Genomic DNA, 54238 nt, shown 5'->3' with positions numbered 1-54238 from the left:
GGCATCGAGCCGCACTCCCCGGGTCTGCGCGAGCGCATCTGGTGGGGTGCCGGGTCCCGGGCCACCGCCCAGTGGGCCGGCGAGATGGGGATGAACCTGATGAGCTCGACCCTGCTCACCGAGGACACCGGGGTGCCGTTCCACCAGCTCCAGGCCGAGCAGATCCAGATGTTCCGCGACTCCTGGAAGGCCGCCGGGCACGCCCACGAGCCGCGGGTCTCGGTGAGCCGCAGCATCTTCGCCCTGGTCAACGACCAGGACCGGGCCTACTTCGGGCAGGAGGGCACCGGCCAGGACCAGGTCGGCAACCTCGAGGGCGGCCGGGCCCGCTTCGGCAAGTCCTACGCCGCGGAGCCCGACGTGCTCGTCGAGCAGCTGGCCGAGGACGAGGCGATCGCCGCGGCGGACACGCTGCTGCTCACCGTGCCCAACCAGCTCGGGGTGGACTACAACGCGCACGTGCTGGAGAGCATCCTGAAGTACGTCGCTCCGGGGCTCGGCTGGCGCTGACGCGCAGCCAGGGGGACGGCGTACCCGACTGATCCTGCGGCCGTTGGCGCGCGACATCGCCCGATGTCCGGCGAAAGGGGCGCGCGCCGGGTGATCATGCCGGGTGATCATGTCGGCAGCGGTCGAGCCGCGGAGCAAGTCGTGAAGCTGAGAGGCGTCGTCGTCGGCGTCGTCGCCCTCGTGGCGCTGGGCCAGTGCCTGGCCGACCCGGAGACCGAGACGGGGCCCGGTCCCGGGCCCGAGTCCGGCGCCGCGGCGAGCCCGACGCCCAGTCCCACACCGACCGTCACAGCGACCGCCTCGCCGACCGTCACGCCGACCGTCACGCCGACCGTCACGCCGACCGCCTCGCCGACCGCCTCGCCCACCGACTCGCCCACGCAGTCGCCGACCGCGTCCTCGACCGGCGTACCCCAGGGCTCGGCGGCGGCCGCGCTGGCTCTGCTCCCGGTGAAGGGCCGGGCCCCGATGACCGGCTACCAGCGGGACCGGTTCGGGCCGTCCTGGCTGGACGCTGACCGCAACGGGTGCGACACCCGCAACGACGTGCTGGCCGAGCATCTGGTCGAGGTCGTGCTCGAGGCCAACGGCTGCACGGTGACGGCCGGCCGCTATGCCGAGCCCTACACCGGACGGCAGGTCGACTTCATGCGGGGACCGGGGACGTTGTTGGACATCGACCACGTGGTCGCGCTGGGCAACTCCTGGGCCACCGGCGCCTTCGCCTGGGACATCAAGAAGCGGGCGGCGTTCGCCAACGACCCGCTCAACCTGCTGCCGGCCGACGCCAGCGCCAACCGGAGCAAGGGCGACGGCGCCGCGGCGACCTGGCTCCCGGCGTACAAGCCGTTCCGGTGCGAGTACGTCGCCCGGCAGGTGGCGGTGAAGGACAAGTACGCCTTGTGGGTCACCGAGCCCGAACGCAAGGCCATCTCCCGGGTGCTCGGCGCCTGCCCGGGCCAGGGCGTGGTGCCCGACGTGTGGGCAGCGCCCACGGCCGTGGACCACGACATCTCCGAGCCTGCCGCACCTGCCAGCCCGAAGCCGGTCAGCCCGACGCCGGTCAGCCCAGCACCTGTCAGCACAGCGCCCGCGGGACCGAAGGCGCCTGCCCCGGTGTGGTTCCAGAACTGCGACGCCGCTCGTGCCGCCGGGGCGGCCCCGGTGCTGGTGGGCGACCCGGGCTACGGCCGGCACCTGGACCGGGACGGCAACGGCAGCGGGTGCGAGTGACCGGCTGGACGGGCAGCTGCCCAGGTGCTGTCTAGAGGTTGACCGCCTTGCGCAGCCAGCCCCGGGGACGGGCCGCCAGCATCGGGACGCCCGCCTCGGCAGGCTCCTCCTGGAGCCGGCAAGCCGTGCCGATGGCGACCTCGAGCAGCTCCCGCAACGGCTGGTCGCAGTCCTCCTCGCTGGCGCTGATGCCCTTGACCGCACACCGCATGACGGTGGGCGCGATCCGGGTGCGGAACGACTTCTCGCTGATGGTCCGGGAGTTGCCGAACTTGCGGGCCCACCGGGTCTCTCCCGGCACCAGGGCCAGCACCTCGTCGATCTCCTCGACACTGAGGCACGCGCCCCGCAGGTCCTCGGGAACGGGACCGAGGCTCTCCATCATCCGCTGCGTCGAGAGCAGCCCCGCCGCCAACGCGCGTTGGGAGGCCTGAGGGACCCGGGTGATGGCGTGAGCGGCGACCGCGGCGGTCACCGCAGCCTCCCAGCGCAGTCCGGTGCCTCGTAGTCCCACCACCGACGGCACCAAGATGGCGAGGTCGGAGCGATGACGGTCGCTGCTGTTGTCGTTGACCAGCCGGGCCAGCTCTGCGAGCAGCGGATGCGTGCACTGGGGATGGTCGCTCCAGCGCTCACCAGCAAGGTGCGACGCCATCTCCATGAAGCACGCCCCCTTGCTCGGCCTGCGGTGGCTTCCTCGGGAGAGGATCGGCATGCTGTCGGGTGTCTTCATGGCGCTCATGGGCATTCCTCCTGGAAATCCAGCGTGCGCCCGATCGGCCGGCGGATCAAGGGACAAAGTCCCGGTTTTCGCCTGCCGCACTTGCGATCTCCAGGGGCGGCCCGCAGTACGGCCCGCAGTACGGCGACCTGCACAGGATCTCCACGAGATCTCCGCCGCTCCCGACCACGCCGAGCCCTAGCGTCGAGGACATGGGACTCAAAGACATGGACCTCGCAGGCCTGAGCACGGCACGGGCCTGCTATAGGCTGGCGCTGATGCTCACGGTGCTGACCGTGCTCTTCCTGGTGCTCGCCATCGGGGCGGTGGGCCTGATCGGCGCGGGCGGGGAGGCGGACCGGCCGTACCTCGCGGTGCTCGCGGTGGGCGTGGTGGGCGCGGTGCTCTCTCGGCTGCGGGCGCCTGGCATGGCCCTGACCCTGGCGGCGATGGCCCTGGTCCAGGTCGGCGTACCGGTGGTGGCGTTCCTGCTCGGCGACACCGACGGGCTCTCCCGGGGCCAGCTGCTCGACGTCGTCGCGCTCACCGCGATGTACGTCGTCCTCTTCGGCGCCGCGGCGTGGCTGTTCCGGCGCGCCGCCGAGCTGGCCTGAGGCACCGTCAGGGGGTCGGCGCGCCTTCCAAGGGAGCTGGTGCCGGGGCCACGGGGGCCGACTCCGTCGGCGGTGCGGTCGGAGTGGGGGCCGGGGCCTCTTCGGCGGTCTCCGAAGGGGTCGCGCTCGGCGACGGGGTGGGGGTCGGCGTGGCCCCGTCCGTGGCCCCGTCCGTGGCCGGCGTACTGGGGCTGGCCTCGTCGCTCGGCGTCGAGGTCGAGGTGGGCGCCGGGGAGCGTTCGGGGGTCTCGCGCTCCTTCTTGTTGTCGCCGCCGCCGTCGTCGGTGACGCTGCCGATCGTGGTGCGTCCATCGCCGCCCCCGGTGCGCGAGGCGACGCTGCGTCCGGTCAGGACCTCGAAGGCGGTGATCGCGACCAGCGCCGCCACGAACAGCGCGAGCGCGGTGATCACGATCCGCTTCCAGGGCAACTTCGCCAGCCGGGCGCTGAGCGGCACGGGGTCGGGTTCGGCAGCCGCGTCCAGCCGGGTCTTGGCCTCCTGGAGGCGCCGGTCGGCGGCGTTGAGGTGGGCCTCGACGGCGGTGTCGTCACCGGCACGGCGCCCAGCCCGACGTACCTCTGCCTGGGCGACGCCGACCTTGCCCAGGGTGACCTGCTGGGCCTTCGCCACGGTCTCCTTACTGCGGGAGAGTCCCGCGGCGTAGAGCGCGGTGCCGATGGTCGCCGCGATGCTGCCGAGCGCCGCACCGATGATCGTCCCTGCCGCACCGAGGGTCGAGAGGAGGACGGCGCTGGTGACTGCGGCCAGGGCGCCGGCGATGGTCCTCAGCCAGTCGATGTCGAGCTTGTTCGCTGGCCCTTGGCTTGCGGGGGATTCGGTGTCAGGCATCCCGTCCACCATGACAGCCGGGATCAACCCGGTTGAGTCTGGCCACGATCCGCGCGTGAGGTATCTCTCGTGTGGTCCGAGCGGCGGTCCGCGCCGGGGTCAGCGCTCCCGGGCGACCTGGAACGACGTACGCACGTGGGCGGCGATGTCGTCGCGCGCCCGACGTCCCTCGGGCACCGGCAGCAGCGCGTAGACATGCAGCGCCCCCTCGAGCTCGGTGTAGCGGAACGACGGCTCGCCCGCCATCCGGTCACGCACCAGGCGGCAGTCGGGGAGCGTGATGTCGCGGGTGCCGACCCAGACGGCCAGCGGTGGCAGCGCCGAGAAGTCGCCGTGCAGGGGGCTGACGGCTGGGTCCTCCAGCGGCGTCCCGGCGGCCCAGGCCGAGGCAATCGGGACCAGCCCGGCGCGACTCAGCCACGGGTCGACCCGCTCCACGACCGGGATCTGGGGGTTGGCCATGGCCAGGTCGAGCCAGGGTGCCAGGGCGGTGACGCCGACGAGCGCGGACCGGGTCGCGGGGGCGGCGTGCTGGGCGGCCAGCAGCGCGAGCCCGCCGCCGGCGGAGTCACCGACGAGGTGGACCAGCGACCCGGTCTGGGCCAGCTCGGCCACCACGGCGCTCACCAGGGCCAGCGCCTGGGCAGCGTCGTGCTCGGGCGCGAGCCCGTAGATCGGGACGTGCACCGGGCACCCGGTCCGGTCCGCCAGGTGGGCGACGAACTGCCACTGCTGGGACACGATCTCGCCGACGTAGGCACCGCCGTGCAGGTAGACCACCGCGGTGCCGCTCGTCGTGGCGTCGCTCGTCGTGGCCTCGACGTGGTCGGCTTGGCTGCGAGCGCGGGGATGGACCACGTGGACGGTGAACCCGGAGATCTCGTACCGCTCCAGCAGCCGGCCGGAGCGCAGCGACTTCGGCGGCTCGGCCGAGCCCTTGGCGCGCGCCAGCCGAGCGCGCCCCGCCTTCTCGGTGGCGAGGCGCGGCTTGAACACCACGGAGAACAACATCGCGAGTCCGCGCATCTGCCAGCTGGCCATGCCCGGACTGTACGGGGGGTACGCCGCCACAACCGCGCATCTGCACCCCGCACGGCGGCGCGGGCTCAGATGTTCCCGAGCCCCTGGCGCTGCAGTCCGTCGGAGTCGAAGTTCGCCGGGTCCAGCCAGCGCTCGTGCCGCGCCCGGATCTCGGGCCACTCGGCGTCGAGGATGGAGAACCAGTCGGTGTCGCGGTTGCGGCCCTTGATCACCACGTGCTGGCGGAAGCGTCCCTCGTAGGTGAACCCGAAGCGCGCGGCCGCGCGGCGCGACGGCGCGTTGAGGGTGTCGCACTTCCACTCCACGCGGCGGTAGCCCAGGTCGTCGAAGGCGTGCCGGAGCAGGAGGTGGATGGCCTCGGTGGCGGCGGCGGTGCGCTGCATCCCCCGACCGAACAGGACCCCGGAGATCTCCACGACCCCGGAGGAGGGGACGCAGGGGAAGAACGTCGCCAGGCCGGACGCGATGCCGCCGACGGGGACGAAGACCTGGGTGACGCTGTCGGTCCTGGACGCCAGGGCGCGCACCAACTCCTCGTCGACCTCGGTCCGCGAGGTGGGGAACGGCGCCGGGCGGTAGGTCCACAGGGACTCGTCGCCGGGTCGGCACAGTGAGGCGTAGAGGGCGTCGGTGTGCCGCGGGTGGATCGGCTCCGCGGTGACGTAGCGGCCGGCGAGCTCGACCCGCTCGGGCATGGGTCGTGGCGACCAGCCGGGGATAGCAGCCCCGACGGTCTGGCCGTGCGCATTGATCTCCACCGCCGCGACGGTACCGGGCTGAGAGAGCGCCGTCCCGGCGCCAACCGGGGCACCAACCCCGGACGGAGTCTCCCCGGGGCGTGTTCCGGTCAGGGCGGACGCCACCCCGGCGTCGCCCCACCCGCCCCAGCGGCTGTCGAGCGCCTTGAGGACGCCGACGTACCTCCTCATCGCTTCATGGCGGCCCAACCCCGCCGGTCGTGCACCGCGATCCCCGCGTACGACGGGGCGTACGCCGCGTTGGCTGCCACCGCCGCGTCCACCTGGGCCAGCACGTTCACCAGGCGGGCGCGGCGCTCACCGTGGAAGGTCTGCTTCGCGTCGACGGGCGTGGCGCCCAGGTCATTGGTCTCCACGGCCAGCCGGGCCGGCTTCCCGGCACGCGTCGCCGCCGCGAGGGCGGTGCCGCCCAGTCCGGTGATGCTGTCGGGTCCGGTCGCGGTGTCTCGGTAGCTCATCACCGTGACCGCGTCCACCCGGGCCAGCACCGCCTCGTCCAGCCGCCCGCCGTCGGGTGCGGTGATCTCGTGGAGCCAGAAGGAGATGTCCAGCTCGACCGGCACCGGCGACTCGGCCATCCGGTCCAGCAGGTGGAGGTAGCGCTCCAGCAGCGCCGAGCGGTCGGCGTCCCAGTCGGCGTGCAGCCAGGGCTCGATGTCCAGGTGGACGCCGTCGAAGAGCCCCGTCGCCAGGACCTCGCGCTGCCAGGCCACCGCGGCCTCGGGGTCATCGATCCACCAGGTCTCGGAGCCGAGGGCGTGCACCTCGATCCCGGCTGCCCGGGTCCGGGTGCGCAGGTTGGTGTACCAGCCCAGGCTCGGCGCGCTGGGGACGTGCACGAAGAGCTCACCCACGCCGTTGCTGGTGGCGAAGTCCACCAGGCTCGCTACCCCGGGGCGGTCCCAGACCCACATCGCCCGCAGCGGCGCCGGCGCGAGGACCCCCGCGGACGCGGTCCGGTGAGCCCTCATCGCGGCGCTGGCGGGGATCGCGGACATCACCAGGACGGCCACGGCAAGGAGCGCAGCCAGGCGGAGCGGGCGCAGGAGCATGGTCGGACCCTAGAGCGCCCAGCGCCCGCTCTACCCAAATTTGATGAGATTGCCCCTACTTGGCGCCAGATTCAGGACAACGTGGAGGTGTCGATCACGACGCGGTAGTGCACGTCGCCCGCCACCACCCGGTCGTACGCCGCGTCGACCTCGTCGGCCGAGATGGTCTCGATGGTGGCCCCGATGCCGTGCTCCGCGCAGAAGTCGAGCATCTCCTGGGTAGCGGGGATGCCGCCGATGTTGGAGCCGGCCAGCGCACGGCTGCCACCGACCAGGGCACCGGGCGGCACCTCGAACGCCGACGGCGGGAGACCGACGTTGACCAGCGTGCCCATGGGCTTGAGCAGGCCCAGGTAGGTGCGGATCGGCAGGTCGGCGCTGACGGTGTTGACGATCACGTCGAAGCTGTTGCGCAGCCCCTTGAGGACCGCCGGGTCCCCGGTGGCGGCGTACGACGTGGCGCCCAGCTCGCGGGCGTCCTCGCGCTTGGCCTCGGTCCGGCTCAGCACGGTGACGTCGGCGCCCAGGGCAGCGGCGAGCTTGACCGCCATGTGGCCCAGCCCGCCGAGGCCGACCACGGCGACCTTGGAGCCCGGCCCCACACCGTAGCGGCGCAGCGGCGTCCAGGTGGTGATGCCGGCACACAGCAGGGGCGCGGCCTCGTCGAGGCCGATGCCCTCGGGGATCCGCACCGCGAACCGCTCGGAGACGACGACGCGCTTGGCGTAGCCGCCCTTGGTCTCCTCACCGTCGTAGCCGCGGCCGTTGTAGGTCATCACCGCACCCTTGGTGCAGAACTGCTCCTCGCCGTCCTTGCAGTACTCGCACTCGCCGCAGCTGTCGACCATGCAGCCGACACCCACGCGGTCTCCGACCTGGTGGCCGGTGACGCCCGCTCCGACCGCGGCGACCGTGCCGGCGATCTCGTGTCCGGGGACCATGGGGAAGATCGCCGGGCCCCACTCCTCGCGGACCTGGTGGATGTCGCTGTGGCAGATGCCGGCGAACGCGATGTCGATGAGGATGTCGTCGTCGCGCAGCTCGCGGTGCTCGACGGTGCGGGTCTCGAACGGCGCGCCGGCGGAGGGCGCGACCAGGGCACGGGTGGTGGTCATGTCCTTAGTGAACCGGGTGCCCGGTAGCCGGGCTCATCCAGGTGCGCCGTCGTTCCCGGCGTGGACTCAGCTGGCGCTGCCACGTGCCGACAGGACCTGCTCCCGCAGGATGTCGGCGTGCCCGCAGTGCTGGGCGAGCTCGCGCAGCATGTGGAGGTAGATCCAGCGCATCGGCAGCGGCCCCCGGCGGTTGCCGGGGGCGAGGTCGTCGAGCCCCAGCCCGGCCGCGGCTGCGCGCGACGCGGCGCAGGTGTCCAGGTACGCCGTACGCACCGACTCGATGGTGTCCTCGGGCGCCAGCTGGAACGACTCCTCCGGGTCCGCCGCGCACCCGATGGCGTCCCGGGAGCGCCCGGTGATCGCCTCGTTGAACCACACCAGCTCGACGAAGGTGGCGTGCTTGACCAGGCCGAGCAGCGTGGTGCTCGAGGGCACCAGCCGGCGGCGTGCCTCGTCCTCGGTCAGGCCGTCGAGGCAGTGCGCGAGCCCGTCGCGGTGCTGGTCGAGGAACGTCTCGACCTGGGTCCGCAGCGGGGCGTCGAACTGCTCGTGCTGGTGCTGGTGCTGGTGCTGGGGCTGGGCTGGCATGGCGCTGACGCTACCCATGCTCCTCAGCAGGCAGCACCATCACGTGCACGTTCGGGCCCTCCTCGCCCGCGGCCTCGCGCAGCCAGTCGGGGCGGAACCGGTGCACGACTCGCCACCCGCTCGCCAGGTAGAGCGACATCGCGCCCGGGTGGACCGGCAGCACCTCCAGGCACGGGTGCCGGCCAGCGGCCCGGATGTCGTCGACCACCGCCGCCAGCAGCAGCCGTCCGATCCCCAGTCCGCGGGCCTCGGTGGCGACGAACAGACCACTGATCCAGGCGAGCTCGGCCGGCTGACAGGCGTGGGCCCGGGCGCAGACCTGGTCGAGCAGGGCGGCGGAACGGGTACCGGGTCTCCGGCTGCTGCCCGAGCAGAGCACGGCCCAGCGCCGGCAGGTCCGCCGGTCGACGGGCACGGACGTACGGCTCCCCCGAGGTCATCCCGCACTCTTGCACGCCGGACATCGTGGCGTTGCGACTCGGGTCCGTTACGGTCTCGACGTGGAACTGCAGCAGCGCATCGTCGACGGCAAGGGTGAGTTCCTGCTCTTCGCCCTGACCCCGCCCCGGCGGGCCACCCCGCCTGAGCGGGCCCGGGAGATCGCGCAGGTGACCCTGGAGCGGCTCAGCCCCCTGGGCCTGGACGGACTGGTGCTCTACGACATCGACGACGAGTCCGACCGCAACCCCGACGAGCGGCCGTTCCCGTTCCTGCCGACGATGGACCCGGCTCGCTACCTGGCCGACTACCTCGCCGACCACCGGGCAGAGCTGGACGTCCCGGTGGTGGTGTACCGCGCGGTGGGCAAGTACGGCGAGCCCGACCTGCGTTCGTGGCTGGACTCCCAGGACCCCGACCGCACCCTGTCGGTCTTCGTCGGCGCCTCCTCGCGCGACAAGCCGGTCTCCACCACCCTGGCCCGGGCCCAGTCGCTGCGCGCCGAGACCAGCCCCGAGCTGCTGCTGGGTGGCGTCGCCATCCCGGAACGCCACACCCGCGGCGGCACCGAGCACCTGCGCCTGCTGGCCAAGCAGGAGGCGGGCTGCGCGTTCTTCGTCACCCAGGTCGTGTACGACGTGAACGCGGCCAAGAGCCTGGTCTCGGACTACCGCTACGAGTGCCGGGACCGGGGGGTCGCGCCGGTGCCGATCGTGTTCACCTTCTCCGTCTGCGGCTCCATGAAGACGCTGGAGTTCCTCAGCTGGCTCGGCGTCGACGTGCCGCGCTGGATCCAGAACGACCTGCGGCATGCCGACGACACCCTGGACGCGTCCTTCGACCTCGCGCTCAGCACGGCGCTGGAGCTGATCGGCTACTGCCGTCGCCTCGGTGTCCCGTTCGGGATCAACGTCGAGAGCGTCTCCATCCGCCGCGAGGAGATCGAGGCGTCGGTCCGGCTCGCCGCCCGGCTCCGCGAGGAGCTGGACCGCTAGAGCGGGCGGTTGCGGAACCGGCGTCCGGTGAGCAGCCGGCCGACCCCGATCAGCAGCCACGCCCCGAGCACCACGGGCAGGCCGTAGAGCAGCCCGATGAAGGTGCCGCCGAACCGGCCACCGTAGTAGTCCCAGTCCCGCGGCTCGATCGGGTCGTCGGGGAGCTGGCCCAGCCACTCGGGGATCCGCAGCGCGGCGGCGCCGAGGTACTCCGGCTCGCCGGCCGGTCTCTCCCAGCTCGTCGCGTCCTCGCGCATCGAGTAGCCCTCGGAGACCTGGGTGGTGCTGTCGTCCGGGCCCTGCCACAGCACCAGCACCGCCGGCTCGTCGAGCTGGTGCAGCACCTGCTCCGCCGCCTGGATGTAGTGGTCGTAGCCGGCGAACCAGCTGTTCTGCCAGACCAGGACGTGGACCGGGAGGTCCCGCTCCGCGATGGTGGCGGCGATGGCTGCCTCGCCCGCCTCGTCGAGCAGGGCGCGGCCGTCGTCGGTGACGTGCACGTGGTCCTCGCGCAGGGCTGCCACGGCGGCCATCACCCGGTCCCCGGCGGCGTACTCCTGGTCGGCGCTGGAGCCGAGGCGATGGTCGACCACCAGCGCGGCCCCGGCGCCCAGCACCAGGGCGGCGACGGCGTGCACGACGTGCGCCCGGCTCAGCTGGTCCCTGGTGAACCCGCCGAGCAGCACCCCACCCAGCGTCAGCGGACCCTCCGCACCTGCGGCCCTGGCGGCGTCCCGGTTGCGCTTGCTCCGGGTGACGCGGCCCTTGCTTCCCCGACCCTTCGACCCGCTCATCGGGCGCTCCGGAGCTCGGTGGCCACGTGGTCCCACAGGTCGTCGACGAAGGCGCCGTAGCCGGTGCGCGCCCACACGGTGTCGAGCTCGTACCAGGGACGCTCCCGCCCCAGCAGGCCGCCGGGGAGGAGCATCGGGCGGGGCGCCTGGGCATGAGCCTGGCCGTGAGCCTGGCTGCCGGTCTGCCCGCAGGTCCCGCACGCCGGCACCGTCAGCTCCCGGTCGCCGACGGGCACCGTGCGCTCGCGGACCCCCTCGCCGTGCCGGGGGTCGAAGAAGCACGGCCGGTAGGGGGTGGTCCGCCGGCGCCGAGCCGTCAGAGCGCGACCTGCGACGCGGGTGAGCACCAGCGCGCCGACCAGGTCGTCGAGGTCCTTGGCGTCGCTCCCGGTGCGCTCCAGCACGGCCCGCGCGGTGTCGTAGGACCCGTCGACCAGCACCCGTACGTCGTCCGGCTGGGCGGTGCCGGCGGTGGCGGCCAGCTGCTGGGCGAGGTCGTCGAGCTCGGCCTCCGCCCGCGCCCGCACCTGCGCGGGGCCCTCGACGGCTGTGGGGGCAGGGCCCGTCGCGAGGCCGGGTTGCAGGGTCTTCTCGGGGGCCGTCTCCCGCCACCGGGCCAGGTTGCGGAGCACCAGCCAGGCGCACCCCGCGACCGCCACGAAGGCCATCGTCATGAAGACCGCGTAGGCGCCCGCCGTCGGGACCTCGTAGTCCAGGTCCCACTCGGGCGGGTTCCGCCACACGGCCTGTTCGGCGTAGGCGTCGACCTCCTCGCGGGTGACGTCCTCACCGGCGTCGAGGGCCGCCACCAGCTCCAGCTCGCGGGCCAGCACCCCTGCGGCGCTGAGGTCGACGTCGGAGCCGCCGTCGGGATAGAGCTCGAGCCTGCTCACGAAGCGTTGCGAGGGGTCCGGAACGGCACCGAAGCCGGCCAGCGTCTCGCCGTAGCCGACCGGGTCGGTCATCACCGCATAGACGCCGTCGCCGCCGAGCTCCTCGTGCAGCAGCGTGGCCAGCTCCCGGTCAGGGTCGTTGGCCGAGAGCCCGGGCGGCCGCGGCACCATCACGACGTACGCCGGGAAGCCGAGGCCGTCGACCACGTCGCCCAGCGCCTCGTGCACCTCGTCGGTGCGGCCGTTGCCGAAGACCGGGTCGACCAGCACGGGGTCCTCACGCAACGCCTCGGCGAGCTGGTCGACGATCTCTCCCAGGGCGTCGCTCATCGGGTCCCCCGCTGCACCCGGCCGACGAGGTCGACCTCGAGGGCGCCGAACCCGGTCGAGGCCCACGGCTCCCGGTCGGTCTCGAAGTAGTGCCTGGGCCTGCCGTGCACGACGACGTCGAGGATGTCGGGGCGACGGCCCGCCTCCAGGTCGCGACGACAGCTGCGGCAGATCGGGGCCTTGGTCTGGCTGCCCCCGTGCTCCAGGGTCCGGTCGCCGTCGGCCACCCCGTGCAGGGGGTTGAGGAAGCAGGGCCGGCTCGGGCTGAAGGTCCGGCCCCGACGGGCGGCGGCGAGCGCCTCCCGGCCGCGGCCGGCCAGGACGAGCGCGCCGACGGCGTCGAGCGAGTCGACCGCGCCACTCGGCGGGATCAGGCGCCCGGCCGCCTCGTAGTGGTCCAGCGCGGCGGCCCAGGCGGTGCTGCCGGAGCCGGACATCTCGGCGGCGTCGATGCTCTCGCCCAGCGCCAGCACCTCGGCCCGGGCCCGGCGCTCGAGCTCGGCGTCCTCGGCCGCCCGGACCCGGTCCAGCACCGACTCGGGCAGCACGAACGCGCGCGGGGCCGCGGCCTGGCGACGGCGACGGCGACGCACCCAGGCCACCCCGGCCGCGAGGGCGACCACGGCCAGGAGCACCAGGACCACCCCGGTGACGACGGAGCCGGGGTCCCCGGAGTCACGCTCGGGCGTGGCGGGCGAGGTGGAGGTGCCGCTCCCGCCCTCCTCCCGCTCCTCGCGGCTGGCGGCCAGCCGGACGTCGAGGCCCTCGTCGGCGGCGGTCACCAGGTCGGAGAAGGTGCCCTCGGCCAGGCTCTCCACCACCCGCACCAGACCCTCCCCGAACGGGTAGGCCTGCCCGGGACCGTTGGCGTAGGAGAGCACGTGCTCCACGTCCCGCGTCAGGTCGCTGCTGCCGCCGACGTCCCCCCACTGCTGGAGCGCGAGGTCGAGCTGCCCGCCGCGGACGGTCGGGTCGTTGGGTGGGCCGTCCTCGTGGTGCCGGGCCCACACGTGGTTGACGCCGAGGTAGAGGCCGTCGGGGCCACCGGCGTCGTGCACCCGCACCAGCAGGTCGTCGCCGAAGTAGAGGTCGCCGCGCTCGGGCGGCACCACGAGCACCAGGTGGACCGGCAGGTCGGCCGCCTCGGCCGCGGCGGACACCGCCGCCAGCTGGGTGTCGTCGATCCAGCCCTGGGTCCCCGGACCCAGGTGGCTGCCGGACTCGGTCAGGTCGGCAGCGATCTCCTCGACGTCGGGGTCCGCCACGGGTTTGCGCTCCTTCGGGAGTCATCGCTGGTCAGGTGCAGACGCACCGTACGTCGTGACCGGCGCCGCTCCTCATCCGCTCCCCGGCGCAGCACACGATTTTCGGCCGGCCACTCAGCACGGACGTGACGCTGATGGTGGCGCGCCGACCCGGCGCCGCGGGACGCAACGGCAACCTGATTGGTGGTCACCCGATTTGAGGTCGGCACCTGTCCGCAATCGGTGTCAGGGTGGCAGCACCAGCCCCCACGCGAGGAGCCCTGATGAGCCGACAGGTCCAGATCACCTTCGACGCCCACGACCCCGTGGCACTCTCGGGCTTCTGGCGCGAGGCGCTGGGCTACGTCTTCCCGGCGCCGCCCGGGGTCGACGTACCGCCGGGAGGGGACCCGCTGGCCGCCTGGGACGACTTCCTGGCCCGGGCCGGAGTGCCACCGGATCAGCGCAACAGCCGGTCGGCCGTCGAGGATCCCGACGGGACGGGCCCGAGGCTGTTCTTCCAGCGGGTCGCGGAGGACAAGGTGGCGAAGAACCGGGTCCACCTCGACGTCCGGGTGGCGCCCGGGCTGGAGGGCGAGGCACGGATGGCGGCGCTGGAGGCGGAGTGCTCCCGGCTCGTCGCCCTCGGCGCCACCCGGTTGGCCCGCCACGAGCCCGAGCCCCCGCTGGCGGCCGGCCACCTCATCCTGGCCGACCCCGAGGGCAACGAGTTCTGCCTGGACTGATCCCCCTCGCTCAGTCGGCGGGCAGCTCGGCGAAGGTCCGCTTCACGTCGCGGTACCAGCCCATCGACTGCTTGGGGTGACGCCAGCGTCCCTTCATCGCGTCGCGCGCCGCCTGGTGGGTGGCGTCACCGGCCTTCTCCGCCTCCTTGAGGTGGCGGTCCTGGGCATTGATCACGTCGTCCGCGGTCTGGCCCCGGTGCGCGAGGTCGCAGGGACCTCCCAGCTGGCGGCAGGTCATGGTCTTCATGGTCGTTTCCTCTCGGTGGATTTCGGTTGTGTCGCTTCTCTGCGGGCCACCTGGGCCAGCACCTCCGGCTCGGCCCGGAAGGTGATGCGGGCGACGACCCCGTCGAGCACGGTGAAGTCGAAGAGCACCGCGGCCGCGCCCCGGTGGAACCAGGCGGCACCCGGGCGGTCGCCGACGTACACCGGGAGCGCGGCCTGCGCGCTGCCGTTGAAGAACTCCGCGATCGCCCGCCTGCCCCGGATGCTGGCCGGCGTGCCGGCCAGCAGCGCGGCGTCGTCCGCGGTCACCTCCGCGTCGGGGGCGAGCAGGCGGAGCAGCCGGTCGAAGTCCGCCTCCCGGGCGGCGGCCATGAAGGCGTCGACGACCTCCCAGTCGGCCAGGGCGTCCTCGGGGGCCGGCTGGCTGACCTTGGCGCGGGCGCGGGAGGCCAGCTTGCGGGCAGCGGCCGGGGTGGTGTCGAGCACGGCGGCGATGGTGGCGAACTCGAAGCCGAAGGTGTCGTGCAGCACGAACGCCACCCGCTCCCCCGGGGTGAGCCGGTCCAGCACGACCTGGAGCGCGACCCCGACGGAGTCCGCGAGCGCCACCTGGTCCGCAGGGTCCGGGGCCGTCTCCACGACGTCGATCTCCTCGACCGGCACCGGCGTCCGCGCGCGCAGCCGGTCCAGGCACAGCCGCGTGGTGACCGTGGTGAGCCAGGCGGGCAGGTTGGCGATCTCGGTGTCGGTGCCGTGCAGGCGCAGCCAGGCCTGCTGCACCACGTCCTCGGCCTCGCTGGCGTCCGCGAGCACCCGCGCCGCGAGTGCCACCAGCCGCGGGCGCTCCCCCTCGAACTCGCCCTCGAACGCCGCCCCGCCCGGCTCGACCCGTTCCGTCGCGTCCACGACCCACCCCTCTCCCCGTTCGTCCTCATCCTGTCTGACGACCGGGACGCTGGGAATGTGACGTGACCTCAAAAAAGGGGGATCGGACCGGTCGGCTCGAGCGCCGCCTGGGGACCCGCCTCAGTGGTGCACCAGCAGCCGCATCGCGACCGACGGGGTGGCCGGGTCGTCGGCGTCCGCGACGGCCAGCAGCCGGGTCTGCCTCGCGTCGCCGTCGAGCACCATGAGGCCCTCGACCTTGGGGACCGCCCCCGCCACCAGGGGCAGGGCGGTGACGTCCACGACCTCCGAGCCGTGCAGCATCGCCAGGGCGGCACCGACCACGGGCCCGTCGTCGCGTGGGTCGGGACTGTCCTCGGCGGCCGTGCTGAGCAGCGCCGAGCCACCGGGCAGGGTCACCGCGTCGGTGATCGCGAGACCCACCCCGTCGACCGCGCCGAACTCGTAGCGGCGCGGGTGGCGCACCGGCACCTGCTCGGGCTGGGCCCGGCCCAGCACTGCGTCGAGGGCTACGGCCAGGTCCAGGTCGACGCTGCCGGGTGCCAGACCTGCGGACGGCAGTCCCCGGTGGTACCAGCGCAGGGACGATCCGACGACGTGCGCCCCTTCCAGGTTGAGCACGTCGCGGGTCACGCCCAGGACGGCCGCGACCACGTCGTACAGCCCGGCCATGTCCGTCACCCGGCTCCGCGGCCGGTCCCCGTCCAGGCGCAGCAGCGACCACCGGAGCCGCGCGGGCGAGGAGCCCGAGCCGAGCAGCAGCAGCCCCGGACCGTGCGGCAGGTCCACCTGGCAGGCCGCCTCCAGGTCGGGCTTGAGGTGCTTGGTGCCCGCGGCGCTCTCGAAGGTCTCCATCCCGGCCACGGCCGGCAGCAGCCGGACCGGACTCCCGCCCGCGGCGACCCCGTCCCGGAACCACGCCGCGTGGGTGGCGTCGTCCTGGACCACCAGGAACCCCTCGCCCAGCGGGGCCACCGCCGAGGCGGAGCGCACCGGCGTCCCGTCGGCGAAGCGCAGCCGGGCCACGTGCTCGAGCTCGATCCTCACCGGGACACCCCGGCGTCATCCCTGGCTGTCATCGCTGGCTGTCATCGCTGGCTGGTCCATCCCTCGACTCTAGGGCCGCGCGGCGTCTCGGAATTGTGGACGACAGGTCGCGGCAGGTCGCGGAAGAATGCTGGCATGGAACTGCCTCCCGAGCTCACCAGCCGCCCGCTGCACATGGACGACGCGCGCGCCGTCTTCGAGCTGATGGCAGCCCAGGAGCTGGCCGATCTCGGCACGGTGGAGATCGAGGAGGCCGACATCGTCGCCGACTGGTCCCGCCCCAGCTACGACGTCGGCACGTCGGCGCTGGGGGTCTTCGCCGGTGACCGGATGGTCGGCTACGTCGAGGTCTCCGGCGGGGACCGGGGGGATGCCGCCGTGCACCCGGGGCTCCGGGGACGCGGGATCGGCACCGCGCTGGCGCAGCGGATGCAGCAGCTGGCCCGCGACCGCGGCGCCACGGTGGTGGGGATGCCCGTGCCGGTGGGCTCCCCCGGCGACCGGCTGCTGGAGTCCCTGGGCTACCGGGTCCGCTGGACCTCGTGGCTGCTGGAGCTGCCGCACCGGGCCGAGGTCCCGCCGCGCCCCCTCCCCCAGGGCTACCTGATCAGCGAGGCCACGCCCGAGCAGCACCGCGCGGCCTGGACCGTCGTGGAGGACGCCTTCCTGGAGTGGTCGGAGCGGGAGCGCCAGAGCTACGAGGACTTCGCCGCCTCGGTCCTGGGCCGGCCCGGCTTCGAGCCGTGGCACCTGCGGGTCGTGCTGGACCCGGCCGGCGCGGTCGCCGGGGTCTCCCACCTCAGCGTCAACGACGAGGGGTTCTGCTTCGTGCTCAGGCTGGCCGTGCGGCGCGACCAGCGCCGCCGGGGGCTGGCCCAGGCGCTGCTCGCCGACTCCTTCCGCGCGGGCCGCGAGCGGGGGGCGGACCGCTTCCAGCTCTCCACCGACAGCCGGACCGGGGCGCTGGGGCTCTACGAGAAGGTCGGGATGGAGGTCACCAGCACCTGGGTCAACCGGGCGATCGATCTCTGAGCCGACCTCAGAGCCCACCTGAGCCGACCTCAGACGTGGCCGCTGAGCTGAGCCAGACGGGTCGCCAGCGCGTCGACCAGCTCACCGGCCCGCTTCGTCGAGATCGCGGACTTGCGGTCCCCGCCCTGGCTGGAGACTGGGAGCACGTCGACCGAGAGCTTCGCGCCTCCGGCGAGCGCGCGGAGCTCGTCGACCTTGTCGCCGAACGGCGACCCGCTGCCGGGTGAGTAGTAACGCACCACCTCGTCCAGCTCGTCGGCGAACAGGTCGGCCTTGGTCACCGCGATGACCACCCACACCGGCCGGTCCCGGCGTACCGCCATGGCGGCGATGCGGTGCGCGGTGATGGTCCAGTCCTCCAGCTCCGAGGCGAGCTGCTGCTCCCGGGTGGCGCTCGCCTGGCCGGTGGTGCCCGCCGTACGCCGGGGCGTGGCGTGGCCGTGGGCCACCACGTGGATCACGCCGTCCACCGGCTCGTCGTGGAACACCTCGTCGAGCGCCCCGAGCCTGGTGGCGGCGTTGTCGCCCGGCACCACCAGGAACCGGAAGCCCTGCAGGCGCCGCCCACGGCGGGTACGGCGCTCCATCACCGCCGACCCGACCTCGGCGGCCCCCTCGGCGGAGGTGCGTCGGGAGAGCCGGTCGGCCAGCTGGGTCTTGCCGACCCCGGTCATCCCGGTCACCGCGACCACCGGGAAACGCCGGCGGAACACCCGGCCGACTCGTTCCGGCGTCGCGGCGAGCCCGGTCAGCAGACCCCCGGCGATGCCGGCGCCCAGGGCGGAGCGGCCGGGGCCGGGCAGGACCGTGCGGAGGCGGCTGGCGGTGCGGGAGACGGGGTGAGGCACGGGGGGCTCCTCGGGCACAGGCGGAACGGTCGCGGAGTGCGGCGTCAGGTGAGCCTACGGTCCGATGCTCGTGGGGCGCGGACGACGTCTCGCCCTGTTACCGTCGAAGAGTGGTGCAGGTGCTCATCATCGAGGACGACGACCGCATCCGTCCGCTGCTGATGCGGACGCTGGGGCAGCGCGGGTACGCCGTCGCCTCGGCCGCGTCCGGGATGGCGGGGCTGAGCCTGGCCGTGGAGCACCGCCCCGACGTCGTCATCCTCGACCTGTGCCTGCCCGACGTGGACGGCACCCAGGTGCTGCGGATGCTGCGCGCGGTCAGCGACGTGCCGGTCATCGTCTCCAGCGCCCGCGACGACGACCCCTCGCTCATCGGCTGCCTGGACGACGGGGCCGACGACTACGTGGTCAAGCCCTACACGACCGGCCTGCTCGACGCCCGGATCCGGGCCGTGCTGCGCCGCGCGCAGGCAGATCCCGGCTCCCCCGGCCAGGTGCTGCACGTCGGCGGGCTGGACATCGACGTCCTCGGCCGCCGGGCCTCGCTCGACGGCGCCGCGGTGGACCTGTCACCACGCGAGTTCGACCTCCTCACCCACCTCGCCGAGCATGCCGGCGAGGTGGTCACCAAGGGCCGGCTGCTCACCGACGTGTGGCACCAGGCGTGGGGCGGGTCGGAGAAGACCGTCGACGTGCACCTGTCGTGGTTGCGCCGCAAGCTCGGGGAGAGCGCCTCCGAGCCGCGCTACCTGCACACCGTGCGCGGGGTCGGTGTCCGCCTCGCGGCCCCGGAAGGCTGAGCCGTGCGGCACCCCGAGCACCCGGCGGCTCCCGAGCCCCGACCGGCGGCGGCCGCGGACCTATCGCACCGGCTGCGCACCCCGCTGACGGCCTTGCGGCTGCGGATCGACGGGCTCACCGACCCCGAGGAGCGGATGCGGCTCTCCGCCGATCTCGACGAGCTGGAGGCGGTGGTGGAGCACGTGCTGCGCCAGTCCCGGCGTACCCGGGGCGATGCCGCGGACGCCGCCTGCGACGCCTGTGCCGTGGTGGCCACCCGGGCCCGCTTCTGGGAGCCGCTCGCCGAGGACCAGGGACGGGGCTTCGAGCTGCGCGTCGACTCCGGCACGGCGCTGGTCGCCACGGCCGCCGAGGACCTGAGTGCGTTGGTGGACGTGCTGCTGGACAACGTGTTCACCCACACCGCCGAGCCGACGGGGTTCCGGGTGGAGTGTCGCCACCGAGCCGGGGGCGGGGCGATGCTGGTCGTGGCCGACGAGGGCCCGGGCTTCCCGACCGGGTTGGACGTGGTGGGCCGGGGCACCTCGGGCGCCGGCTCCACCGGGCTGGGGCTGGCCATCGCGGAGGCGACCGCCGCGGAGTCCGGGGGCGTGCTCACCGTGGGCGCCGCCGTGACGGGCGGAGCCCGGGTGGTGGTGGAGCTGGGCCCTCCCGGTTGAAGCTCACCCGGTTGCGGCCCACCCGGTTGTGGCCCGCGCGATTGAGCTCAGCGCACCCTCACCCTCGCGCCGCACTGCTGCGAGCCGTCGGCCCGCCGCGCGGTGAACGCGAAGGTGTCCCTGCCACGCTTGTTGCGCGCGACGCGCTCGACCTCCAGGTCGCCCTCCCGGTCGGCGGTGCGCACCACCTTGGCCAAGCGCCGGCCGTTGTGCCGCAGCACGACCTGCCAGCGGGTGCCGGCACCGAGCCGGTCCAGGTCCAGCGCCACCTCGTAGCGGGGCCCCTCGCGGTCCACCGAGAACTCGTACCGGCCGGTCCCGCACGCGCCCCGCCGCTCGGCGTCCGCACTCGCGGGGCCGCTGGCAGCGACCAGGGCGGTGGCCGGCAGGGCGAGCAGGGTGGCGGTCGCGATCGTCTTCCTGATACTCATCCGGGCTACCTCTTTCGTTGCCTGAGCTGTTGCCTCAGCTGTTGATGGACGCCACGCACGGCTGACCGGCGGCGGGCGTGGCCGTCACCACGAACTCGTCCCACTGGTCCTCGCGCGCCATGGCCTCGACCTCGATCTCGGAGCCGTCGTCGGTGACGCGCGAGCTCTGCAGGAGCGGTTGACCGTCCTGCTCGATCACCACCTCCCACACCGCTCCCGGGTCGCTGGTCTGAAGGTCGAAGGTGACCTGGAGGCCGCCGTCCTCCTCCTCGACGGTGAGCTCGTAGGTGTTGCCCTCGCACTCGCCGGTGACGGTGTCGCTGTCGTCACCGCCCCACGTGAACCAGGCGGCGATCGCGACGACCACGATCACCACGACCACCAGCACGGCCAGGAGCGCTCTGTTCATCTCGTTCCCCGATCTCGCCGCACCCGAGGTGGCGCCGCAACTCTTTGCAGCCTCACCCGCGCGCGGTTAAGCGCGAACCAGCGGAGGGCTAAGGCGCGGCAAAGGGGGCGAACCGGGGCTCAGCGCTCCAGGGGACGGTCCGCCCCGGCGGTCCAGGCGTTCATCGACCCGTCGTAGACCGCGACGTCGTCCCGACCTAGCTCGGCCAGGGCGAGGGCGGCACTCGTGGCGGCGATGCCGCCGCCGCAGTAGGCCACCGGGCGGCGCTTCGGGTCCAGCGCGCCGACGGAGGCGAACAGCGCGCGGAGCTCCTCGACCGGACGCAGCCGGCCGTCCTGGTCCACGAGCTCGGCGAAGGGCACGTTCACGCTCCCGGGGATGTGACCGCGCGCGAACTCGTCGCGGCCCAGCGCGTTGACCAGCAGCACGTCGGGGTCCCCCAGCGCGGCCTCGACCTGCGCGGTCGAGCGGATGCGCTCCGGGCGTCGCCGGGCGGTGAACGTCGCGGGCGGGTAGGTCTGCACCCCGCTGGCGGTGTCCAGCCCGGCGGCCAGCCAGGCTGCGAACCCGCCGTCGAGGACAGAGACCCGGTCGAAGCCCTCCAGCCCGAGCTGCCACCACAGGCGGGTGGCCCAGATGCCGTTGACCGAGTCGTAGACCACGACGTGGTGCTCGCCCCCGACGCCTGCCTCGCCGAGCCGCTCGGCGAACGTGTCGGAGTCGACCGCGGCGAACGGGGCCTCTCCGTCAGGATCGCTCAACTCGGTCAGCAGGTCGACGAACGCCGCGCCCGGCACATGCTGCTGCTCGTAGGTGGCGCGCCCCGACTCCGCCTCGACCCGGTCCCCGTTGAAGGTCAGGTGCACCGTGGCGTCCAGGACCCGCAGCGACGGGTCGTCCAGGTGATCGCGGAGCCACTCGACGCTGACATGAGACGGGGTGTGGGCCATGGCCCGACGCTACAACGCCTCCGGTGGTGCCTTGGTTCAGGCGGGGACGGAGAGCTCCTGCAGCCAGGCCTGCCAGCCCGGCTCCGCACGCCGTACGTAGTCGGCGGCGTCGGCGGAGAACAGGTACGCCCGGACGCCCACCGTCGACTTCCCTTCGCCCTCGGCGTAGGCGAAGACGTTGAGGATCCCCGGCACCGGCGCGGTGAGCCGGACCAGGGTCTGACTCTGGGCGTTGCGCTCGACGGTGCCGGTGGCACCGCGCACCTCGACCTCCGACCCTTCCTCTCCCAGCCCCAGCGCGGCGCGCACGGTCGACAGGAGGGACTGCGGATCACCCGGGTGGGAAGCGGCGGCCTCCAGCAGCGTGGCCTCCTGGCCGGTGAAGTGGGCGAGGTAGAGGCGCAGGTTGTCGAAGAAGGGGATCCAGTTGGGCCCCATGGTGTCCCAGAACTCCGACTCCCACTCGGCGCCGGTCCCGAAGCCACTGCTGGTCACCCGCACGACGCAGGTCCCGCCGGACTGCGCTTCCACGACGAACTCCGAGGTCAGCGGGCTGAGCGCGTCGGGCTCCTTTCCCATCAGGGCGGCCCAGTCCTCCTCGAAGACGAGGCGCCGCGGCGGGTCCCACCCGGTGACGCGGCCGTCGGAGCCCATGTCGGGGCCCATCTGGAAGTGCAGGGCTCCGCCCTCACGCTCCTCCAGCTCGGTGGGGGTGAACCAGGCGCTGATGCCCTGGCCGGTGGCGATGGCCTGCCACACCTGCTCGGGGGTGCCCGGGACCTCGACGGTGAACTCCAGGCGGTACGGAACGTTCGTGGTGGTGCTCATGGGCTCTCCTCGGGTAGTGGGTGTGCGGCGACGACGAGCCGGTGCCGGCGCCCGTCGTCGTGGTGGTAGCGGGCGGCCAGGTCGAGCACCGCGGCGGTCAGGTCGTCGGCGAAGGCGGCGCGGTCGGCGGCGGAGCGGAACCCGATCTCGGTGTCGATGGTCATGGTGGGCAGGCGCTTCCCAGAGGCGCCGGCCCGCCGCGCCAGGGCGCCGACCTCGCGCACCAGCCGGCCGGCCAGGGCGACGAGGTAGCCGGCCGAGAGGTGATCGGCGTTGGCGTCCGGGTCGGCGGCCGACGCGCTGACCGCGGCGGGCGAGACGACGTACGAGGAAGCGGAGGCCTGGAGGACCCGCTCGGTGATGCCCCCGTGCCGGCGCTCCTCGGACAGCTCGACCAGGCCGTGGGTCTCGAGTGCCTTGAGGTGGTAGTTGACCTTCTGGCGGGCGATGCCCACCCGGGTGGCGAGCCCGGCGGCGGAGGCCGGGACGGCCAGCTCGGCGAGCAAGCGGGCCCGAACCGGGTCCAGCGCGGCGGCAGCGGCCGGCACGCTCTCGATGACTTCGATGTCCTGCATGCACTCCAGCGTGCCTTTGACAAAAAGTCTTGTCAAGGGTGTCGGAAACGTGGACGAAGGAGCATGGACGCAACAGCGCCCGCCCCGATCGCTCGGGGCGGGCGCCGCGTTCAGCCCGGGATCAGCCTGGGGTCAGCGTCGGACCCAGATCTTGCGCACCACAGCGGGCTTGACTCCCGCACCGCTGATCTTCAGCTTCATCCGCTTGGTCCGTCGGACGTCGGGAGTCCGTACCTTGAGCTTGACCACGCCGCTCTGCCAGACCTTCTTGGTGATCCGCTTGCCGTTGAAGACCACGGTGATCCTCTTGCCCGGCTTGGCGCCCCGCAGGGTGATGCGGAGCTTCTTCCCACCCTTGACCTTCTTGGGCGTCCACACCTTGGCCTTGGCGTGACCCGGGACCGGCGTGGGGACCACCGTCGGCGTAACCGGCGTCGGCGTCGGCGTGCCGGGCGTGGGGGTCGGCGTACCGGGGGTGGGCGTCGGCGTACCGGGCTTCACCTTGAGCGCCGGCGCGGTGTCCGGGGCGACGTGACCGTCGACCAGCTGCTCCATCGCGTAGGCGTAGCTGACGATGGCGTCGTCGTCCCAGGCGCGGCCCATGAACTGCAGGCTCACCGGGGCACCGTTGGCGTCCGTGCCAACCGGGAACGCCACGGTCGGCACGCCCGAGGAGCCGGACGGGGTGTCCCGGCGGCCGAAGCTCGACCGGTTGCCGCCGCCGTCGTTGAGCGAGATCTCCGAGAGCAGGGCCGGGTAGACCACCGCGTCCAGGTTGTTGGCGTCCATCCAGCTGTCGATGCTCACCTGGTAGTCCGTGCGGTACTTCCGCCACGCTGCCTCCTCCGCGGGGGTCATCCGGACCGTGGAGGCGCAGTACGACGGGTCGTAGGTCGTGTACGGCATCTTCAGCTGCGAGCAGATCACCTCAGCGGGGGAGGACATGCCGAGCTCGGGGTGGGACTCCAGGTATCGCGCCCAGCCCTCCCAGTTCAGGTTGACGTTCGGCCGCGACGGGGCGACGGGCCCGTCGACGAGCTCCACCAGGGTGGCGCCGGCCTCCTGCACCCGGGCGCGGGCGGCCACCGAGGCGTCGACGACGGTGCTGGTGCCGTACGGGTCGGTCCAGGTGCTGGGGAGGTAGCCGATGCGCTTGCCGCGCAGGGCGGTCGCGTCCAGCACGGTGCGCCAGTCCGCGGGGCGGTGGGCGTCGGCCTGGGCGGTCTCGGGGTTGAGGGGGTCGGTGCCTGAGACCACGTTGAGGATGTCGGCCAGGTCGGAGACCGATCGCGTCATCGCGCCGGCGTAGTCCTGCAGCCAGGACAGCGGCATGACGCCGCGGTCGGACTGCATGCCGTCGGTGCCGCGCAGGGTGACCAGGCTCGCCGCGGCGGCCGGGGCGTAGAGCGAGTCGCCGGTCTGCGACCCCAGCGCCGCTGCGGTCATGCTGGTGGCGGTGGCCACGGCCGAGCCCCCCGAGGAGGCCAGCGCCGACCGGGACGGGTCGAAGGCGTTCCAGACGGTGCCGAAGGCGTTGTCGGAGTAGGAGCCGGAGGTGGCGTACTCCTCCATGCTGGCCTTGCCGATGATGATGGCGCCGGCCTCTCGGAGCTTGGCGATCTGGTAGGCGTCCTGGGCCGGACGGAAGTCCTTGAAGGTCAGCGACCCGTTCGTGGTCGGCATGTCGGCGGTGTCGTAGAGGTCCTTGGCCGCGATCGGGATGCCGAGCAGTGCACCGGTGCGTCCGGCTGCGCGAGCGGCGTCCGCCTCTGCGGCGCGCTGGAGGGCGTCGGCGGCCACGGTGGTGAAGGCGTTGAAGGCGAACGGCCCCTCGTCGTACGCCGCGATCCGGTCCAGGTAGGCCCTGGTGATCTCCACCGACGTGGTCACGCCGGTGGTCATGTCGGCCTGGAGCTCGGCGATCGTCTTGTCCACCACGTCGTAGCCGACCGAGGTCACCTGCTCCGGCTCCACGGCCGGAGCCGGCTGCGGCACGGTGGCAGAGCCGGTCGCCCCGGGCACGTCGAAGTTGACGATGGAGGAGACCTCCAGCGCGCTGAGCCCGGCGAGGTCGGGGTTCGCGGCGAGCTCGGCGACCTGGGCCGCGACTGCCGCCCGCTCGCTCGCCGCGGTGGCCGCGGTGACCCGGCTGCCCACCACGACGTAGCGCAGCAGGGACGCGCTCTTGCCGGGCGCCAGGGTGAGCCGGTTGACGTACGCCGGGTAGTTGCGGTCGTGGCCCACTGCGGAGTAGCCCTGGGTGAAGGTGTCCCGGAGCCAGTTGCCGCTGCGGTCGAAGGACCCCGCCACGGTGCCGGTCGGGCCCTGCCAGGTGCTGCCGCCGCTGCCGGACTCCGAGACCGTCCAGACGTCCGAGGCGTCGAGCGCGGCGTCGCCGGAGGAGCTGGCGACCACGGAGCTGGCGTTGGTGCCACTGGTGCCGTAGCCCGTCTGGCCGCCGAAGGCCACCTCGACGGTGACGGGGGCGGCGGTGCTGTTGGTCAACGTGTCGAGCCAGCGGCCGTAGCCGTCGGGGCGCGACACATCGACCTTGCGGGTCATCCGGATGCCGGAGAGGTCCACGGACTTGGTGGACTCGAAACGACCGGTCTCCTGCTCGGTGAGGCCGAAGCCCCGCATCAGCGCACCGTCGAACCGGTGCGGCGCCGGGGTGTCGACGTGCACCCGGATGCCGCCGTAGCCGTTGAGCATGGTCGAGTACGGCGCCTGCACGCCGGTCCCCTCCTGCGTGGCCCGGATGGATCCGGTGTCGGCCCCCGGTGCTGCGGCGTCCTGGATGCCCCAGGCGGTACCGGCAGCGTCGGTGACGTAGGTGAAGGCGTTCGCGCCGACGGGAATGGCGAGGGAGACGGCGGCCAGCGAGATCGACAGCCCGGCGGCGGCCAGCAGGGGCCGGCGCCGGCGGGAGGACCCGCGGGCCTGGTGAGTGGTGAAGGACATGACGTACCTCGGTTCGGGGAGGGCCCCCCTGGGTCACGGGGGATGACACCCACCTCACCTGCCACAGATGTCACCAGGTTGCCGCGGTGTTGCCCTGGTGTTAATTCACTGGTGTTGATTCCCTGGAGAGACCTACACCGGAGCCAGCGGCGTGCGTGCGGGGCCCTCGGGCAGGGTCATCGTGATCGACCGAGCACCTATCCTGAGCAGGAGAGGAGGCAGCCATGTGTCGCTGGCTCGCGTACTCAGGCTCGCCGATCCTCCTCGAGGACCTCCTCTTCAAGCCCGACAACTCCCTGGTGGTGCAGAGCAAGCACTCGCGGCTGGGGGCGGAGTCGGTGAACGGCGACGGCTTCGGCATCGGCTGGTACGGCGCCCGGGGCGCCCCCGGGCGCTACCGCAGCACCGAGCCGGCCTGGAACGACCTCAACCTGCGAGAGCTCTCCGCCCAGGTGCTTTCCGACCGGATCTTCGCCCACGTCCGCGCCACCACGGGGTCTCCGGTGCAGCAGACGAACTGCCACCCTTTCCGCCACGGTCGCTGGCTGTGGATGCACAACGGGGGGATCGCGGAGTTCCCGGCGGTCAAGCGCGACCTGGCGATGGCGGTCGACCCAGCGCTCTTCCCGCTGGTCCAGGGCTCGACGGACTCGGAGTGCTTCTTCTACCTCGCCCTCACCTACGGGCTGGAGTACGACCCGCTCACCGCGGTGGCGCGCGCCGTGGGGCTGATCGAGGAGACGGGACAGCGTCACGGTGTCGCGTCCCCGCTCCAGATGACGGTGGCCACGACCGACGGTGAGTCCACCTGGGCCTTCCGCTACTCCAGCGTGGGTGACTCGCGGACGTTGTTCCACAACACCGAGATCGCCACCCTGAAGGCGCAGCACCCCGACCACCCGGTCCTGCACGACCTGTCCGAGGACACCATGGTCGTGGTCTCCGAACCCTTCGGAGACCTGGCCGGCGCCTGGCGCGAGATCCCGGAGTCCACCTGCGTGGTGGTCCGCGGCGGACGCGCAGAGGAGAGTGCGTTCCGCCCGATCCCCCCGTGACGCAACCCTGTCCACGAGGCGCCTCTCCCCCTAGCATGACTGCCGACCAGTCACCCGGGGGAACGGACCATGGACATGCGCAGGACCAGAAGCACCGCCGCACTTGCAGCCCTCTCCGTCGTGCTGAGCGCCGGCAGCGTCGTCGCCGCCTCCTCCGCCTCGGCAGATCCGACCGCGCTCTACCCCCTGACCGCCGGCAGCCTGGGCAACTACAGCTATGACGTGCAGATCGGCCCCGGCGTGGGCTACGACAACGGCCCCGCCCTGTGCACCCGGGTGGTGATGACGCACGTGACCCTGCCCGAGGCGGACCCGATCGAGTCCTGCCGTGACATGACCTCCGACAAGCTGGTCGGCGATCGGCGGGTGCTCAAGATCGAGGGCCACTTCAGTGCCGTTGGCTCGGACCCGATCTTCGGTGTCGACATGTACGGGACCACCCCGAAGGCGCAGCGCCTGCGGATCAAGGTCTCCGGACGCAAGGCCCTGACCCTCAAGCGGTCCAGCAGCAAGATCCTGCGGATCGACGGCGAGCGGGTCCGCTTCTTCTACGTCGCGACGGTCCAGGCGGACCCGCGCAAGGCGGACTCGGTCAAGGCCCAGCTGAAGAAGTGCGGCAAAGTGAAGGGGAAGAGCAGGAAGAAGTGCTCCTGGAAGACGGTCGCGGACCAGGACTACTTCCTACTCTGAGCCAGCACCGCGCGTCCCGGCACACCCTCGTAGGAAATAGCAGACGCTGCAGGCGTCTCGGGTCACCTGCAGCGTCTGGGAGAGATTCTGACGTGCCTCACCGGGTCGTGTCCCGGAGTTCGCAGAATTTCCTCGACGGCAATCTTCCGGGTACGGCGTCCGAGGTTGGTGCCGGCGGAGCAGCCAGGAGCAGCCAGGAGCAGCCACGGTCGACGGGTCGCGGACCGGAGGGCAACGCCTGGTCAGACCGGAGTCAGTGGGGTGCCGGGGCCCTCGGGCAGGGTGACCGTGATCGGCTGACCCGGCAGCACGTCGCCGCCGCGCTCCACCACGGCCATCACCCCGGCCTTCCGGATCACCGAGGCGCTCTCGGCCCGGGGCGAGGCAGTCGGCGTACCGTCCGCGCGGGCGAGCACCACCTTGAGCAGCCCGGGTCGGAACCTGTCGATCTGCACGCACGGGTTGCGCAGCCCCGTCAGCCGTACGACGGGTCCGCCGAGGTCGAGCAGCGTCCCGGTCGGCAGCCCGAGCAGGTCGAGGTCGGCGGTGAGCACGTTCTCCCCGAGGTCGCCCGGGCCCAGCTCGTAGCCCAGCGCGCGGGCGTCGTCGAAGAGCTCGGCGTGGATCAGGTGGACCTGGCGCAGGTTGGGCTGGTTGGGGTCGCGGCGCACCCGGGAGCGGTGCTGGACCAGGGTGCCGGCGTGGGCGTCACCGAGCACTCCGAGCCCAGCGACCAGGGTGATCGACTCGGCCGGCACCTTGCTGAAGCGGTGGGTCTCGTCGCGGCTGACGGCGACGACGCGGGGCGCGGGCATGACCCCATCCTGGCACCCCTGGCCCTCAGCATCACCCCGCCGCGGGCGGCGCCGCGGCGCGCCGCACCTGTCGCCACTCCCAGGCAGCCAGGCAGGCCCACAGCAGGGCGAGGATGCCTTGCCGCCAGCTTCCGTCGGGCGGAAGGGCGAGGAACGTCCAGAGCGCGGCCATCGCGGAGTAGCCCCACGCCGCACGACGGGTCCGGTTGGTCTGGTCCGTGGGGAACTGTGCCGCGTAGTCCTCGGGACGCCCGAACTCCTCCTGCAGCGTGGAACCCGCTTCCACCGCGTGCCCCTGCGCCTCGGCCACAATGGTGCGCACCCGCTGCTCCGGCATGTCCGCGCGCAGACGCAGCACGCCGGCCAGCACCCCGAGCCACTCCTCGTCGTCCCGCGGAGTGCGCCAGGCGGGGGGCTTCTTCTCGGGGAGCAGGGTGTCGAGGACCTTGCCCGCCAGCGCACAAGCCAGCACCAGCAGGCCGAGGTGCCACGCCCCGGCTTGAGGGCCGGGGTGCTCGCTGATCCACGTGACCAGCAGGCCGACGAGGAGGCTGCCACAAATCAGGATGCCGGCACCGGCCGCGGCGGCGGCACCGAACGGACGCCGGGAGAGGGTCTTCTCCCAGACGGTCAGGGCGGTCATCACCATCACCCCGCCGGCGACCGGGAAGCCGAGGAGCCGGAGGTCGTAGTCGAGCCCCCAGCCCTCCTCGACCAGCGCCACCAGGAGGAAGACCACCGCGAAGGCTGAGGCGAGGTACATCCCCAGCACCGGCACGTCCCGCCAGCTCGCGCTCGGGTCGGGCACCGCGGCCGGCAGCCCCTGGCTCCGGCGCTCGGCGATCTGCTCCTCCGCCCACTCGCGCGGCCACCCGAAGAGCTTGGTGGGGGACTCGCCGGTCTCGGCGATCAGGCTGCGGGCGCGCTCGATCAGCTCCTCCCGCACCGGTGCCGCCACCTGCGCGATCTCCAGCTGGAACGAGGCGTCGTCGAGCCAGCGCTCCCCTTCCGCCAAGAATGCTTCGGTCTCGTTCATCGTGTCTCCCCCGTGCTGGTCGATCCCGCGTCGCCGTCCGCCATCTCGCTCAACGTGTCCGCGAGCTCACGCCACTGCGCGAGCTCCTCGTGGAGCCGCGCGCGACCGGCGGGCGTGAGGTGGTACTCCCGCTTCCCCGGTCCCCCGGTGCCTTCGACCCAGAGCGCCTCGACGCTGCCGGCCTCCTCCAGCCGGATGAGGACCGGGTAGAGCGAACCGCCCTTCAGCAGGCCGAACCCGTGCGCGGCCAGCCGCTGAGCGATCGCGTACCCGTGCCGGGGGCCCTGGGTCAGGCTGCCCAGCACGGCCAGGTCGAGCCCGGCGCGGATCCAGGGCATCGGCCAGCGGGGAACGTCGGTCATGTATCTAAGTATTGGATGTATCTAGATAGCGGGTCAATAGCCCAGCGGTCGCCTCTGGCGGACCTCACCCTCCGACGCGCATGCTTTCGACATGGCACGTGGTTCAGAGGGCACCATCACCCACCTGATCGCCGGCGTCCCGGTCTCCGACCTCGACGAGGCGACCGAGTGGTACACCCGGCTCTTCGGGCGGCCTCCGGACCTGGTGATGGGCACCGAGATCCTGTGGGACATCGAGGAGCACGCCACGCTCTTCATCGAGCCTGACGTGGCACGAGCGGGGTCCGGTCGGATCACCATGGTGGTCTCGGGGCTCGACGCCCTGCTGGAGCGCCTCGCCGCCGAGGGCATCGAGCACGAGGCGATCGAGACCTATCCCAACGGCGTACGGCACGCCGGGGTCCCGGACCCGGATGGCAACGCGCTGGCGTTCGTCGACACCGCTGACTAGGTACGCCCGGACCCGCTCCTGCGCCCTAGCGGTTCGGCGTCGGGGCGCTCGGTCCGACTCGCTCGGCCAGCCACGCCTGGCGCTGCGCGTCGTCCGGGGAGAGTGCGTCGGAGATGACGTGCGGACAGACCCGACCGTAGTAGTCGGTGATCGGACCGTCGGACTCGCGCACCAGCATCCCCGCGGCCTCGCCGTCGATCACCCACGAGCCGATCACCACGTAGTTGCCGTCGAAGACCGGCACGTCGGTGTAGGCCTGGTAGACGAACCCCTCCGCGCCGTAGGACCCCGGCATCTCGATGTCCTCCAGGGCGTCGGCGAGGTGGATGCGGATGTTGTCACCCTCCCGGCCGTGCAGCGGCTTGGCGACCCAGTTCTCGAGGTCGCCGGGGTCGTCGAAGTAGGCGGGGAGCAGCAGGCGGTGGCCCGGGTTGCGCTCCCACAGCACCGGGAGGAGCGCCTTGGTGGACAGCATCGCCTTCCAGGCGGGCTCGAACCAGTTGACCGGACGCGCCTCGCGCTCCTCGACGACGTGCCGCCCGAACGGCTCGGCGAGCATCTGCTCCCAGGCGTAGAGCTTGAAGGCGTTGCGGACGCGGTAGTCGTTGGCGTCGCGGAACTCGCGGGCGTCCGGGTTCCACCCGACCTCCGCCATCGGCTGGGCGAGGGTGGCGAACCCGGCCTGGACGGCGGTGTCCATCAGGTAGTGGGCGGTCATCTCCATCTCGCCGTCGTCGTAGCTGTCGCCCTCGCCGAGGTCGTAGAAGAAGTGCAGCTCGTCGCCGTCGGTGGCGCCGGAGGTGCGCAGCCGCTGCCAGCCGGCGACCAGCCGCTCGTGGACGCTGTTCCACTGGTCGAGCTCGGGCATCAGGTCCTCGAGCCAGCGCCACTGGGCGACCCCGGTCTCCACCAGCCCGGTGGGGGTGTCGCCGTTGATCTCCAGCATCTTGATGGAGGCGTCGGCGCCGTAGACGAGGTCGAATCGCGAGTAGAGCGAGGGGTCCTGCCGGGCGATGGAGCGGCGTACGACGTCCATCGTGCCCGGCGGCAGCCCGAGACGCTGGTCGGACATCGTCGCGGCCATGTGCCCGGCGGCGTCGACGCACATCGCCCACAGCTCCTCGGTGGCGGCCTCCAGGGCGTCGACCTCGTCGCCGGTCACCTCATACCAGGCGGACTCGTTCCAGTAGGGCCGCGAGGTGCCGTCGGGCAGCTCGGTGACCGGGAAGACGAGGCCCTGCTCGGTGACGATCCGCTCCCAGTCGGGGCGCGGCTTGATCGCGTGACGCCACATCAGGCGATGCTGGCGCAGACGATGGCCGCCACCGAGAGCGCCGAGGCGGCGGCCAACCAGGCCAGCGGCCGCACCGGGCCCGGCTCGGTGACGATCTGGCGCAGGTTGCCCGGCGTCACGGCGTCGATGGCGAAGAGCATGGCGGCGTTCAGCGCGACGCCGAGGATGGCGAACGAGACCGTCCAGGCCAGCGCCCATCCCAGGTCGGTCGCCCCGTTGGTCCAGATGGCGGTGAAGAGCACCAGGGCGTTGGAGACCATCCACGCCGAGGCGACCAGGCCCGCGGAGCGGGACTGGAGGTGGACCGAGGCCTTGCCGGACTCGTCGGTGCCGTGCAGATGGCTGCCCAGGTGGCCGGGGGTCACCAGGTCGAGGACGTAGTAGGCGGCGATGAGGATCACCCCCGACACCAGCGCGTAGACGACGGCGTGGAAGACGGCGTTCAGCAGGTCGGTCACGGGTTCTCCTGGTCGGGGGTGGGGCAGGTCAGGACGAGAAGCCGCGGTTGGAGCCGCCGAACCCGCCCTTGGTGGTCGTGGACTTCACGGTGGAGCCGCCGGTGCTCGGGAGCCCGCCGCGCTGGACGGTCCCGTTGAGCCCGCTGCCCCGCCAGGTGCCGCCGGTGGCGAACCCGCCGATCGGGGGCACGCGGGAGCTGGCACCCAGGTAGTACCAGAAGAACCCCGTGGCGACGCCGTTGTAGTCGCGGCTGGTGTCGCAGTTGTCGTCATCCACCCGCTCCTGGGTGTCGGGGTCGACGCAGACCGCGGCGTAGTCGGCGGAGGTGGTGGCGCAGCCGGTCAGCCCGGACGCCGCGAGGGCCGTGACGCCGAGCACGACCGAGGCCGAGCGCATGCGTCGCCGTGGCGTAGTGGTCATCGGTCCTGCCTCTGCTGGGAGTGACGGGTCAGGCTGGGGTAGGCGAGCCCGGTGCCCAGGACCAGCGCGGCGGCGACCAGGGAGGTCGTCGAGCTGTCCCGCACGCTCAGGACCAGGGCTGCGCAGAACGTACCCGTTGCGGCCAGCGGAAGAACCATGCGCCGCACCGGACGCTCGGCGCTGCTCCGTCCGAAGTAGAACGGGACGGCCGCGCAGGTCAGCGCGTAGTACGCCGAGACCAGCAGCGCGGTGGCGGCGACCGAGTCGGCCAGGACCGCCTCGCTGGTGCCGACCAGGACGGCGTACACGCCGGCGGCGAGGCCGGTGAAGACCCAGGTCGCCCGCGCCGGGGAGCCGGTCCCGGTGACCCGGGAGAGCGTGGACGGCAGGTCGCCGCGCCGCGACATCGAGAACATCGCCCGGGCCGAGGGGAGGATGGTGGTCTGGGCGCTGGCCAGGGCGGAGACGAGGACGGCGCCGGCCAGGACCGTGCCCCCGGTCGAGCCCATCAGGCTGGTGGCGAACTCGGCCAGGACGTCCCCCTCGCCGACCGCGACCAGCCGGTCGACCCCGGCATAGGCGGTGACGGCCCACGCGAACCCGGCGTAGAGGACGACCAGGACGCCCATCGCGATCAGGGCCGCGCGGACCGGGGTGCCGGCCGGGTCCTCGGACTCCTCGTTGACCGCGAAGGAGGAGTCCCAGCCCCAGTAGAGGAAGACCGCGACCAGGAAGCCGGCGACCACGCTCGAGGTGCTGAGGTCCGCGATCGTCGTCCCGGTCGTAGGCGAAAGTGGAGTCGGCAGGGGGGTCGCCAGCGCGGCCCGGACGGCGAAGGCGACCAGCAGCAGCGCCTCCACGGCGAAGAGCACCACCTGGGTGCGGGCGGCAAGGGTGATGCCGCGGGCGGCCAGGGCCGCCATCACGACCAGCAGGACGATGCCGGCACCTGCCTGGGCAGGCCGGGAGTCGGCCAGTCCCTCGAGCCCGACCACCGTGTAGGCGTAGATCGCGGCCGCCTGCATCAGGTTGGTCATCACCAGCACGCAGGCGGCGATCACCACCCACCCCGAGAGGAAGCCGACCCGTCGGCCGAACGGCTTGGAGGTCCAGGCGTAGCAGGTGCCGCAGTCGGGCTCGGCGGCGTTGAGCTCGCCGAAGGAGAGGACGACGAGCACCACCGGGATCGCGGAGACGGCGAGCACCAGCGGCGCCGCGTCGCCGACCAGCGCGGCGAGCAGCCCGACGGTGACGGCCAGGGAGTACGCCGGCGCGGTGGAGGCGAGCGAGAAGACCGTCGAGACCGAGAGACCCACCGACCCGCGAGCCAGCCGACGCTCCTGCGGGGCGGCGCCCGCCGGGAGGAGGGACTCGGGCATCGGGTGTCCTTGCTTCTCGATCGGCCTGCTGCGGCGCTCGGCGCTGTGGGTCAGCAGCGGCGGTCAGCGTAGTCCAGGGCACGACCGCCGGAACGCCCCGAGGGTGACCGCATCGGCCCGGAAAGATCGGGCGCGGAGGGCGCCGCGTCCCTCAGGCTGGGGAGCACAAGGAGGGACTTCCACAGATGATCGCCGCTCTGAACCACGCCGTCGATGAGATCGAGTCGCACCTGGCGGCCGACCCGTCCGCCTCGGTGGACGTCGCCGGCCTCGCCACCCGACTCGGCACCACCGAGCACCACCTGCGCCGCATGTTCGCCTCCCTGGCTGCCATGCCGCTCTCGGAGTACGTGCGTCGGCGGCGGATGTCGCTGGCCGCCGCCGACCTCACGGGTCCGGACGAGGACCTGCTGACGGTCGCGGTCCGGTACGGCTACGGCTCGACGGAGGCGTTCGGGCGGGCGTTCCGTGCGGTGCACGGTGCCAGCCCTGGCGACGTACGGCGTTCCGGAGGTCCGCTACGCACACAACCACGGATCAGGTTCCACCTGACCGTCGAAGGGAGCATCCCCATGGACACCCGCATCACCCAGCTGCCCACCCTCCGGCTCGTCGGCCACGCGACGCGCGTGCCGTTGACCCACCAGGGCGTCAACCCGCACATCGCCGAGCACGTCGCTGCCATCCCGGCGGAGGAGACGAGGCGGCTCAAGGAGCTCAACGACACCGAGCCCACCGGGGTGCTGGCCGTCAGCGACGACCTCGACCCCGACCGCGCCGAGGGCAGCGAGCTCACCTACCTGCACGGCGTGGCGACGACCGGCACCCCGCCCGACGGGCTGGACGTCATCGACGTGCCTGCCGGCACCTGGGCCGTCTTCCGCACCGAGGGGCCGCATCCGCAGGCGCTGCAGGACGCGTGGGCGGCGACGGCCACGACGTGGTTCCCGTCCCAGCCGTGGCGCCTGCGTCCCGGGCCCGAGATCGTCGCGATGCTGGCCTTCGATGCCGACGCCGGGACGGCGACCTGCGAGCTCTGGCTGCCGGTGGAGCCGCAGTAGCCGCCGTCCCGAGCGCTTTGCACCGAGGCGTCAGTCGATGACCCCGCACGCGACGCGGGTGCCGGCGTCGCCGGTGGCGAGGGTCGTCGCGTCCGGCCCCGGCACCCCACCGGAGGTGTAGCGGTCGGGGATGTTGGCGAAGTTGTCGCGCCCGCTGTGCACCATCACCGCGGAGCCGTCGTCGTCGCGCAGCTCGTCGAGGGTGAACCGGTCGGTCACGAAGCTGCTCCACGCGCGACCGTCGTCGATCACCAGCAGCGGGGGCAGGTCACCGGAGTGGTCGCCGTGCTCGGGGCTGTCGCCGGCGTAGTGGCCGCCGGCGGTGGTGAAGGGGCCGTCCGGGGCGTCGGCCTCGCAGAGTCCGGTGCCGTGGACGTGGAACCCGTGGAAGCCCGGGGTGAGCCCCTGGGCCATGACGTCGACCTGCACGTGTCCGTGCTTCTCGCGCAGCGTCGCCCAGCCGATCCGGGCACCGTCGACGCCGCGGAGCGCGACCCGCTCGACCCCGCCGCGGTGGTGGTGGCCGTGGCCCGGGTGACCCCAGCCGGGGCTGCCGCTGTGCTTGCTGTCGTCGCTGCCGCCGTGCTTCCCGTGCGACCGGCTGTCGTCGCCGCTGGCGGTGCCGCTGGCCGCGGCGGTCCCGCCGACGAGGACCAGCGCTGCCGCACTTGCCAAGGTGAGCCTGAGTGCCGTGGAGCCTTCCCGCATCTTCCTCACACCTTCCCGGTGGTCTGGTCTGATCGGACCTTCTCCACGGTGGCCCCTCCGGCCCGGAGGCGCAACGGCCGGATCGCGCCCCGCACCGCACGGCCCGGTCCGGTCCGTGAGCGAGGATCGCTGTCTCGGTGTGAGAGCGGCCAGGTCGTGTCCTGGGCGGCGGATCACCCGTTCCCACTGCCGTGCTGGGGGCCCGCAGCGTGGCCACCAGGTCATCAACAGCCGCTTGGTGCCCGTGCGGCCAATTCGGCTGCGGAAGCAGGTCGTCGATCAGGTAGAACCCGCCCGGCTTGACCAGGGCGAGCACCCGGTCCAGATGGGTGAACTTGCCGGGCCACGTGTCCGCGAAGACGAGGTCGAAAGCCTCGGCGCTGGCGGCCACCAATCACCTCGAAGCCCAGCTCCGCCGTTCGCTACGTGCGGCCCTTCTCTAGACGGAGCCGCGCTTGGCCTGCGCGAGCAGCTCGGTGAGACCCGCGGCGTCGACCTCCGCGCCGTACGCCGGCTGGTCACGGTCGAAGCGCCAGCCCTCGGAGAGCGGGCCGACGTCGACCACGTCGTAGCCGATCTCGTCCGTGAGCGCGGTGACCGTCGCCTTCGCCGCGGCGTCGTCACCGGCCATCGGCAGGGCACGACGACCGGCGGTGCCGGCGGGCACGCCCTTGGTGGCGAGGTGGCCGGCCTGGATGGCGTTGAAGAGCTTCACCACCTGCGACTGCGGCAGGTGGGCGGCGAGGATCTCGCTCGGCGTGGTCTCGCCGGCGTCGATCTCGGCGACGTGGCCGTCGCGCTCGAAGTAGTAGTTGTTGGTGTCGATGACGACCTTGCCGGCCAGTGGCGCGACCGGCACCTGGTCGACGGCCAGGAACGGCACCGACACGACGACGACCTCCCCGGCCTGGGCCGCCTCCTCGGCGGTGGCGGCGCGGGCGCGCTCACCGATCTCCGACACGGGGTCAGCGAGTGTCTCGGGCCCGCGCGAGTTGCTGACGACGACGTCATGACCCTGGGCCGCGAAGAGCCTGGCCAGAGTGCCGCCGATGTTGCCGCTGCCGATGAAGCCGATGGTGGTCATGGAGGGCGAACGGCCTACGCCGCCGTCTTGTTCCGCCTCGGGTCTGACCGTGGGGGCGACACGGGCGCTACCTGGTCGCCTGGCCGTCCAGCCACAAGGTCTCGGACTCGTCGCGGTGAGATCCGGTGGAGCCGACGTGCTTGGCGTCGATCGTGGGGCCCTTCTTGATGACGTGGACCAGCGCCATGCCATGACCGCGTCCGAGACCGTAGTCAGACTTCAACCAGTCGAGGATGACGTCCGCCTTCACCGCCGGATCGTCGTACCCGCGGCTCGTCGCAATGTTCAGGAGCTGGCGGGGAGTGAGCCCCGTCTTGTTCTCGATGGCGTCGAGGTAGGCCTGGAAGGACATGGTGCCCCCTTCTGTCGAGCGAGTGCGGGAGATGAACCTCGGGATGCTGGCCAACATGGAACGGATGCGCGGGGTAGGGCTCAACGCACCAGTGCGAGATCCCGTCGGGTGTAGCGCAGGTGCGCCCACTCCTCCTCCAGGATCACCCGAACGCAGTCCCCCACGCTGGGGCGCCAGTGAGCATCGCCCCACGGGTCCTGGCGTCCCTCCGCGAGCAGCTCGGGCGTGACCGCGGCCAGGAAGTCGGTCACCTGCTGCTGCCGCTCGGCTCGCACCGCGAGGATCTCCTCGTACGTCGGCGGCTCGACGCGGAAGATCGAGGTGTCGAAGCCCATCTCAGCGGCCCCGGTGAAGATCTGCCCGATCTCGTGGAACGGCTGCTGGGTCCCCAAGATGCCGCGGCCGAGCCAGGCGTCGGTCGCCAGGATGAGGTGCCGCAGGGTCTGGGCCAGGGACCACTCGCCCTCAACGTGGGCGTCCACCAGGTCCGGTCGGGTGCCCGCAACCGTCGTCCGCCACGCGGACTGCACAGCGGACCAACACTCGCGCAGACCTTCGGGCGTCTGCGCTCGCTGCAGCTCGCGGCCGGGGAACTGCCGGTTGAGCTCGGCTTCCACGAGCGGCACCACGTCCACCCCGTTGACGAAGAGGCTGCCGAAGAAGAGGTCGTGGCTGTCGATGTCGAGTCCGTCCACATCGACGCCGCGCATCGTCACCCCGCTGACGTCGGAGAAGCGCACGGTGGCGCCCTTGAAGCTCGCCTGGACAAAGGCCGCGCCCTCGAACTCCTTGGTGCTCGAGTAGGTCGTCATCACGTGGTCACCGCAAACCCATCGCCGGAGAGTCCTGGGACAACAGGATTGCGAGGCGCGCGGGGCGCGTCAACGGCTGACAGCGACTTCGCGCCTCAGCGCTCAGCACTTAGCGCGCAGCGCTCAGGCAGGCTTGCGCCAGACCGAGACGTGGCTCTCGCTGGCGTCGGTGAAGGGGCGGCCGTTCCATTCGGCAACGCGGCGCTCGAGCTCCATGCCGGCCAGCTGCGCCATGAGATCGCGGTAGCGGTGCGAGGTGCCCTGCTGAGTGGTCAGGTCGAGGGTGTCGAAGCCGGCGTGAGTACGTCCGACGTGGAAGGGCACGGCCTCCTGGCCGGGCGGGAGACGCCGCAGCGGTGGCACCGACAGCTCGATCACGAACCGCCCGCCCGGAGCGAGGTGCCGCGCGGCGTTGCGGAAGCAGGCGACCTGCTCGGCCTGGGTGCGGAGGCTCCCGATGCTGTTCCACACCAGGTAGACCAGGGAGAACTGGCCCGGCACGGTGGCGGTCGCCATGTCGCCGACCACGGTGGGGATGTCGGAGCGCTTGGCGTGCAGCTTGTCCCCCATCGGCGTCGCCCAGATTCATCATGTTCACGAGGCCAGCCTCATCGGGCGGATGTTCGCTCAGTAGTCGAGGCGGAACAAGATCCCCGTCCCACCGCTGAACTCGACCCCGCAGATCCGCGGACCGCGGGCGTGCTCTACGAAGCCGTACTTCGTGTGCAGCGCGATCGAGGCACGATTCTCGGCGTTGACGAAGTACCACGCCGTCTCGGACCGCTCCTCGATCATGTCCAGTCGGGCGGAAGTCAGTTGCATACCCAGCCCGCGTCGGCGTGCCGCGGGATTCACCACGACGCCGGTCAGATGCCAACCAGTCACCCCCAAGCCGTCACCCTCATGGACGTCAAGAAAGGTTGCGCTGGCGTACCCCTGGACCTGCTGGTCGTGCTCGGCCACCAGCGTCAGACGCCGATCATCCGCAAGCCAGGACGACACCGTGGCGACGGCCCCCTCGAGAGGTACGCCTTCCCGCACGGCGTGGAGACTGGCGACGCGCCTCACGTCGCTCTCAGCGAGACAACGGACTGTTGCTTGCAAGGCCGGCGCGCCCGTGGACGGGCCGAAGGGAGCGAACTCAGGCACCGGCTCACGGTAAGGGATCACAGACAACCAGGCAGATGCGGTAAACGCCACAGCTGCTTCTGTTGGCGCGTCCGGTGCCTCGTCGCCACGCCGTCTCGACACCTGGCGATGTGCTCGATCAGTGCGCCATGTCCACGAAGCGCGAGTAGTGACCCTGGAAGGCCACTGTGATGTCCCGGGTGGGGCCGTTGCGGTGCTTGGCGATGATCAGGTCGGCCTCGCCGGGGCGGGTCGACTCCTTCTCGTAGACGTCCTCGCGGTGCAGCAGGATCACCATGTCGGCGTCCTGCTCCAGCGAGCCCGACTCACGCAGGTCGCTCATCATCGGCTTCTTGTCGCCACGCTGCTCGGGACCACGGTTGAGCTGCGAGAGGGCGATGATCGGGACCTCGAGCTCCTTGGCCAGCAGCTTGATCTGGCGGGAAAACTCCGAGACCTCGAGCTGGCGGGACTCGACCTTCTTGCCCGAGCTCATCAGCTGCATGTAGTCGATGACGATCAGGCGCAGGTCGTGCTTCTGCTTCAGCCGCCGGGCCTTGGCCCGGATCTCCATCATCGTCATGTTGGGCGAGTCGTCGATGTACATCGGCGCGGCGGAGACCTCGCCCATCTTCTTGGCGAGCTTGTCCCAGTCGTCTTCCTGCATGTTGCCGTTGCGGATGTGGTTCAGCGCGATCTTGGCCTCCGCGGAGAGCAGGCGCATCACGATCTCCGAGCGCGTCATCTCCAGGCTGAAGAAGACCGAGGCCATGTTGTTGTGGATCGAGGCCGCCCGGCAGAAGTCCAGGGCCAGCGTCGACTTACCCATGGCGGGTCGCGCCGCGACGATGATCATCTGACCCGAGTGCAGACCGTTGGTCAGCTCGTCCAGGTCCGCGAAGCCGGTGGGCACGCCGTAGAGGCCGGCCTCCCGGTTGCTGATCGCCTCGATCTCGTCCAGGACGCCGTTCATGATGTCGCTCAGCGGCGCGTAGTCCTCCGCGGCCCGCTTGTCGGTGACCTTGTAGACCTCGGCCTGGGCCTGGTCGACCACGTCGTCGACCTGGCCCTCGCCGGCGTACCCGATCTGCACGATCTTGGTGCCGGCCTCGACCAGGCGGCGCAGGATCGCCTTCTCCCGGACGATCTCGCCGTAGTACGAGGCGTTGGCCGCGATCGGCACGTTGGCCGAGAGGGTGTGCAGGTACGGCGCCCCACCGACGCGCTGGAGCTCGCCGCGGCGCTGCAGCTCGGCCGAGACGGTGACCGGGTCGGCGGGCTCGCCGCGACCGAACAGGTCGATGATCGCGTCGTGGATCAGCTCGTGCGCCGGCCGGTAGAAGTCGATGCCCCGGACCACCTCGGAGACGTCGGCGATCGCGTCCTTGGAGATCAGCATCGAGCCGAGCACGCTCTGCTCGGCGGCGTTGTCCTGGGGCGGCGTCCGGTCGTTGGCCGAGCGCGGCGCCTCCCCCGGGGCGTACGCCGCGGGGCCGTCACCCCAGGCGTTGTAGTCCTCCTCGTACGACGGCTCCGACGGCGCCTGGGAGTGCTGCTCGGCGACGCTCATGGAACCTCCAGGGAGAAGCAGGTCGATGACCGGGACCCGGTGCTCAGGAGGCTATGAGTGACCACCCACATTCCTGCGACCCGCGAAACGTACGCGCTGTGGGAGCGCAAAGACAGCGCCTTATCCACAGGCCCTGTGCATAACTAGGCCCAGCCAGTGCACGAACCCCCAGCATCTGTGCACCGACTGGGGGTCCACCTGTGCATAACTTGGGCACAACCAATGTCACACCCGCTCTGACCTGCACAAATGGGGTCCCAAGCCTGTGGATAGAAACTTTGCCCAAAGTCTCTTGTCCCCAAGGTTCGGTATGTGAGAGTGGCCGGTTTCTTTGTCGACAAGCGTCTGCGCCACGCCGAACGGCTGTGCTATCCCACGGATGTCCACAGGCTGGCTCCCAGACCTGAGGGCACCGCACGGGTCAGTGCCGGCGACCTGCTCCCTAGACTCGCGCACGTGCAGAAGGCCGATCGGGAGATCCTCCGCCTCGCGGTTCCGGCGTTCTTCGCCCTGGTCGCCGAGCCGCTCTTCCTGCTCGCCGACTCCGCCTTCGTCGGCCACCTCGGCACCGCGGAGCTCGCCGGTCTCGGCATCGCCGCGGTGGTGCTGCAGACGGTGGTAGGGCTCTGCGTCTTCCTGGCCTACGGGACCACCGCGGGGGTGGCCCGGCACCTCGGCGCCGGCGACCTGCGGGCCGCCCTGGCCCAAGGCATCGACGGCCTCTGGCTGGCCGTCCTCATCGGCACCGTGGCCACGGTGGCCGGGGTGGCGCTGACCGGACCGCTGGTGGCGGCGTTCGGGACCGGTCCCGAGGTCAGCGAGCACGCCCGGGACTATCTGCGCATCGCCTTCCTCGGCGTCACCCCGCTGCTGGTCATGCTGGCCACCACCGGCGTGCTCCGCGGCCTCCAGGACACCCGGACACCGCTGGTGGTCGCGGTGGTCGGCAACGGGGTCAACATCGCGGCCAACGCGGTCCTGGTCTTCGGGTTCGGCCCGGTCCCCGCGTTGGGGATCGCCGGCTCGGCCATCGGCTCCGTCATCGCCCAGGTCGGCTCGGCCGCGGCCCTGACGTTCGTGGTGGTCCGCGCCGCGCGTGCCCAGGGCGCGCCGCTGACCCCGGACCGGGCGGGCATCCTCGGCGCCGCCCACGCGGCCATCGGGCTGGTGATCCGGACCCTGGCGCTGCGCGCCTCGCTGCTGGTCGGCACGTACGCCGTCGCTGCCGGCGCATCCGAGAGCGGGGTGGAGGTCGCGGCCCACCAGGTGGCCTTCACGGTGTGGACCTTCCTGGCCTTCGCCCTGGACGCCATCGCCATCGCCGCCCAGGCGCTGACCGGGCGCTCGCTGGGCGCCGGTGACCTCCCGGGCACCCGGGCCCTGACCCGGCGCATGGTGTGGTGGGGCGTCTGGTCGGGACTGGTCACCGCCGTCGCACTGGCGGCCGTGGCGCCGGTGCTCGGTCACCTGTTCACCGGTGACGCGGCCGTCCGGGACCTGCTGGTCCCGGTGCTGCTGGTCGCCGCCGCGGGGCAGCCCGTGGCCGGCGTGGTCTTCGTGCTGGACGGGGTGCTGATCGGCGCCGGGGACGGCAACTACCTGGCGCTGGCCAGCGTGGTCACCCTGGCGGCGTACCTGCCCGCCGCGCTGCTCGGCGCGCACCTGGGAGGCACCGTGGGCGTCTGGTGCGCCTTCGTGCTGGTCTTCCTGGGCAGCCGTGCGGTGGTGCTCCTGCACCGGGCGGCCGGCACCCGGTGGATGGTGACCGGCGCACAGGGACGCTCCTAGCTCGCCAAGCTCCGCAAAGGGGTCGCCGAGGGCCGCCCGGCGTGAGGGAGGGCAGCACCAGTCCCGGAGATGCGGAACGGCCCGCCTGCACCCTCGCGGGGCAGACGGGCCGTGCTGCGTGTGGTGCGGGTGAAGCCGTGCGTCAGGCGGGGATCACGTTGAGCGTCACCTTGGCGGTGACCTCGTCGTGCAGCTTGACGGACACCTCGTGGGTGCCCAGCGCCTTGATCGGGTTGCCGAGCACAAGCGTGCGCTTGTCCACGGTCTCGCCCGACGCGGCGCTCAGCGCCTCGGCGATGTCGGCAGCGGTGACCGCTCCGAAGAGACGACCGCCCTCACCGGAGCGCACCTTGAGCGCGACCGGGTTGCCCTGGAGCTTGTTCTTGATCTCGACCGCGTGGTCGTTGTCGCGCACCGCGCGCGAGGCACGGGCGGACTTGATCGACTCGATGGTCTTCTCGCCGCCACGGGTCCAGCGGATCGCCTCGCCACGGGGCACGAGGTAGTTACGGCCGTAGCCGTCCTTGACCTCGACCACGTCGCCGGGAGCGCCGAGGCCGGTCACTTCCTGGGTCAGGATGAGCTTCATGTGTCCAGCTCCTTTCAGCGACCGGTGGAGGTGTAGGGCAGCAGGGCGACCTCGCGGGCGTTCTTGACCGCCATGGCGACGTCGCGCTGGTGCTGCACGCAGTTGCCGGTCACGCGACGCGCACGAATCTTGCCGCGGTCGGAGATGAACTTGCGAAGGAGCGTGGTGTCCTTGTAATCGACACCAGTCGCCTTCTCCTTGCAGAACTGGCAAACCTTCTTTTTGGGCTTGCGAATCACTGCCTTGGCCATTGTGGTGCTTCCTTTCTAGAAGCCCGGCCGATCAGGGCCGGAATGGTTGAGGGTGTATTCGGACTGGATCAGAACGGGGGCTCGTCGGAGCCCACGCCGGGGGCGCCCCACGGGTCAGGCTGTCCGCCACCCTGGCCGCCGCCCTGAGGAGCACCGCCGCCGTAACCGCCGCCACCCTGTACGGGCTGCGACGGAGCCGGAGTGCTCCACGGGTCGTTGGCCGGAGCGGAGTTACCGCCACCGCCACCGCCACCGAAGTTGCCGCCGCCGCCACCCTGACGGGTGGTGCGGGTGACCTTCGCGGTGGCGTACTTCAAGGACGGGCCGATCTCCTCGACCTCGATCTCGAAGACGGTGCGCTTCTCGCCCTCACGGGTTTCGTACTGACGGGACTTGAGCCGTCCCTGCACCACGACACGCATCCCCTTCTGGAGCGTCTCGGCGACGTTCTCCGCCGCCTGGCGCCAGATAGAGCAGGAGAGGAACAGCGCGTCGCCGTCCTTCCACTCGTTGGAGTTCTTGTCGAAGGTCCGCGGCGTGGACGCGATCCGGAAGTTCGCCACGGGTGCACCCGAGGGGGTGAAGCGCAGCTCCGGGTCGTCGACCATGTTGCCGACCACGGTGATGACGGTCTCGCCTGCCATGTCAGGACTCCCTCATTGATCCATCTTGTGATGTGTTGCGAATGTCTGCCGAGGACATCGTCGCCGATGCCACCGACAAGGTCGTGGACTTCTCCACAACCTCAGCGCTTGCCGGGCTTGATGACCTTCGTGCGCAGGATGGACTCGTTGAGGGTGAGCTGACGGTCGAACTCCTTGACCGTGGCGGGCTCGGCCGACAGCGAGATGACGGCGTAGATGCCCTCAGCGTTCTTCTTGACCTCGTAGGCAAGGCGACGACGTCCCCAGACGTCGACGTTGTCCACGGTGCCACCGTCGGTACGGATGACGTTGAGGTACTTGTCGAGCGACGGCTCGATGGTGCGCTCTTCAAGGCTGGGGTCGAGGATGACCATTACTTCGTACTTACGCAAAGCGGTCTCCACCTCCTCTGGACTCGGGCGGCCACGGACTTTCCGTGGCAGGAGGGCTTGCGTGCGCGGCGTGCGGATCGCCCCGAGGGACGGCCTGCGGCCGCGGCTCCCTGGCGAAACTCCTACTGAGGAGCCCACACAGAGAACAACGGGACGTTACCAGCGCTGCCGCCCACCCTGTGAATCGTTGTCCGTGCCTGCACCGCACCTCGCTAGCGTGGCGTCGGTGCCCGCACCCCCAGCCGCCGCGTGCCTCGCCGGGCGCTACGTGCTGCTGGACCAGATCGGCGCCGGCGGCATGGGCTCGGTGTGGCGGGCCCGGGACCTGCGCTCGGGCCAGCTGGTCGCCGTCAAGGTGCTCGGCCAGCACAGCGGCGCGCTGCTGGCCCGGTTCCTGCGCGAGCAGGGCATCCGGCTGCGCCACCCCCACGTGCTGGCGCCCACCGGCTGGGCCGCCGAGGACGACGTGGTGCTGCTGACCATGGACCTGGTCCGCGGCGGCTCGGTGCAGACGCTGCTCGCCGAGCACGGGCCGCTGCCGGAGGGCTGCGTGGCGACGATCCTGGCCCAGACGCTGCGCGCCCTGTCCGCGGTGCATGCCGCCGGGCTGGTGCACCGCGACGTCAAGCCGGCCAACCTGCTGCTGGAGGCTACCGCCGACGGCAGCCTGCACGTCCGGCTCGCCGACTTCGGGGTCGCGGTGAGGCTGACGGGCGAGCGGCTCACCACCTCACCGGCCGCCATCGGCACCGAGGGCTACATGTCGCCGGACCAGGCCCGGGGCGCCGCTCCGGAGCCCCGCCAGGACCTGTACGCCGTGGGGGTGCTCGGCGTGCACCTGCTCACCGGGCGCCGGCCCCGCGCCGAGGTGCCGCTGCCCCCGGGTCGGCTGCGACCGCTGCTGGAGCGGCTGCTGGCCGACGACCCCGAGGCGCGTCCGGCCAGTGCGGAGCAGGCGCTGGCCCTGCTGGGTCGTCTCGACGTGCCGCCGGAGCCGGGGGTGTGGGTCCGCGACCGGCTGGGCCCCGCCCCCGACGAGCGGCCCGGGCGCCGTCCGCTGCCCTGGGGACCGCTCGCGGTGATGGCGACCTCGCTGGTGGTGACCGGGGGCTGCGTGGCCGCGATCGTCCGGATGCTCGGCTGACGCACGGCACGCCGCCGCTTGTCGGCGACTCTTCCTAGACTGCTCGTCATGAGTCCGGCCAGCACCCTGTCCATCGGCGCCCACGTCGACCAGACCGACCCGATCGCCGAGGCCCAGGCCCGCGGGATGGGGCTGGTGCAGTTCTTCCTGGGCGACCCGCAGGGCTACAAGGGCCCCGAGGTCCGGTACGCCGGAGGTGCGGCCGCGCTGCGTGCCGACGCCGAGGCCGCCGGCATCGACCTCTACGTCCACGCGCCGTACATCATCAACGTCGCCACGACGAACAACCGGATCCGGATCCCCAGCCGCAAGCTGCTCAAGCAGCACATGGACGCGGCCGCAGAGATCGGCGCCAAGGGCCTGATCGTGCACGGCGGTCACGTCAACAAGGCCGACGACCCCGCGGTCGGCTTCGAGAACTGGCGCAAGGCGGTCGAGGCCACCGACCTCAAGGTGCCGCTGCTGATCGAGAACACCGCCGGGGGCGAGAACGCGATGACCCGCTACCTGGAGCGGATCTCGGGCGTCTTCGCCGCGATCGAGTCCACCGAGGGGGCCGACATGGTCGGCTTCTGCCTCGACACCTGCCACGCCCATGCCGGCGGCAACGCGCTGGAGACCGTGGTGGCCGACGTCCTGGCCATCACCGGCCGGATCGACCTGGTGCACTGCAACGACAGCCGCGACGAGTTCGACTCCGGCGCCGACCGGCACGCCAACATCGGCGCCGGGCGGATCGACCCCGACCTGCTGGCCGCCGTGGTCCGCGAGGCCGGGGCCCCGGTGGTGCTGGAGACACCGGGCGGCGCCGACGAGCACGTCGCCGACGCCGCCTCGCTGCGCTCGCGGCTCTGACCCGCGACGGGGTCTAGCGGTTGGCGCGGGTCCAGGCCGCCATGGCGTCACGCATGGTGAAGAACAGGTCGGTCTGGTCGATGAGGCCCACGACGTTGGCCGCACCGGGCCCGTAGCCGGCGACCCGGACCTGGGACCCGGTGTGCTGCATGCCGCCAGCCGTGGCCGAGGTGCCGTAGGCGACGACCATCTCGGCGCCGTCCACGGTGCGCACCCGAGCGTCGAGGCCGGGCGTGCCGCCGTCGACGATCAGCGAGGTGTGCGCGTGGTCGGCGGTGACGATCACCAGGGTGTTCTTGTCCGCGCGGGCGAACTCGAGCGCCTTCGTCACCGCCTCGTCGAGCTGCTGGGTCTCCCCGATCTGGCCGCACAGGTCGGCCGCGTGGTCCTTCTTGTCGATCGAGGCCGACTCCACCTGGAGGAAGAAGCCGCTCTTCCTGCCCGTCCTGCTCTTCGACAGCAGCTCGATGGCCTTGCCGGTCATCTCCCGCAGCGAGGGCACCTGGGCCGACGTCGGCTCCGGCTGGCAGGTGGCGGCGGGGAGGTCCGCGCCGCCCTTGGTCGCCACCAGGGGCGCGAACCGCACCGGCAGGTTGCCCGGGGAGAAGAGGCCGAGCACCGGCCTCTCCTGGTCGGCGCGGTTCAGCGAAGCCAGGCCCGCCTTGTCGGTGAGGTACTGAAAGCCGCGCTCCCGCGCCTGGTCCGCGAGGGTCTTGCCCGACCACCGGCCGCCCTTGGCCACCTCGGCGAAGGTGGCGGAGCCGCCTCCGAAGGTCAGGTCGGGGCGGGTGTCGAGCAGCTGCTCGCTGATCGAGCCCAGCCCGCCGTTCTCCTTCGCGTTCTCCGGGCAGCTCGCGGTCGTGGCCACCGGTCCGTAGCAGCGGCGCAGGCTGACGTGCGAGACCTGGACCGCCGGGGTGGCGTCCTGGATCTCGGAGGTGCTGACGTTGCCGGTGGCCCGGCCGCTCTTCTTGGCGAGCTGCAGGACGGTCTGCTGCGGCGTGCCGTTGCGGTCCACGCTGACCGCGTTGTCGTAGGTCTTGGTCCCGGTGGCCCAGGCGGTGCCGGTCGCGGCCGAGTCGGGGGTGTAGTCGGGGAGTCCGGTCTCCCGCTCGACGCTGTAGTGGGTCATCTGCCCGGTGAGCGGGAGGGCGTCGATGCCGGGGAAGAACCCGCCGGCACCCTTGAGGTAGTTGCGGGCCACGGTGATCTCGGAGTCGCCCATGCCGTCGCCGATGACCAGGATGACGTTCTTGGCGGCGGAGCCCTTGACGGCGTCCGCGATCAGCTGGGTCTGGTCCCGGGTGATCCGGCGGGCACCTCCGTGCTGGTCGACCGGGCCGGCCGCGGCCCGCTCGATCAGCGGCGAGGCCGAGGCGCGCCGGGGGTGGTTGTGGGCATCGGCGCCGGTGGCGACCAGCGCCACCGGGAGCGAGAGTGCCGCGGCGCCCAGTGCGAGGTTGCGCAGGGTGGAGTGGGACGACATGGTGTGGCCCTTCTGTCAGGTCGCTGGCGGGGCCGGGAGGACACCCGCCTCAGCGACGGCGCCGGAGGGCGCTGACCTCGAGCCAACCGAGCGCCGGTGGCCCTGGCACCCCCAGCGCGGTGGCCATCGGGTGAACGCTCGGTGACCTGTTGCCGTGTGCAGGGTGCGGGACCGGTCGCGGGTAGCCTCGGGTCGTGCCCACCGAGACGACAGACCTGACGTTGCGCCTCATCAGCCCCGGTCAGCACCTGGGCTTCCTCCGCACCCAACGGTCCGCCTCGTTCCTCCAGACCCCGGCCTGGGGCCGGGTGAAGGCGGAGTGGCGGCACGAGTCCGTGGGTTGGTTTCACGGGGAACGGCTGGTCGGCGCGGCCCTGGTGCTCTACCGCCAGCTGCCCAAGGTCAAGCGCTACCTGGCCTACCTGCCCGAGGGGCCGGTCATCGACTGGGACGGCTGCTGCCAGGAGGGCACCGGCACGCTCGGTGCCTGGCTGGCACCGCTGACCGCGCACCTGCGCCAGTCCGGCGCGTTCGGCGTACGGATGGGCCCGCCCGTGGTCACCCGCCGCTGGTCCGCGGCCCAGATCAAGGACGGCATCGCCGATCCCGCCGTACGCCGGCTCGACGACGTGGCGCCGCTGGAGCGCAACCAGACCGGCGCCTGCATCGTCTCCCAGCTGCACGAGCTGGGCTGGCGTCCCCAGGCCGTCGAGGGCGGCTTCGCGGCCGGTCAGCCGCAGTACAACTTCCACCTCCCGCTGGTCGACGCCGACGGCAAGCCGCGGTCGGAGGCCGACCTGCTCGCCGGGATGAACCAGCAGTGGCGGCGCAACATCAAGAAGGCCGACAAGTCCGGGGTCGAGGTCACCGCCGTCACCGGCTCGGCCCAGGAGCTGGCCGAGGACCTGGCCGCCTTCCACGACCTCTACGTGCACACCGCGGCGCGCGACCACTTCACGCCGCGCCCGCTGGCCTACTTCCAGACGATGTTCGACGCCCTCTCCGCCGAGGAGCCCGACCGCATCGTGCTGCACCTGGCCCGGCACGAGGGCGACCTGGTGGCCGCCACCATCTCGATCCGGGTGGGCGCCCACGCCTGGTACTCCTACGGCGCGTCCTCGACCGAGAAGCGCGAGGTCCGGGGCTCGAACGCCGTGCAGTGGGCGATGATCCGCGGTGCGCTCGCCGCCGGCGCCGAGGTCTACGACATGCGCGGCATCACCGACACCCTCGACGGCGACGACCCCCACGTCGGTCTCGTCCAGTTCAAGGTCGGCACCGGCGGCCAGGCCGTCGAGTACGCCGGCGAGTGGGACCTTCCGCTCAACCGGGTCCTCTACAAGGCGTTCGACGTCTACATGAGCAGGCGCGGATGAGCCTGACCCTGACCGTCGACGGCGAGCGTTGGCGTACCCACCTGCGAGCGCTGACCGAGCGCACCCCCGGGCTGGTCCCGGTCGCCAAGGGCAACGGCTACGGCTTCGGGCTGGGCCGGTTGGCCCGGAAGACCCAGTGGCTCCGCGACCAGGGGCTGGGCGCCGACACCCTCGCGGTCGGCACCTACCACGAGCTCGCCGAGGTGGCCTCGCGCTTCACCGGCGACCTGCTGGTCCTGACGCCGTGGCGGCCCTTCGGGGCGGCGCTCGACGTCGACCCCGCCCTGGCGGGCCGGGTCATCCACACCGTCAGCCGACCCGAGGACCTGGCAGCGCTGCTGACCCGCGACCCGGGGGCGCGCTACGTCCTGGAGCTGGTCACCTCGATGCTGCGGCACGGCATGACGCCCCGTGGGCTGCGCAGCCTCGGCGGTCTCACCGATCGCGGGCGGCTCGAGGGCGTGGCCCTGCACCTGCCCCTGGCCCAGGGCTCGCACCTGAGCCAGGTCCAGCGGCTGCTCACCGACGTGGTGGCCGCCGGGCTGCCCACCCGCACCATCTGGGTCAGCCACCTCACCCCCGAGGAGCTGGAACGGCTCCGGGCGTCGTACGCCGACTTCGAGATCCGGCCGCGGATCGGCACCGACCTGTGGCTCGGCGACCGCCAGGCGCTGACGGTGACCGCGACCGTGCTCGACGTGCACGCGGTGGAGCGCGGCGACGTGTTCGGCTACCGCTCGCGGACCGCCCCCAAGTCCGGGCACCTGCTGGTGGTCAGCGGCGGCACCGCCCACGGCATCGGCCTGGAGGCGCCGACCGGCGACCAGTCGTTGAAGTCGCGGGCCGCGACCTTGGCCCGAGGCGGTCTCGACGCGGTCGGCTTCGTGCGCTCGCCGTACTCGATCGACGGCAAGCAGCGGCTCTTCGCCGAGCCGCCGCACATGCAGGCATCGATGCTCTTCCTGCCGTCCGGGGCCAGGGTGCCCGCGGTGGGCGACGAGATCGAGGTGCGGGTGCGCTACACCGCCACCACGTTCGACCGCGTCGTCGTGGCCTGAGGCTCGCCGGAGTCGGGGAGGTCCGGCAGGTCCCAGGGCTCCCGGTCCACCGGGTCGTGCTCGGGCCGCAGCACGTCGCGCACCACGAGCACCACCAGGTAGAGCTCGGCGAGCATCCGCAGTCCGATGGCGATCCAGTAGAAGACCACCGGGCCGCCGTCACCGGGAGCGAGGAAGTCCCCGAGGTACCACCACACCGAGGCGAAGTAGAGCAGCTCGCCGGCCTGCCAGATCAGCAGGTCGCGCCACCGGGGGCGGGCCATCACCGCGAGCGGGAGCAGCCACAGCACGTACTGCGGTGAGTAGACCTTGTTGATGAGCAGGAAGCCGGCCACCACCAGGAAGCCCAGCTGCGCCAGCCGGGGAGCCTGCGGGGCCTTGAGACCGATCACCAGCACGGCCAGGCACCACACCAGCAGGAACAGCCAGGAGAACTGGTTGATGGTGTCGGCGGTGAAGAAGTGGTCCACCCGCTCGCTGACCCCGGTGGTCGGGTTGAGCTGGGTGTCGGCCAGCGGCCCCTGCTGCAGGAACAGCCACACCGAGCCGAGGTCGGCGGTCCGCTCGGAGTTGAAGCTCCAGAAGCGCTTCCACTCCTCGGGGCCGGTCAGCAGCGCCGGGACGTTGGCCACCACCCAGGCCAGCACCGCACCGCTGGTCGTGGCGACCAGCTGGGCCCAGCGTCGGCGCCGCAGGCAGAGCACGAAGATGCCGCCGAGCAGCAGCAGCGGGAACAGCTTCACCGCCGTGCCCAGCCCGATCATCACCCCGGTGAGCACCGGGCGCTCCCGGGCCCAGGCCCACAGTGCACCGGCGACGAAGACCACGGCCAGCAGGTCCCAGTTCACCAGGCCGGTCAGGGCCAGGGCCGGGGCGAGCGCGAAGCCCGCCGCGTCCCAGGGCCGGCGACGGTTGACCCCGGCCAGCAGCGCGGTGGACAGCAGCGCCACCAGGGCCAGCCCGATCGCGTTGACGGCGACGTAGAACGTGCCCTCCGCGACCCGGTCGCGGCCGGGATCGTCGAGGTCCGGTGAGCCGCTCAGCCAGTGGGTGACGTACGCGGTGCCCCAGGCCCAGTAGGAGATGCCCACCGGGTACTCCATCACCTCGTACTGGGCGCGGACCTCGGCGTCGTCGGTGTAGGGCCAGGCCAGGTCCGCCAGGCCGCGACCCTGGTAGAGGTAGGGCATGTCGGAGTAGCACATGTGGGAGAAGCGCTCGGTGTTGTCCTGCCAGTCCGACTCCACGCAGGAGACCTTCGTGACCATCCCGAGGGCGAAGGTGACGGCGGTGAGCAGCAGCAGCACCCGGACCGGGGTCCACCACCAGTGCCGGCCGGCACGCGAGCCCATCGGACCGCCGACCACCTCGGACAGGGCCGCGACCGTGCCGTCGTCCAAGGTCGGATGCACCTGCTCCTCCCGCTCCACCTGCTCCCCCCGCAGCATGTCAGCCCCCGGGCGTGGGGGTCGGCACCTGCGGCAGGGTCGGAGTCGGGGTCGGCGGCGGCGGCGGAGGCGGAGGCGGCGGCGGAGGCGTGGGGATCACCACGGTCGGCGTCGGGACCAGGGTCGGCGTGGGCACCAAGGTCGGCACCTCGGTCGGCACCTGGCTCGGCGTCGGCTCCTCGGTGGGCCTGGGCTCCTGGCTGATCGTGGGCTTGGGCGGAGCCTTCGTGGGCCGCGGCGGCGGCGGGGGCGGCGGCACGTACTCGTGGCCGTCGGACGGCGCGTCGCCGTCGACGTACGCGGGGTCCGGGAAGTCCTCAACGTCCATGCCGTCCATCACGCGCTCCATGATGGCGGTCCAGGTCTGCGCTGGATAGGTCCCGCCGTAGTACGACGGCAGCCAGTCGTCGAGTGCGTCGTCCCCGTCCCCGCGGACGTACATCACCGCGGTGGAGAGCTGGGGAGTGAAACCGACGAACCAGGCCGAGGAGACGTGAGTCTCCTCGGGGTCCTTCGGGTTCGGCGCCGTCGCGGTCCCGGTCTTGCCTGCCGCCGGGCGGTCCAGGGCGAGCGCGGCCGTGCCGGAACCGGAGTTGACGACCTGCTCCAGGGCGTAGGTGGTGTCCGCGGCGATGTCCTCCTCGAGCACCCGCCGGGTCTGGGCCTGCCGGGAGAACGTCGTCTCGCCGTCCGCGTCGACCACCTTCTCCACCACGTGCACGTCCGCGCGCTCGCCGGCGTTGGCGAGCGTGCCGTAGGCGTTGGCCATGTTGATGGGGCTCACCCGGGCCTTGCCGAGGGTGATGAGGGTGTCCTCGGGGGTCAGGTCGATCGAGCGCGACGGGATGCCGGGGTACTTCTTCTGCGGCTCCGACGGAGGCAGCCCGGCCTTGATGGCGTTCTGGTAGATCTTCTTCGGCCCGTCCTCCATCGCGTCGCTCATGTCGACGAACGCGGTGTTGGTGGAGTTGGCGGTCGCGGTCGTCATCGAGACCGAGGAGCCCATGTCGTGCGCGCCCTCGCCGGCGTTGTAGACCTCCAGGCCGTCGGGGTAGGTGTACGGCGAGTTGCCCTGGAAGGAGTCGTTCAGCGAGAAGCCCTCCTGCAGGGCGGTGGCCACGGTGAAGGCCTTCATCGTGGAGCCGGCCATGCCGCCGGTCGCCGCCCAGTTGATCTGGGAGTCCAGGTAGTCCTGGCCGCCGTAGAACGCCTTGAGCGCCCCCGTGCCCGGCTCGACGGTGGCCGCACCGATGTGCAGCTCCTTGTCCCCGAAGCCCTCGGGCCGCTCCTCGATCACCGACTCCTGGAGGTCGGTCATCATCTTCTTGTCGAAGGTGGTGGTGACCCGCAGGCCCCCGCCGTCGATCTCCGCCTCGCTGTAGCCCAGGCGCAGCAGCTCGTCCCGGACCAGCTTGAGCATGTGGCCGCGCTGGCCGCCGTAGGTGCTCTCGCCCTGGATCTTGGGGAACTTGGGCAGCTTCTTCTGCGCCTTCTCGGCCTTCGTCTCGCTGATCATGCCGTCGTCGGCCATCCGGCCGAGCGTGTAGTTGTAGCGGCGGGTCAGGCCGATCTCGGCCTCGGCGCCGTTCGCCGGGTCGTAGGCGGTGGGGTTGTTCAGCACGCTGGCCAGCACTGCGGCCTCGCGGAGCTTGAGGTCCCCGACGTCCTTGCCGAAGTAGGCCTGCGCGGCCGCCTGGACGCCGTACGCGCCGCGGCCGAAGTAGATGGTGTTGAGGTAGCCCTCGAGGATCTCCCGCTTGCTCCGCTCACGCTGGATCTTCAGCGACAGGATCGCTTCCTTGATCTTGCGGGAGAGCCGGCGCTCGCTGCTCAGGTAGAGGATCTTCACGTACTGCTGGGTGATGGTCGAGGCACCCTGGGTGCTGTCGCTGGTGGCGTTCGAGAACGCCGCCCGCACGATGCCCTTGGGGTCGATGCCGTTGTCGGTCCAGAAGGACTTGTTCTCGGCGGCGACCACCGCGTCCTGGATGTTGTCCGGGATCTTGTCCAGCGGGACGTTGACGCGGTTCTGCTTCGCGTACCGCCCGACCTCGCTCTCGCCGTCGGCGTAGTAGACGAACGAGGTCTGGGTCTTGAACTCCTCGTTCTCGTCCGGGATCTCGATGCTCTGGTAGAGGAAGACGAAGGCGCCCACCGCCACCAGAACGGCGGCGAGTCCGACCAACGACAGCACGAGCGCGACCTTGCGCAACCTCTGCTTGGTGGTCAACTTCTGCTTGGCGGGCCGCTTCTTCACGGCCGGCCCGGGGGCTCTGCGGGACTGACTCACGCCGGTAAGGGTAATGGCCGCTCCTACCACCCCCGGTTTCCTCGCCGCGTCGCCCGGACACCACCGCTGTTCCCGTCCAGCGGATATATCGCTACGATAGGTCTCATGGCACGCCGTAGTGAGACCATCGAGCTCGCAGTCCTCGGACTGCTGCACGAGGGACCCATGCACGGCTACGAGCTGCGCAAGCGGCTGAACCTGATGCTCGGGTGGGGCCGGGTGCTGTCCTACGGCTCGCTCTACCCCGCGCTCAAGAAGATGCTGCGCTCTTCGCTGATCGAGGAGGTCGACACCGTCCCCGCGCCGGTGACCCGACGTCCTCGGATCGTCTACCGGGTCACCGAGGCCGGTCACGTCGAGTTCGAGCGCCTGATGTCGGAGGTCGGCCCCACCGCCTGGGAGGACGACACCTTCGACATCCGTTTCGCCTTCTTCTCCTCCACCGACATGGAGATCCGCCTGCGTGTCCTCGAGGGACGTCGCACCCGGCTCCAGGAACGACTGGAGAGGGTCCAGACAGACCTGACCCGCACCCAGAAGGAGGTCGACCGGTACGCCGCGGAGCTTCAGCGCCACGGTGTCGAGTCGGTCGAGCGAGAGGTCCGCTGGCTCTCGGACCTGATCAAGGCAGAACGAGAGGCCGGGCC

General features: G+C 71.8%; 60 protein-coding genes (2 of these 60 running past the window's edge). 18 read left to right on the top strand and 42 right to left on the bottom strand.

Going from position 1 to position 54238, the window contains the following annotated elements; genetic code table 11:
- Together C5H89_RS00585 and C5H89_RS00575 are read left to right on the top strand one after the other, a co-directional pair.
- Positions 1 to 510 carry the 3' portion of an LLM class flavin-dependent oxidoreductase gene (locus C5H89_RS00585; RefSeq protein WP_104105162.1) on the top strand. 507 nt of this gene lie to the left of the window's left edge, so the window shows 510 of its 1017 coding nt (coding positions 508-1017); the start codon falls outside the window, past its left edge; its stop codon occupies positions 508 to 510.
- A gap of 141 nt (positions 511 to 651) precedes the next feature.
- On the top strand, positions 652 to 1743 hold the full coding sequence (locus tag C5H89_RS00575) for a DUF1524 domain-containing protein (protein WP_162799126.1): 1092 nt from the start codon (positions 652 to 654) through the stop codon (positions 1741 to 1743).
- 31 nt (positions 1744 to 1774) lie between these two features.
- On the opposite strand, the gene C5H89_RS00570 is transcribed toward C5H89_RS00575, so the two are convergent.
- The gene (locus tag C5H89_RS00570) at positions 1775 to 2485 is read right to left on the bottom strand and encodes a hypothetical protein (protein WP_104105159.1); all 711 of its coding nucleotides are present in this window, start codon (positions 2483 to 2485) and stop codon (positions 1775 to 1777) included.
- Positions 2486 to 2676: 191 nt separating this feature from the next.
- Between C5H89_RS00570 and C5H89_RS00565 the strand changes: the two genes are divergently transcribed.
- The gene (locus tag C5H89_RS00565) at positions 2677 to 3078 is read left to right on the top strand and encodes a hypothetical protein (RefSeq protein WP_162799125.1); all 402 of its coding nucleotides are present in this window, start codon (positions 2677 to 2679) and stop codon (positions 3076 to 3078) included.
- A gap of 7 nt (positions 3079 to 3085) precedes the next feature.
- Here the strand turns inward: C5H89_RS00565 and C5H89_RS00560 are convergent, their stop codons facing one another.
- The 7 genes from C5H89_RS00560 to C5H89_RS00530 form a co-directional block, all read right to left on the bottom strand.
- The gene (locus tag C5H89_RS00560; RefSeq protein WP_162799124.1) at positions 3086 to 3928 is read right to left on the bottom strand and encodes a hypothetical protein; all 843 of its coding nucleotides are present in this window, start codon (positions 3926 to 3928) and stop codon (positions 3086 to 3088) included.
- A 99-nt stretch (positions 3929 to 4027) separates the two neighbouring features.
- Positions 4028 to 4969 (bottom strand): alpha/beta hydrolase, encoded by a 942-nt coding sequence (locus tag C5H89_RS00555; protein WP_104105156.1) that lies wholly within the window; start codon positions 4967 to 4969, stop codon positions 4028 to 4030.
- A 65-nt stretch (positions 4970 to 5034) separates the two neighbouring features.
- Complete coding sequence (locus C5H89_RS00550; protein ID WP_240181618.1) at positions 5035 to 5898, bottom strand: GNAT family protein; 864 nt, start codon at positions 5896 to 5898, stop codon at positions 5035 to 5037.
- On the bottom strand, positions 5895 to 6779 hold the full coding sequence (locus C5H89_RS00545) for a hypothetical protein (RefSeq protein ID WP_104105154.1): 885 nt from the start codon (positions 6777 to 6779) through the stop codon (positions 5895 to 5897). Before C5H89_RS00545 ends, C5H89_RS00550 begins: the two co-directional genes overlap by 4 nt.
- Before the next feature lie 71 nt (positions 6780 to 6850).
- Positions 6851 to 7894 (bottom strand): NAD(P)-dependent alcohol dehydrogenase, encoded by a 1044-nt coding sequence (locus C5H89_RS00540; RefSeq protein ID WP_104105153.1) that lies wholly within the window; start codon positions 7892 to 7894, stop codon positions 6851 to 6853.
- Positions 7895 to 7960: 66 nt separating this feature from the next.
- Positions 7961 to 8482 (bottom strand): DinB family protein, encoded by a 522-nt coding sequence (locus C5H89_RS00535; RefSeq protein ID WP_104105152.1) that lies wholly within the window; start codon positions 8480 to 8482, stop codon positions 7961 to 7963.
- 10 nt (positions 8483 to 8492) lie between these two features.
- A complete protein-coding gene (locus tag C5H89_RS00530; RefSeq protein WP_104105151.1) occupies positions 8493 to 8897 on the bottom strand; it encodes a GNAT family N-acetyltransferase in 405 nt (134 codons plus the stop codon).
- A gap of 85 nt (positions 8898 to 8982) precedes the next feature.
- Here C5H89_RS00530 and C5H89_RS00525 point away from each other — a divergent pair, with 85 nt between their 5' ends.
- Positions 8983 to 9915, top strand: a complete 933-nt coding sequence (locus C5H89_RS00525) for a methylenetetrahydrofolate reductase (protein WP_104105150.1) — start codon at positions 8983 to 8985, stop codon at positions 9913 to 9915.
- On the opposite strand, the gene C5H89_RS00520 is transcribed toward C5H89_RS00525, so the two are convergent.
- The 3 genes from C5H89_RS00520 to C5H89_RS00510 are packed head-to-tail and all read right to left on the bottom strand — an operon-like array spanning position 9912 to position 13197.
- Positions 9912 to 10709, bottom strand: a complete 798-nt coding sequence (locus tag C5H89_RS00520; RefSeq protein ID WP_104105149.1) for a hypothetical protein — start codon at positions 10707 to 10709, stop codon at positions 9912 to 9914. The genes C5H89_RS00525 and C5H89_RS00520 overlap by 4 nt on opposite strands.
- Positions 10706 to 11932: a hypothetical protein gene (locus C5H89_RS00515; RefSeq protein WP_104105148.1), complete on the bottom strand. Its 1227-nt coding sequence runs from the start codon at positions 11930 to 11932 to the stop codon at positions 10706 to 10708. The genes C5H89_RS00520 and C5H89_RS00515 overlap by 4 nt, the downstream gene beginning before the upstream one ends.
- Complete coding sequence (locus tag C5H89_RS00510; protein WP_104105147.1) at positions 11929 to 13197, bottom strand: hypothetical protein; 1269 nt, start codon at positions 13195 to 13197, stop codon at positions 11929 to 11931. Before C5H89_RS00510 ends, C5H89_RS00515 begins: the two co-directional genes overlap by 4 nt.
- A 263-nt stretch (positions 13198 to 13460) precedes the next feature.
- Here C5H89_RS00510 and C5H89_RS00505 point away from each other — a divergent pair, with 263 nt between their 5' ends.
- Positions 13461 to 13922, top strand: coding sequence for a VOC family protein (locus tag C5H89_RS00505; protein ID WP_104105146.1), 462 nt, complete (start codon positions 13461 to 13463; stop codon positions 13920 to 13922).
- 10 nt (positions 13923 to 13932) lie between these two features.
- On the opposite strand, the gene C5H89_RS00500 is transcribed toward C5H89_RS00505, so the two are convergent.
- From C5H89_RS00500 to C5H89_RS00490, 3 genes are all read right to left on the bottom strand, one after another.
- Entirely contained in the window at positions 13933 to 14169 is a 237-nt protein-coding gene (locus tag C5H89_RS00500) for a hypothetical protein (RefSeq protein WP_104105145.1), read from the bottom strand.
- Entirely contained in the window at positions 14166 to 15053 is an 888-nt protein-coding gene (locus C5H89_RS00495; protein WP_104105144.1) for a sigma-70 family RNA polymerase sigma factor, read from the bottom strand. Before C5H89_RS00495 ends, C5H89_RS00500 begins: the two co-directional genes overlap by 4 nt.
- A 120-nt stretch (positions 15054 to 15173) precedes the next feature.
- Positions 15174 to 16100 (bottom strand): hypothetical protein, encoded by a 927-nt coding sequence (locus C5H89_RS00490; protein WP_104105143.1) that lies wholly within the window; start codon positions 16098 to 16100, stop codon positions 15174 to 15176.
- A gap of 135 nt (positions 16101 to 16235) precedes the next feature.
- Between C5H89_RS00490 and C5H89_RS00485 the strand changes: the two genes are divergently transcribed.
- Positions 16236 to 17132 (top strand): GNAT family N-acetyltransferase, encoded by an 897-nt coding sequence (locus C5H89_RS00485; RefSeq protein ID WP_104105142.1) that lies wholly within the window; start codon positions 16236 to 16238, stop codon positions 17130 to 17132.
- Positions 17133 to 17161: 29 nt separating this feature from the next.
- Here the strand turns inward: C5H89_RS00485 and C5H89_RS00480 are convergent, their stop codons facing one another.
- On the bottom strand, positions 17162 to 17980 hold the full coding sequence (locus tag C5H89_RS00480; RefSeq protein WP_205304782.1) for a GTPase domain-containing protein: 819 nt from the start codon (positions 17978 to 17980) through the stop codon (positions 17162 to 17164).
- A gap of 110 nt (positions 17981 to 18090) precedes the next feature.
- Here C5H89_RS00480 and C5H89_RS00475 point away from each other — a divergent pair, with 110 nt between their 5' ends.
- Both C5H89_RS00475 and C5H89_RS18655 read left to right on the top strand, forming a co-directional pair.
- Positions 18091 to 18780, top strand: coding sequence for a response regulator transcription factor (locus tag C5H89_RS00475; protein ID WP_104105141.1), 690 nt, complete (start codon positions 18091 to 18093; stop codon positions 18778 to 18780).
- A 3-nt stretch (positions 18781 to 18783) separates the two neighbouring features.
- Entirely contained in the window at positions 18784 to 19440 is a 657-nt protein-coding gene (locus C5H89_RS18655) for a HAMP domain-containing sensor histidine kinase (RefSeq protein ID WP_114149402.1), read from the top strand.
- A gap of 47 nt (positions 19441 to 19487) precedes the next feature.
- Here the strand turns inward: C5H89_RS18655 and C5H89_RS00465 are convergent, their stop codons facing one another.
- The 6 genes from C5H89_RS00465 to C5H89_RS00440 all read right to left on the bottom strand — a co-directional run bounded on the left by C5H89_RS00465 (position 19488) and on the right by C5H89_RS00440 (position 25594).
- The gene (locus C5H89_RS00465) at positions 19488 to 19871 is read right to left on the bottom strand and encodes a hypothetical protein (protein ID WP_104105140.1); all 384 of its coding nucleotides are present in this window, start codon (positions 19869 to 19871) and stop codon (positions 19488 to 19490) included.
- Positions 19872 to 19905: 34 nt separating this feature from the next.
- Entirely contained in the window at positions 19906 to 20280 is a 375-nt protein-coding gene (locus C5H89_RS00460) for a hypothetical protein (protein WP_104105139.1), read from the bottom strand.
- A gap of 119 nt (positions 20281 to 20399) precedes the next feature.
- Complete coding sequence (locus C5H89_RS00455) at positions 20400 to 21230, bottom strand: sulfurtransferase (RefSeq protein WP_104105138.1); 831 nt, start codon at positions 21228 to 21230, stop codon at positions 20400 to 20402.
- Positions 21231 to 21266: 36 nt separating this feature from the next.
- Positions 21267 to 22058, bottom strand: coding sequence for an SRPBCC domain-containing protein (locus C5H89_RS00450; RefSeq protein ID WP_104105137.1), 792 nt, complete (start codon positions 22056 to 22058; stop codon positions 21267 to 21269).
- Complete coding sequence (locus tag C5H89_RS00445; RefSeq protein ID WP_104105136.1) at positions 22055 to 22633, bottom strand: helix-turn-helix domain-containing protein; 579 nt, start codon at positions 22631 to 22633, stop codon at positions 22055 to 22057. Before C5H89_RS00445 ends, C5H89_RS00450 begins: the two co-directional genes overlap by 4 nt.
- 132 nt (positions 22634 to 22765) lie before the next feature.
- On the bottom strand, positions 22766 to 25594 hold the full coding sequence (locus tag C5H89_RS00440) for an amidase (RefSeq protein ID WP_104105135.1): 2829 nt from the start codon (positions 25592 to 25594) through the stop codon (positions 22766 to 22768).
- Between the two features lie 224 nt (positions 25595 to 25818).
- On the opposite strand from C5H89_RS00440, the gene C5H89_RS00435 reads away from it, so the two are divergent.
- Both C5H89_RS00435 and C5H89_RS00430 read left to right on the top strand, forming a co-directional pair.
- Positions 25819 to 26649 carry a class II glutamine amidotransferase gene (locus tag C5H89_RS00435; protein WP_104105134.1) on the top strand — a complete coding sequence of 277 codons (831 nt, stop codon included), beginning with the start codon at positions 25819 to 25821 and terminating at the stop codon, positions 26647 to 26649.
- A 75-nt stretch (positions 26650 to 26724) separates the two neighbouring features.
- Positions 26725 to 27339: a hypothetical protein gene (locus C5H89_RS00430; RefSeq protein WP_162799123.1), complete on the top strand. Its 615-nt coding sequence runs from the start codon at positions 26725 to 26727 to the stop codon at positions 27337 to 27339.
- 242 nt (positions 27340 to 27581) lie between these two features.
- Here the strand turns inward: C5H89_RS00430 and C5H89_RS00425 are convergent, their stop codons facing one another.
- From C5H89_RS00425 to C5H89_RS00415, 3 genes are read right to left on the bottom strand one after another with little or no spacing between them, the layout of a single operon-like run.
- Complete coding sequence (locus C5H89_RS00425) at positions 27582 to 28154, bottom strand: MOSC domain-containing protein (RefSeq protein WP_104105132.1); 573 nt, start codon at positions 28152 to 28154, stop codon at positions 27582 to 27584.
- A 31-nt stretch (positions 28155 to 28185) separates the two neighbouring features.
- Positions 28186 to 29190, bottom strand: a complete 1005-nt coding sequence (locus tag C5H89_RS00420) for a hypothetical protein (RefSeq protein ID WP_104105131.1) — start codon at positions 29188 to 29190, stop codon at positions 28186 to 28188.
- Entirely contained in the window at positions 29187 to 29552 is a 366-nt protein-coding gene (locus C5H89_RS00415; RefSeq protein WP_104105130.1) for a PadR family transcriptional regulator, read from the bottom strand. The genes C5H89_RS00420 and C5H89_RS00415 overlap by 4 nt, the downstream gene beginning before the upstream one ends.
- A 91-nt stretch (positions 29553 to 29643) precedes the next feature.
- Here C5H89_RS00415 and C5H89_RS00410 point away from each other — a divergent pair, with 91 nt between their 5' ends.
- The gene (locus C5H89_RS00410; protein ID WP_205304781.1) at positions 29644 to 30003 is read left to right on the top strand and encodes a VOC family protein; all 360 of its coding nucleotides are present in this window, start codon (positions 29644 to 29646) and stop codon (positions 30001 to 30003) included.
- Between the two features lie 25 nt (positions 30004 to 30028).
- Here C5H89_RS00410 and C5H89_RS00405 read toward each other — a convergent pair whose 3' ends face one another.
- The 4 genes from C5H89_RS00405 to C5H89_RS00390 are packed head-to-tail and all read right to left on the bottom strand — an operon-like array spanning position 30029 to position 33555.
- The gene (locus tag C5H89_RS00405; protein ID WP_104105129.1) at positions 30029 to 31297 is read right to left on the bottom strand and encodes a glutathionylspermidine synthase family protein; all 1269 of its coding nucleotides are present in this window, start codon (positions 31295 to 31297) and stop codon (positions 30029 to 30031) included.
- A complete protein-coding gene (locus C5H89_RS00400; RefSeq protein ID WP_104105128.1) occupies positions 31297 to 31755 on the bottom strand; it encodes a DUF350 domain-containing protein in 459 nt (152 codons plus the stop codon). The genes C5H89_RS00405 and C5H89_RS00400 overlap by 1 nt, the downstream gene beginning before the upstream one ends.
- Positions 31756 to 31783: 28 nt before the next feature.
- Positions 31784 to 32176, bottom strand: coding sequence for a hypothetical protein (locus tag C5H89_RS00395; RefSeq protein ID WP_240181617.1), 393 nt, complete (start codon positions 32174 to 32176; stop codon positions 31784 to 31786).
- Positions 32173 to 33555, bottom strand: a complete 1383-nt coding sequence (locus C5H89_RS00390; RefSeq protein ID WP_104105126.1) for an APC family permease — start codon at positions 33553 to 33555, stop codon at positions 32173 to 32175. The genes C5H89_RS00395 and C5H89_RS00390 overlap by 4 nt, the downstream gene beginning before the upstream one ends.
- Positions 33556 to 33740: 185 nt before the next feature.
- Between C5H89_RS00390 and C5H89_RS00385 the strand changes: the two genes are divergently transcribed.
- Positions 33741 to 34616, top strand: coding sequence for an AraC family transcriptional regulator (locus C5H89_RS00385; RefSeq protein WP_104105125.1), 876 nt, complete (start codon positions 33741 to 33743; stop codon positions 34614 to 34616).
- A 30-nt stretch (positions 34617 to 34646) separates the two neighbouring features.
- On the opposite strand, the gene C5H89_RS00380 is transcribed toward C5H89_RS00385, so the two are convergent.
- The 7 genes from C5H89_RS00380 to dnaB all read right to left on the bottom strand — a co-directional run bounded on the left by C5H89_RS00380 (position 34647) and on the right by dnaB (position 40270).
- On the bottom strand, positions 34647 to 35291 hold the full coding sequence (locus C5H89_RS00380) for a superoxide dismutase family protein (RefSeq protein ID WP_240181616.1): 645 nt from the start codon (positions 35289 to 35291) through the stop codon (positions 34647 to 34649).
- Between the two features lie 472 nt (positions 35292 to 35763).
- Positions 35764 to 36408 carry an NAD(P)-binding domain-containing protein gene (locus tag C5H89_RS00370; RefSeq protein WP_104105123.1) on the bottom strand — a complete coding sequence of 215 codons (645 nt, stop codon included), beginning with the start codon at positions 36406 to 36408 and terminating at the stop codon, positions 35764 to 35766.
- A 67-nt stretch (positions 36409 to 36475) separates the two neighbouring features.
- The gene (locus C5H89_RS00365) at positions 36476 to 36760 is read right to left on the bottom strand and encodes a DUF4287 domain-containing protein (protein ID WP_104105176.1); all 285 of its coding nucleotides are present in this window, start codon (positions 36758 to 36760) and stop codon (positions 36476 to 36478) included.
- Positions 36761 to 36840: 80 nt separating this feature from the next.
- The gene (locus C5H89_RS00360) at positions 36841 to 37572 is read right to left on the bottom strand and encodes a DinB family protein (RefSeq protein ID WP_104105122.1); all 732 of its coding nucleotides are present in this window, start codon (positions 37570 to 37572) and stop codon (positions 36841 to 36843) included.
- A gap of 123 nt (positions 37573 to 37695) precedes the next feature.
- A complete protein-coding gene (locus C5H89_RS00355; protein ID WP_205304780.1) occupies positions 37696 to 38142 on the bottom strand; it encodes a hypothetical protein in 447 nt (148 codons plus the stop codon).
- A gap of 57 nt (positions 38143 to 38199) precedes the next feature.
- A complete protein-coding gene (locus C5H89_RS00350) occupies positions 38200 to 38721 on the bottom strand; it encodes a GNAT family N-acetyltransferase (protein WP_162799122.1) in 522 nt (173 codons plus the stop codon).
- Between the two features lie 118 nt (positions 38722 to 38839).
- Positions 38840 to 40270 carry a replicative DNA helicase gene (dnaB, locus tag C5H89_RS00345; protein WP_104105120.1) on the bottom strand — a complete coding sequence of 477 codons (1431 nt, stop codon included), beginning with the start codon at positions 40268 to 40270 and terminating at the stop codon, positions 38840 to 38842.
- Between the two features lie 456 nt (positions 40271 to 40726).
- Here dnaB and C5H89_RS00340 point away from each other — a divergent pair, with 456 nt between their 5' ends.
- The gene (locus tag C5H89_RS00340) at positions 40727 to 42058 is read left to right on the top strand and encodes an MATE family efflux transporter (RefSeq protein ID WP_104105119.1); all 1332 of its coding nucleotides are present in this window, start codon (positions 40727 to 40729) and stop codon (positions 42056 to 42058) included.
- Positions 42059 to 42200: 142 nt separating this feature from the next.
- Here C5H89_RS00340 and rplI read toward each other — a convergent pair whose 3' ends face one another.
- The 4 genes from rplI to rpsF all read right to left on the bottom strand — a co-directional run bounded on the left by rplI (position 42201) and on the right by rpsF (position 43934).
- Positions 42201 to 42647 (bottom strand): 50S ribosomal protein L9, encoded by a 447-nt coding sequence (gene rplI, locus C5H89_RS00335; RefSeq protein WP_101525916.1) that lies wholly within the window; start codon positions 42645 to 42647, stop codon positions 42201 to 42203.
- Positions 42648 to 42661: 14 nt separating this feature from the next.
- Positions 42662 to 42898 (bottom strand): 30S ribosomal protein S18, encoded by a 237-nt coding sequence (rpsR, locus tag C5H89_RS00330; RefSeq protein WP_101525917.1) that lies wholly within the window; start codon positions 42896 to 42898, stop codon positions 42662 to 42664.
- 68 nt (positions 42899 to 42966) lie between these two features.
- Positions 42967 to 43542, bottom strand: coding sequence for a single-stranded DNA-binding protein (locus tag C5H89_RS00325; protein WP_104105118.1), 576 nt, complete (start codon positions 43540 to 43542; stop codon positions 42967 to 42969).
- Positions 43543 to 43643: 101 nt separating this feature from the next.
- On the bottom strand, positions 43644 to 43934 hold the full coding sequence (gene rpsF / locus C5H89_RS00320; RefSeq protein ID WP_104105175.1) for a 30S ribosomal protein S6: 291 nt from the start codon (positions 43932 to 43934) through the stop codon (positions 43644 to 43646).
- Positions 43935 to 44160: 226 nt separating this feature from the next.
- On the opposite strand from rpsF, the gene C5H89_RS00315 reads away from it, so the two are divergent.
- Both C5H89_RS00315 and C5H89_RS00310 read left to right on the top strand, forming a co-directional pair.
- Positions 44161 to 45078, top strand: a complete 918-nt coding sequence (locus C5H89_RS00315) for a serine/threonine-protein kinase (RefSeq protein WP_162799121.1) — start codon at positions 44161 to 44163, stop codon at positions 45076 to 45078.
- A 48-nt stretch (positions 45079 to 45126) separates the two neighbouring features.
- Positions 45127 to 45933, top strand: a complete 807-nt coding sequence (locus C5H89_RS00310; RefSeq protein ID WP_104105116.1) for a deoxyribonuclease IV — start codon at positions 45127 to 45129, stop codon at positions 45931 to 45933.
- Between the two features lie 13 nt (positions 45934 to 45946).
- Here the strand turns inward: C5H89_RS00310 and phoA are convergent, their stop codons facing one another.
- Complete coding sequence (gene phoA / locus C5H89_RS00305; RefSeq protein ID WP_104105115.1) at positions 45947 to 47419, bottom strand: alkaline phosphatase; 1473 nt, start codon at positions 47417 to 47419, stop codon at positions 45947 to 45949.
- Positions 47420 to 47613: 194 nt separating this feature from the next.
- On the opposite strand from phoA, the gene C5H89_RS00300 reads away from it, so the two are divergent.
- A complete protein-coding gene (locus C5H89_RS00300; protein WP_275887087.1) occupies positions 47614 to 48795 on the top strand; it encodes a peptidoglycan bridge formation glycyltransferase FemA/FemB family protein in 1182 nt (393 codons plus the stop codon).
- Positions 48792 to 49853 (top strand): alanine racemase, encoded by a 1062-nt coding sequence (locus tag C5H89_RS00295; protein WP_104105114.1) that lies wholly within the window; start codon positions 48792 to 48794, stop codon positions 49851 to 49853. Before C5H89_RS00300 ends, C5H89_RS00295 begins: the two co-directional genes overlap by 4 nt.
- On the opposite strand, the gene C5H89_RS00290 is transcribed toward C5H89_RS00295, so the two are convergent.
- Together C5H89_RS00290 and C5H89_RS00285 are read right to left on the bottom strand one after the other, a co-directional pair.
- Positions 49814 to 51301, bottom strand: coding sequence for a glycosyltransferase 87 family protein (locus C5H89_RS00290; protein WP_104105113.1), 1488 nt, complete (start codon positions 51299 to 51301; stop codon positions 49814 to 49816). The two genes, C5H89_RS00295 and C5H89_RS00290, sit on opposite strands and share 40 nt — an antisense overlap.
- A 1-nt stretch (position 51302) precedes the next feature.
- Positions 51303 to 53591 carry a transglycosylase domain-containing protein gene (locus tag C5H89_RS00285; protein ID WP_240181615.1) on the bottom strand — a complete coding sequence of 763 codons (2289 nt, stop codon included), beginning with the start codon at positions 53589 to 53591 and terminating at the stop codon, positions 51303 to 51305.
- Between the two features lie 105 nt (positions 53592 to 53696).
- On the opposite strand from C5H89_RS00285, the gene C5H89_RS00280 reads away from it, so the two are divergent.
- Positions 53697 to 54238: the 5' portion of a PadR family transcriptional regulator gene (locus C5H89_RS00280; protein WP_101525924.1), read on the top strand. The gene runs 34 nt beyond the window's last position; only the first 542 of its 576 coding nucleotides appear in the window; it begins with the start codon at positions 53697 to 53699; its stop codon lies off the right edge, out of view.

The sequence above is a fragment of the Nocardioides sp. 616 genome (assembly GCF_002930065.1).
Classification (GTDB): domain Bacteria; phylum Actinomycetota; class Actinomycetes; order Propionibacteriales; family Nocardioidaceae; genus Nocardioides; species Nocardioides houyundeii.
This window is presented reverse-complemented; position numbering and strand designations above follow the sequence as displayed.

Coding starts and splice junctions, on each gene's coding strand:
- C5H89_RS00570 (WP_104105159.1), bottom strand. CDS start 2,485: ATGAGCGCCATGAAGACACCCGACAGCATGCCGATCCTCTCCCGAGGA.
- C5H89_RS00565 (WP_162799125.1), top strand. CDS start 2,677: ATGGGACTCAAAGACATGGACCTCGCAGGCCTGAGCACGGCACGGGCC.
- C5H89_RS00560 (WP_162799124.1), bottom strand. CDS start 3,928: ATGCCTGACACCGAATCCCCCGCAAGCCAAGGGCCAGCGAACAAGCTC.
- C5H89_RS00555 (WP_104105156.1), bottom strand. CDS start 4,969: ATGGCCAGCTGGCAGATGCGCGGACTCGCGATGTTGTTCTCCGTGGTG.
- C5H89_RS00550 (WP_240181618.1), bottom strand. CDS start 5,898: ATGAGGAGGTACGTCGGCGTCCTCAAGGCGCTCGACAGCCGCTGGGGC.
- C5H89_RS00545 (WP_104105154.1), bottom strand. CDS start 6,779: ATGCTCCTGCGCCCGCTCCGCCTGGCTGCGCTCCTTGCCGTGGCCGTC.
- C5H89_RS00540 (WP_104105153.1), bottom strand. CDS start 7,894: ATGACCACCACCCGTGCCCTGGTCGCGCCCTCCGCCGGCGCGCCGTTC.
- C5H89_RS00535 (WP_104105152.1), bottom strand. CDS start 8,482: ATGCCAGCCCAGCCCCAGCACCAGCACCAGCACCAGCACGAGCAGTTC.
- C5H89_RS00520 (WP_104105149.1), bottom strand. CDS start 10,709: ATGAGCGGGTCGAAGGGTCGGGGAAGCAAGGGCCGCGTCACCCGGAGC.
- C5H89_RS00515 (WP_104105148.1), bottom strand. CDS start 11,932: ATGAGCGACGCCCTGGGAGAGATCGTCGACCAGCTCGCCGAGGCGTTG.
- C5H89_RS00505 (WP_104105146.1), top strand. CDS start 13,461: ATGAGCCGACAGGTCCAGATCACCTTCGACGCCCACGACCCCGTGGCA.
- C5H89_RS00500 (WP_104105145.1), bottom strand. CDS start 14,169: ATGAAGACCATGACCTGCCGCCAGCTGGGAGGTCCCTGCGACCTCGCG.
- C5H89_RS00485 (WP_104105142.1), top strand. CDS start 16,236: ATGGAACTGCCTCCCGAGCTCACCAGCCGCCCGCTGCACATGGACGAC.
- C5H89_RS00465 (WP_104105140.1), bottom strand. CDS start 19,871: ATGAGTATCAGGAAGACGATCGCGACCGCCACCCTGCTCGCCCTGCCG.
- C5H89_RS00460 (WP_104105139.1), bottom strand. CDS start 20,280: ATGAACAGAGCGCTCCTGGCCGTGCTGGTGGTCGTGGTGATCGTGGTC.
- C5H89_RS00455 (WP_104105138.1), bottom strand. CDS start 21,230: ATGGCCCACACCCCGTCTCATGTCAGCGTCGAGTGGCTCCGCGATCAC.
- C5H89_RS00450 (WP_104105137.1), bottom strand. CDS start 22,058: ATGAGCACCACCACGAACGTTCCGTACCGCCTGGAGTTCACCGTCGAG.
- C5H89_RS00445 (WP_104105136.1), bottom strand. CDS start 22,633: ATGCAGGACATCGAAGTCATCGAGAGCGTGCCGGCCGCTGCCGCCGCG.
- C5H89_RS00440 (WP_104105135.1), bottom strand. CDS start 25,594: ATGTCCTTCACCACTCACCAGGCCCGCGGGTCCTCCCGCCGGCGCCGG.
- C5H89_RS00435 (WP_104105134.1), top strand. CDS start 25,819: ATGTGTCGCTGGCTCGCGTACTCAGGCTCGCCGATCCTCCTCGAGGAC.
- C5H89_RS00430 (WP_162799123.1), top strand. CDS start 26,725: ATGCGCAGGACCAGAAGCACCGCCGCACTTGCAGCCCTCTCCGTCGTG.
- C5H89_RS00425 (WP_104105132.1), bottom strand. CDS start 28,154: ATGCCCGCGCCCCGCGTCGTCGCCGTCAGCCGCGACGAGACCCACCGC.
- C5H89_RS00420 (WP_104105131.1), bottom strand. CDS start 29,190: ATGAACGAGACCGAAGCATTCTTGGCGGAAGGGGAGCGCTGGCTCGAC.
- C5H89_RS00415 (WP_104105130.1), bottom strand. CDS start 29,552: ATGACCGACGTTCCCCGCTGGCCGATGCCCTGGATCCGCGCCGGGCTC.
- C5H89_RS00410 (WP_205304781.1), top strand. CDS start 29,644: ATGGCACGTGGTTCAGAGGGCACCATCACCCACCTGATCGCCGGCGTC.
- C5H89_RS00405 (WP_104105129.1), bottom strand. CDS start 31,297: ATGTGGCGTCACGCGATCAAGCCGCGCCCCGACTGGGAGCGGATCGTC.
- C5H89_RS00395 (WP_240181617.1), bottom strand. CDS start 32,176: ATGACCACTACGCCACGGCGACGCATGCGCTCGGCCTCGGTCGTGCTC.
- C5H89_RS00390 (WP_104105126.1), bottom strand. CDS start 33,555: ATGCCCGAGTCCCTCCTCCCGGCGGGCGCCGCCCCGCAGGAGCGTCGG.
- C5H89_RS00385 (WP_104105125.1), top strand. CDS start 33,741: ATGATCGCCGCTCTGAACCACGCCGTCGATGAGATCGAGTCGCACCTG.
- C5H89_RS00370 (WP_104105123.1), bottom strand. CDS start 36,408: ATGACCACCATCGGCTTCATCGGCAGCGGCAACATCGGCGGCACTCTG.
- C5H89_RS00365 (WP_104105176.1), bottom strand. CDS start 36,760: ATGTCCTTCCAGGCCTACCTCGACGCCATCGAGAACAAGACGGGGCTC.
- C5H89_RS00360 (WP_104105122.1), bottom strand. CDS start 37,572: ATGACGACCTACTCGAGCACCAAGGAGTTCGAGGGCGCGGCCTTTGTC.
- C5H89_RS00355 (WP_205304780.1), bottom strand. CDS start 38,142: ATGGGGGACAAGCTGCACGCCAAGCGCTCCGACATCCCCACCGTGGTC.
- dnaB (WP_104105120.1), bottom strand. CDS start 40,270: ATGAGCGTCGCCGAGCAGCACTCCCAGGCGCCGTCGGAGCCGTCGTAC.
- rplI (WP_101525916.1), bottom strand. CDS start 42,647: ATGAAGCTCATCCTGACCCAGGAAGTGACCGGCCTCGGCGCTCCCGGC.
- rpsR (WP_101525917.1), bottom strand. CDS start 42,898: ATGGCCAAGGCAGTGATTCGCAAGCCCAAAAAGAAGGTTTGCCAGTTC.
- C5H89_RS00325 (WP_104105118.1), bottom strand. CDS start 43,542: ATGGCAGGCGAGACCGTCATCACCGTGGTCGGCAACATGGTCGACGAC.
- C5H89_RS00310 (WP_104105116.1), top strand. CDS start 45,127: ATGAGTCCGGCCAGCACCCTGTCCATCGGCGCCCACGTCGACCAGACC.
- phoA (WP_104105115.1), bottom strand. CDS start 47,419: ATGTCGTCCCACTCCACCCTGCGCAACCTCGCACTGGGCGCCGCGGCA.
- C5H89_RS00295 (WP_104105114.1), top strand. CDS start 48,792: ATGAGCCTGACCCTGACCGTCGACGGCGAGCGTTGGCGTACCCACCTG.
- C5H89_RS00290 (WP_104105113.1), bottom strand. CDS start 51,301: ATGCTGCGGGGGGAGCAGGTGGAGCGGGAGGAGCAGGTGCATCCGACC.